The sequence below is a fragment of the Amycolatopsis sp. VS8301801F10 genome (assembly GCF_046195355.1).
Taxonomy (GTDB): Bacteria; Actinomycetota; Actinomycetes; order Mycobacteriales; family Pseudonocardiaceae; genus Amycolatopsis.
The window spans coordinates 4,025,788-4,082,351 of record NZ_CP176065.1 but is presented as its reverse complement, the minus strand read 5'-3'; the positions used below and the strand labels follow the sequence as shown (position 1 = coordinate 4,082,351).

Annotated in this window: 54 protein-coding genes (2 of these 54 only partly in view); 26 read left to right on the top strand and 28 right to left on the bottom strand. The window is 69.2% G+C overall.

The features are described 5' to 3' along the window. A protein-coding gene (locus tag F9C11_RS19250; RefSeq protein WP_409186249.1) for a LamG domain-containing protein crosses the window boundary here: on the bottom strand, nt 1–6,014 show its 5' portion. Its footprint begins 748 nt before the window's first position; 6,014 of the gene's 6,762 nt are visible here — the first part of the coding sequence; its start codon is at nt 6,012–6,014; its stop codon lies off the left edge, out of view. Nucleotides 6,015–6,657: 643 nt separating this feature from the next. Further along, nucleotides 6,658–8,247 (bottom strand): hypothetical protein, encoded by a 1,590-nt coding sequence (locus tag F9C11_RS19245; RefSeq protein WP_409186248.1) that lies wholly within the window; start codon nt 8,245–8,247, stop codon nt 6,658–6,660. Between the two features lie 460 nt (nt 8,248–8,707). Between F9C11_RS19245 and F9C11_RS19240 the strand changes: the two genes are divergently transcribed. Next, nucleotides 8,708–9,025 carry a hypothetical protein gene (locus tag F9C11_RS19240; protein WP_409186247.1) on the top strand — a complete coding sequence of 106 codons (318 nt, stop codon included), beginning with the start codon at nt 8,708–8,710 and terminating at the stop codon, nt 9,023–9,025. Between the two features lie 151 nt (nt 9,026–9,176). Here F9C11_RS19240 and F9C11_RS19235 read toward each other — a convergent pair whose 3' ends face one another. The 3 genes from F9C11_RS19235 to F9C11_RS19225 all read right to left on the bottom strand — a co-directional run bounded on the left by F9C11_RS19235 (nt 9,177) and on the right by F9C11_RS19225 (nt 12,212). Next, nucleotides 9,177–9,917: a barstar family protein gene (locus F9C11_RS19235; RefSeq protein ID WP_409186246.1), complete on the bottom strand. Its 741-nt coding sequence runs from the start codon at nt 9,915–9,917 to the stop codon at nt 9,177–9,179. 591 nt (nt 9,918–10,508) lie between these two features. Further along, the gene (locus F9C11_RS19230) at nt 10,509–10,961 is read right to left on the bottom strand and encodes a hypothetical protein (protein WP_409186245.1); all 453 of its coding nucleotides are present in this window, start codon (nt 10,959–10,961) and stop codon (nt 10,509–10,511) included. A 39-nt stretch (nt 10,962–11,000) separates the two neighbouring features. Then, on the bottom strand, nt 11,001–12,212 hold the full coding sequence (locus F9C11_RS19225; RefSeq protein WP_409186244.1) for a PP2C family protein-serine/threonine phosphatase: 1,212 nt from the start codon (nt 12,210–12,212) through the stop codon (nt 11,001–11,003). Between the two features lie 134 nt (nt 12,213–12,346). Here F9C11_RS19225 and F9C11_RS19220 point away from each other — a divergent pair, with 134 nt between their 5' ends. From F9C11_RS19220 to F9C11_RS19195, 6 genes are all read left to right on the top strand, one after another. Beyond that, nucleotides 12,347–12,820 (top strand): MarR family winged helix-turn-helix transcriptional regulator, encoded by a 474-nt coding sequence (locus tag F9C11_RS19220; RefSeq protein ID WP_409186243.1) that lies wholly within the window; start codon nt 12,347–12,349, stop codon nt 12,818–12,820. Nucleotides 12,821–12,914: 94 nt separating this feature from the next. Then, nucleotides 12,915–13,784 carry an STAS domain-containing protein gene (locus tag F9C11_RS19215; protein WP_409186242.1) on the top strand — a complete coding sequence of 290 codons (870 nt, stop codon included), beginning with the start codon at nt 12,915–12,917 and terminating at the stop codon, nt 13,782–13,784. Continuing rightward, nucleotides 13,781–14,173: an STAS domain-containing protein gene (locus F9C11_RS19210; protein ID WP_409186241.1), complete on the top strand. Its 393-nt coding sequence runs from the start codon at nt 13,781–13,783 to the stop codon at nt 14,171–14,173. Before F9C11_RS19215 ends, F9C11_RS19210 begins: the two co-directional genes overlap by 4 nt. After that, on the top strand, nt 14,163–14,600 hold the full coding sequence (locus tag F9C11_RS19205; protein WP_409186240.1) for an anti-sigma regulatory factor: 438 nt from the start codon (nt 14,163–14,165) through the stop codon (nt 14,598–14,600). Before F9C11_RS19210 ends, F9C11_RS19205 begins: the two co-directional genes overlap by 11 nt. Further along, complete coding sequence (locus F9C11_RS19200) at nt 14,597–15,613, top strand: ATP-binding protein (RefSeq protein ID WP_409186239.1); 1,017 nt, start codon at nt 14,597–14,599, stop codon at nt 15,611–15,613. Before F9C11_RS19205 ends, F9C11_RS19200 begins: the two co-directional genes overlap by 4 nt. Beyond that, the gene (locus F9C11_RS19195) at nt 15,613–16,827 is read left to right on the top strand and encodes a PP2C family protein-serine/threonine phosphatase (RefSeq protein WP_409186238.1); all 1,215 of its coding nucleotides are present in this window, start codon (nt 15,613–15,615) and stop codon (nt 16,825–16,827) included. The genes F9C11_RS19200 and F9C11_RS19195 overlap by 1 nt, the downstream gene beginning before the upstream one ends. Nucleotides 16,828–16,873: 46 nt before the next feature. Here the strand turns inward: F9C11_RS19195 and F9C11_RS19190 are convergent, their stop codons facing one another. From F9C11_RS19190 to F9C11_RS19175, 4 genes are all read right to left on the bottom strand, one after another. After that, nucleotides 16,874–17,368, bottom strand: a complete 495-nt coding sequence (locus tag F9C11_RS19190) for a MarR family transcriptional regulator (protein WP_409186237.1) — start codon at nt 17,366–17,368, stop codon at nt 16,874–16,876. Nucleotides 17,369–17,614: 246 nt separating this feature from the next. Next, nucleotides 17,615–17,812 (bottom strand): hypothetical protein, encoded by a 198-nt coding sequence (locus F9C11_RS19185; RefSeq protein ID WP_409186236.1) that lies wholly within the window; start codon nt 17,810–17,812, stop codon nt 17,615–17,617. A gap of 406 nt (nt 17,813–18,218) precedes the next feature. Continuing rightward, nucleotides 18,219–19,046, bottom strand: a complete 828-nt coding sequence (locus F9C11_RS19180) for an LLM class flavin-dependent oxidoreductase (protein ID WP_409186235.1) — start codon at nt 19,044–19,046, stop codon at nt 18,219–18,221. Nucleotides 19,047–19,172: 126 nt separating this feature from the next. Next, nucleotides 19,173–19,997 (bottom strand): tetratricopeptide repeat protein, encoded by an 825-nt coding sequence (locus F9C11_RS19175; RefSeq protein ID WP_409186234.1) that lies wholly within the window; start codon nt 19,995–19,997, stop codon nt 19,173–19,175. A gap of 247 nt (nt 19,998–20,244) precedes the next feature. Here F9C11_RS19175 and F9C11_RS19170 point away from each other — a divergent pair, with 247 nt between their 5' ends. Continuing rightward, nucleotides 20,245–21,552: a pre-toxin TG domain-containing protein gene (locus F9C11_RS19170; RefSeq protein WP_409186233.1), complete on the top strand. Its 1,308-nt coding sequence runs from the start codon at nt 20,245–20,247 to the stop codon at nt 21,550–21,552. Then, nucleotides 21,545–21,904, top strand: coding sequence for a hypothetical protein (locus F9C11_RS19165; protein ID WP_409186232.1), 360 nt, complete (start codon nt 21,545–21,547; stop codon nt 21,902–21,904). The genes F9C11_RS19170 and F9C11_RS19165 overlap by 8 nt, the downstream gene beginning before the upstream one ends. Nucleotides 21,905–22,228: 324 nt before the next feature. On the opposite strand, the gene F9C11_RS19160 is transcribed toward F9C11_RS19165, so the two are convergent. Beyond that, nucleotides 22,229–22,423, bottom strand: coding sequence for a hypothetical protein (locus F9C11_RS19160; protein WP_409186231.1), 195 nt, complete (start codon nt 22,421–22,423; stop codon nt 22,229–22,231). A 161-nt stretch (nt 22,424–22,584) separates the two neighbouring features. Then, the gene (locus F9C11_RS19155) at nt 22,585–23,622 is read right to left on the bottom strand and encodes a M48 family metallopeptidase (RefSeq protein WP_409186230.1); all 1,038 of its coding nucleotides are present in this window, start codon (nt 23,620–23,622) and stop codon (nt 22,585–22,587) included. A gap of 150 nt (nt 23,623–23,772) precedes the next feature. On the opposite strand from F9C11_RS19155, the gene F9C11_RS19150 reads away from it, so the two are divergent. The 5 genes from F9C11_RS19150 (at nt 23,773) to F9C11_RS19130 (ending at nt 30,053) form a co-directional block, all read left to right on the top strand. After that, nucleotides 23,773–24,630, top strand: a complete 858-nt coding sequence (locus tag F9C11_RS19150) for an SAM-dependent methyltransferase (RefSeq protein WP_409186229.1) — start codon at nt 23,773–23,775, stop codon at nt 24,628–24,630. Between the two features lie 129 nt (nt 24,631–24,759). Beyond that, nucleotides 24,760–25,194, top strand: a complete 435-nt coding sequence (locus F9C11_RS19145) for a HutD family protein (RefSeq protein ID WP_409186228.1) — start codon at nt 24,760–24,762, stop codon at nt 25,192–25,194. Between the two features lie 7 nt (nt 25,195–25,201). After that, on the top strand, nt 25,202–26,029 hold the full coding sequence (locus F9C11_RS19140; protein ID WP_409186227.1) for an SCO6745 family protein: 828 nt from the start codon (nt 25,202–25,204) through the stop codon (nt 26,027–26,029). A gap of 635 nt (nt 26,030–26,664) precedes the next feature. Further along, nucleotides 26,665–29,433 carry a BTAD domain-containing putative transcriptional regulator gene (locus tag F9C11_RS19135; protein ID WP_409186226.1) on the top strand — a complete coding sequence of 923 codons (2,769 nt, stop codon included), beginning with the start codon at nt 26,665–26,667 and terminating at the stop codon, nt 29,431–29,433. 119 nt (nt 29,434–29,552) lie between these two features. Next, nucleotides 29,553–30,053, top strand: coding sequence for a DinB family protein (locus F9C11_RS19130; RefSeq protein ID WP_409186939.1), 501 nt, complete (start codon nt 29,553–29,555; stop codon nt 30,051–30,053). Here the strand turns inward: F9C11_RS19130 and F9C11_RS19125 are convergent. After that, nucleotides 30,043–31,362 (bottom strand): PQQ-binding-like beta-propeller repeat protein, encoded by a 1,320-nt coding sequence (locus F9C11_RS19125; RefSeq protein ID WP_409186225.1) that lies wholly within the window; start codon nt 31,360–31,362, stop codon nt 30,043–30,045. The genes F9C11_RS19130 and F9C11_RS19125 overlap by 11 nt on opposite strands. 186 nt (nt 31,363–31,548) lie before the next feature. Here F9C11_RS19125 and F9C11_RS19120 point away from each other — a divergent pair, with 186 nt between their 5' ends. Together F9C11_RS19120 and F9C11_RS19115 are read left to right on the top strand one after the other, a co-directional pair. After that, the gene (locus F9C11_RS19120; protein ID WP_409186224.1) at nt 31,549–33,066 is read left to right on the top strand and encodes a molybdopterin-dependent oxidoreductase; all 1,518 of its coding nucleotides are present in this window, start codon (nt 31,549–31,551) and stop codon (nt 33,064–33,066) included. Nucleotides 33,067–33,129: 63 nt separating this feature from the next. Further along, complete coding sequence (locus tag F9C11_RS19115; RefSeq protein WP_409186223.1) at nt 33,130–33,792, top strand: fasciclin domain-containing protein; 663 nt, start codon at nt 33,130–33,132, stop codon at nt 33,790–33,792. A 42-nt stretch (nt 33,793–33,834) separates the two neighbouring features. On the opposite strand, the gene F9C11_RS19110 is transcribed toward F9C11_RS19115, so the two are convergent. The 6 genes from F9C11_RS19110 to F9C11_RS19085 are packed head-to-tail and all read right to left on the bottom strand — an operon-like array spanning nt 33,835 to nt 40,351. Further along, nucleotides 33,835–35,175 (bottom strand): MFS transporter, encoded by a 1,341-nt coding sequence (locus F9C11_RS19110; protein ID WP_409186222.1) that lies wholly within the window; start codon nt 35,173–35,175, stop codon nt 33,835–33,837. Then, nucleotides 35,165–35,566, bottom strand: coding sequence for a RidA family protein (locus tag F9C11_RS19105; protein WP_409186221.1), 402 nt, complete (start codon nt 35,564–35,566; stop codon nt 35,165–35,167). Before F9C11_RS19105 ends, F9C11_RS19110 begins: the two co-directional genes overlap by 11 nt. Then, the gene (locus tag F9C11_RS19100; RefSeq protein ID WP_409186220.1) at nt 35,563–36,255 is read right to left on the bottom strand and encodes a hypothetical protein; all 693 of its coding nucleotides are present in this window, start codon (nt 36,253–36,255) and stop codon (nt 35,563–35,565) included. Before F9C11_RS19100 ends, F9C11_RS19105 begins: the two co-directional genes overlap by 4 nt. Then, nucleotides 36,252–37,241, bottom strand: coding sequence for a membrane dipeptidase (locus F9C11_RS19095; RefSeq protein ID WP_409186219.1), 990 nt, complete (start codon nt 37,239–37,241; stop codon nt 36,252–36,254). Before F9C11_RS19095 ends, F9C11_RS19100 begins: the two co-directional genes overlap by 4 nt. Beyond that, nucleotides 37,242–38,894, bottom strand: coding sequence for a hypothetical protein (locus tag F9C11_RS19090; RefSeq protein ID WP_409186218.1), 1,653 nt, complete (start codon nt 38,892–38,894; stop codon nt 37,242–37,244). Next, nucleotides 38,891–40,351 (bottom strand): aldehyde dehydrogenase family protein, encoded by a 1,461-nt coding sequence (locus F9C11_RS19085; protein WP_409186217.1) that lies wholly within the window; start codon nt 40,349–40,351, stop codon nt 38,891–38,893. The genes F9C11_RS19090 and F9C11_RS19085 overlap by 4 nt, the downstream gene beginning before the upstream one ends. A 112-nt stretch (nt 40,352–40,463) precedes the next feature. On the opposite strand from F9C11_RS19085, the gene F9C11_RS19080 reads away from it, so the two are divergent. From F9C11_RS19080 to F9C11_RS19070, 3 genes are all read left to right on the top strand, one after another. After that, nucleotides 40,464–41,345, top strand: coding sequence for a LysR family transcriptional regulator (locus F9C11_RS19080; RefSeq protein ID WP_409186216.1), 882 nt, complete (start codon nt 40,464–40,466; stop codon nt 41,343–41,345). A 52-nt stretch (nt 41,346–41,397) separates the two neighbouring features. Beyond that, complete coding sequence (locus tag F9C11_RS19075) at nt 41,398–42,252, top strand: RNA polymerase subunit sigma-70 (RefSeq protein ID WP_409186938.1); 855 nt, start codon at nt 41,398–41,400, stop codon at nt 42,250–42,252. A 69-nt stretch (nt 42,253–42,321) separates the two neighbouring features. Beyond that, the gene (locus tag F9C11_RS19070; protein WP_409186215.1) at nt 42,322–42,876 is read left to right on the top strand and encodes a dihydrofolate reductase family protein; all 555 of its coding nucleotides are present in this window, start codon (nt 42,322–42,324) and stop codon (nt 42,874–42,876) included. 38 nt (nt 42,877–42,914) lie between these two features. On the opposite strand, the gene F9C11_RS19065 is transcribed toward F9C11_RS19070, so the two are convergent. From F9C11_RS19065 to F9C11_RS19055, 3 genes are read right to left on the bottom strand one after another with little or no spacing between them, the layout of a single operon-like run. Beyond that, the gene (locus F9C11_RS19065; protein ID WP_409186214.1) at nt 42,915–43,550 is read right to left on the bottom strand and encodes a response regulator; all 636 of its coding nucleotides are present in this window, start codon (nt 43,548–43,550) and stop codon (nt 42,915–42,917) included. Further along, nucleotides 43,547–44,629, bottom strand: a complete 1,083-nt coding sequence (locus F9C11_RS19060) for a sensor histidine kinase (RefSeq protein WP_409186213.1) — start codon at nt 44,627–44,629, stop codon at nt 43,547–43,549. Before F9C11_RS19060 ends, F9C11_RS19065 begins: the two co-directional genes overlap by 4 nt. A gap of 40 nt (nt 44,630–44,669) precedes the next feature. Continuing rightward, nucleotides 44,670–45,197 (bottom strand): DUF1453 domain-containing protein, encoded by a 528-nt coding sequence (locus tag F9C11_RS19055; protein ID WP_409186212.1) that lies wholly within the window; start codon nt 45,195–45,197, stop codon nt 44,670–44,672. A gap of 213 nt (nt 45,198–45,410) precedes the next feature. Here F9C11_RS19055 and F9C11_RS19050 point away from each other — a divergent pair, with 213 nt between their 5' ends. Together F9C11_RS19050 and F9C11_RS19045 are read left to right on the top strand one after the other, a co-directional pair. Next, nucleotides 45,411–46,658, top strand: coding sequence for a cation:proton antiporter (locus F9C11_RS19050; RefSeq protein ID WP_409186211.1), 1,248 nt, complete (start codon nt 45,411–45,413; stop codon nt 46,656–46,658). A gap of 175 nt (nt 46,659–46,833) precedes the next feature. After that, nucleotides 46,834–47,289 carry a GNAT family N-acetyltransferase gene (locus tag F9C11_RS19045; protein ID WP_409186210.1) on the top strand — a complete coding sequence of 152 codons (456 nt, stop codon included), beginning with the start codon at nt 46,834–46,836 and terminating at the stop codon, nt 47,287–47,289. 9 nt (nt 47,290–47,298) lie between these two features. Here the strand turns inward: F9C11_RS19045 and F9C11_RS19040 are convergent, their stop codons facing one another. From F9C11_RS19040 to F9C11_RS19030, 3 genes are all read right to left on the bottom strand, one after another. Further along, a complete protein-coding gene (locus F9C11_RS19040) occupies nt 47,299–47,616 on the bottom strand; it encodes a hypothetical protein (protein ID WP_409186209.1) in 318 nt (105 codons plus the stop codon). 33 nt (nt 47,617–47,649) lie between these two features. Then, nucleotides 47,650–48,306, bottom strand: a complete 657-nt coding sequence (locus F9C11_RS19035; RefSeq protein ID WP_409186208.1) for a TetR/AcrR family transcriptional regulator — start codon at nt 48,304–48,306, stop codon at nt 47,650–47,652. 147 nt (nt 48,307–48,453) lie between these two features. Continuing rightward, on the bottom strand, nt 48,454–49,356 hold the full coding sequence (locus tag F9C11_RS19030; protein ID WP_409186207.1) for an NmrA/HSCARG family protein: 903 nt from the start codon (nt 49,354–49,356) through the stop codon (nt 48,454–48,456). A 95-nt stretch (nt 49,357–49,451) separates the two neighbouring features. Here F9C11_RS19030 and F9C11_RS19025 point away from each other — a divergent pair, with 95 nt between their 5' ends. Continuing rightward, nucleotides 49,452–50,012, top strand: a complete 561-nt coding sequence (locus F9C11_RS19025; RefSeq protein ID WP_409186206.1) for a TetR/AcrR family transcriptional regulator — start codon at nt 49,452–49,454, stop codon at nt 50,010–50,012. Between the two features lie 404 nt (nt 50,013–50,416). Here F9C11_RS19025 and F9C11_RS19020 read toward each other — a convergent pair whose 3' ends face one another. Beyond that, complete coding sequence (locus F9C11_RS19020) at nt 50,417–51,058, bottom strand: TetR/AcrR family transcriptional regulator C-terminal domain-containing protein (protein ID WP_409186205.1); 642 nt, start codon at nt 51,056–51,058, stop codon at nt 50,417–50,419. Nucleotides 51,059–51,125: 67 nt separating this feature from the next. Between F9C11_RS19020 and F9C11_RS19015 the strand changes: the two genes are divergently transcribed. From F9C11_RS19015 to F9C11_RS19005, 3 genes are read left to right on the top strand one after another with little or no spacing between them, the layout of a single operon-like run. Next, entirely contained in the window at nt 51,126–52,085 is a 960-nt protein-coding gene (locus F9C11_RS19015) for a PDR/VanB family oxidoreductase (protein ID WP_409186204.1), read from the top strand. Between the two features lie 11 nt (nt 52,086–52,096). Next, nucleotides 52,097–52,759: an MSMEG_1061 family FMN-dependent PPOX-type flavoprotein gene (locus tag F9C11_RS19010; RefSeq protein WP_409186203.1), complete on the top strand. Its 663-nt coding sequence runs from the start codon at nt 52,097–52,099 to the stop codon at nt 52,757–52,759. 44 nt (nt 52,760–52,803) lie between these two features. Continuing rightward, nucleotides 52,804–53,679: a phosphotransferase family protein gene (locus tag F9C11_RS19005; RefSeq protein ID WP_409186202.1), complete on the top strand. Its 876-nt coding sequence runs from the start codon at nt 52,804–52,806 to the stop codon at nt 53,677–53,679. Here F9C11_RS19005 and F9C11_RS19000 read toward each other — a convergent pair. Next, nucleotides 53,676–54,053 carry a MerR family transcriptional regulator gene (locus tag F9C11_RS19000; RefSeq protein ID WP_409186201.1) on the bottom strand — a complete coding sequence of 126 codons (378 nt, stop codon included), beginning with the start codon at nt 54,051–54,053 and terminating at the stop codon, nt 53,676–53,678. The genes F9C11_RS19005 and F9C11_RS19000 overlap by 4 nt on opposite strands. 59 nt (nt 54,054–54,112) lie before the next feature. Here F9C11_RS19000 and F9C11_RS18995 point away from each other — a divergent pair, with 59 nt between their 5' ends. Continuing rightward, nucleotides 54,113–55,252, top strand: a complete 1,140-nt coding sequence (locus F9C11_RS18995) for an MFS transporter (protein ID WP_409186200.1) — start codon at nt 54,113–54,115, stop codon at nt 55,250–55,252. Nucleotides 55,253–55,259: 7 nt separating this feature from the next. On the opposite strand, the gene F9C11_RS18990 is transcribed toward F9C11_RS18995, so the two are convergent. Together F9C11_RS18990 and F9C11_RS18985 are read right to left on the bottom strand one after the other, a co-directional pair. Then, the gene (locus F9C11_RS18990) at nt 55,260–55,820 is read right to left on the bottom strand and encodes a hypothetical protein (RefSeq protein ID WP_409186199.1); all 561 of its coding nucleotides are present in this window, start codon (nt 55,818–55,820) and stop codon (nt 55,260–55,262) included. Between the two features lie 377 nt (nt 55,821–56,197). Further along, nucleotides 56,198–56,564 carry the 3' portion of a nuclear transport factor 2 family protein gene (locus F9C11_RS18985; RefSeq protein ID WP_409186198.1) on the bottom strand. 74 nt of this gene lie beyond the right edge of the window, so only the last 367 of its 441 coding nucleotides appear in the window; the start codon falls outside the window, past its right edge; it ends in the stop codon at nt 56,198–56,200.

Genomic DNA, 56,564 nt, shown 5'->3' with positions numbered 1-56,564 from the left:
AAATGATGACCAGCTGGTGCGGGATTGGCTGTGGCGGCCGTTGCCCGGCGTCCCGCACCGTCGACGTACCGTCCGAGCTGCCCGGCAGCGGTCGCCGGCCAGTTGTCTCGCCGCTGGATCGCGTCGTCGGACAACACGTCGTAGTGCGTCGAAACTTCATCGATCTGGCCGGCGAAGAACTCTGCTGGGCTGCCGTTCACCAGTCCGCGGCCGATGGCGAATCCCTTGGCGGCGGGCCAGGGTGCGACGTTGTTCTGCACCCCGCCGAGCTGTCCGTCCACGTAAATGCGGAACTGTTTCGCGGCGGCGTCGTAGACCCCGGTGAGAGCAGTCCACCGATTCGCCTCGGGTACTTGGAAGGAAGCGGTGTAGTTCAGCGGTGCGGCGTCCTTGTCTTGAGTAGCCGCGCCGAAGATCCACCGGTTGACCTCAGGCCGGTACTGCAGAGCGAACCCGCTCATTCGCGTGCCGTCCTGGCTCACCACGGTGGCGACCCGGTCGGTGCGGGCCAGCTTCGCCCACGCGGACACCGTGAAGCTTCGGGTCATCGGCACTCCGACCTCGGATGTGGTCGCGGTGCCATTTGTCCCGTCGAGCTGCAAAGCGTTGCCCATGACGCCGTTGGCGACGACCGACGCCCCGCCGGACAATGTCGCGTCGTTGTGCCGCCACGAGTAGTCGCGCCCGGTGCCGTTGTCGAAATGCCACTGCCCCGCGTCCGCCTCGGAGACGTCCGCGATCACCCGGCGGATTTCCCCGTCGCTGAGCGCTTTGCCGAACACGCGCACGTCGTCGACGGCCCGGGCGTAGAAGCCCGTGTTCTGGCCGTTCCACTTGCTGCGGCCGATGGTGAACGGACCGCTCGACGCGCCGATCGTCACGCCGATCTGGATCGCGGTCAGCGCACCGTTGACGTAAAGCTTCATTTCGTGCGCTGCGGCGTCGTACACGACGCCGAGATGCGTCCATTCACGCGGTGAAACCTTCACGTCCGACACGATCGTCGTAACTGCCGGGTTGTCCTGGTCCGCCTGCGGAACGGCCACCGTCCATTTGCCCGTGCTGCCGCTGTAGCGGAGCTGGAAGGCGCTGGCCCAGTTGCCGTCCTGGCCCAAGACCGCGTAGTCGTGGGTCCCGGCGTCGGTGAGAACCGTCCACGCAGTCGCGGAGAAGCTCTTCGTCGTGTCGAGAACCGGCCCAGAGGTTTCCGCGTAGCCCGACGTGCCGTCGAACCACACCGCCGCGCCGTTGCGCCCGCCGGACCATTCGGCCCCGCCCTTCAGCGTGGCGGTCTTGCCCTGTCCGCTCGAATCGCCCGCCGTGGTGCCAGTGTTCTCGTCGAACTTCCAGTACGCCTTATCCGCTGTCGGAAGGTCCGGCGGCGTCTCGTCCAACGCCGGGTACGAGGAATACAGCGCGAAGATCCGGTCCCGGTCCAGCGCCCCCGAATACAGCCGCACGTCGTCGACCCGGCCCGGCCAGAACTGTGCCGGCGCGCCGGCGACCTTCCCCCGGCCGAACTCCGCGCCGCCGCTCGCCTGCCAGGCGGAGTCGAGCGTTCCGTCGCCGACCCGTTTGCCGTTCACATAGAGCCAGGTCTTGCCGGTCTGCTTGTCGTACACGCCGGTCAGGAACGCCCAGGTGTTGATTTCCGCAGGCAAGGTGGACACCGCGGCCTTGGCGACAGTCGGACTGTCCACATCGGATCCAGACATCTCGAATACCCACTTCCCGCAGGCATTCGGTTCGTTCGACATGCCGTCGAAACAGAACGCCGACATGTCGTCCGCCACGTGGCCGAGCCGGAACTTGCTCGTGTGCACGCCGTCGAGGCTCACCGCGGTGAACTTCGACGTGGTGTCGCTCTTGCGATCCAGATACACCCACGACGACACCGTGAAGCTGTCATCGCTGCGCAGATCGACGCCGGTGGTCGAAGCCGCTCCGGTCTTGCCGTCAAACAAGGCCGCGTTGCCGACCCGCCCGGATACCAGGCGCGCGCCGCTGTTCAGCGAACCTGCCCGCGCGCCGGCCGAATCGGCCACGTTGGCACCGCTCGATTCGTCGAGCTGCCACTTGTGGACCAGGTTGAGTTCCTTGCCCGCCATCGTGCGGATCTCGTCGCTGAGCAGCGCACGGGGGTAGACCTTGACGTCGTCGACGGCTCCGGAAAGCTGGCTTCCCCATGCCCCGTCGGCTTTCCCCCGGCCGATGTCGAACTCGCCGGTCGCGTTCCAGACCGCGTTCACGGTCTTCGTGCCGGTCAGCGTCCCGTTGACGTACAGCTGGATTTCTTTGGTCGCGGCGTTGTAGCTCGCCACGAGGTGGGTCCACACCCCAGTCTGCACCGGCTGGTCCGACTGCACCAGCACAGCCGGCGGGGCGTCGGAGTCGGCGGCGCACATCGCGAAAGCCCACCGATCGGCCGCACTGCCGGTGTAGCCGAGGATGAAGGACGAAGCACGAGACCCGCTCTGGCTCACCACCGACCCGACCCCGGCGGTCTTCACGCCGAGTTTGACCCAGCTCGTGACCGAGAAACTCTTCGTGGTGTCGACCGCAGGCGGCGCGGACACCGCACCCTCCGCGCCAGTGAAGTTCGCGGCGAGGTCCTTGGGGTCCGGGTTGTTGTTCTGCCCCGGAGTCCACTCGACTTTGCCGACGACAGTGCCGTTCAGGCCGCGGCCCGAGGCGTCCTTCACATCACCGTCCAGCGCCCACGAAGCGGCGGGGACGCTGTTCTGCGCGACGATGCCCTGGATCTCCGCTACCCCAAGCGGGCGGCTGTACGCGCGCACCTCATCGACCGCTCCGGCCCAGAAGCCCGTCGGCCCGCCGTACTGTCCGCGGCCGATCACAAACGCGCCGCTCGCCATCCACGGCGCGACGGGTGCAGGAGCGGTTCCGGCTTGGACGCCGTTCACGAACAGCGTCAGTGTCTTGGCCGAGCTGCTGTACACCCCCGAAAGGTGCGTCCACACCCCCGGTTGAACCGTATTCGCCGCTGACTTCGCTTCGGCGGCCGCTCCTCCAGCGGCGTCGGCGCCGTTCATGCCGAAAACCCAGGTTCCGGCGGCCTGCTTGAGGTAGAAGCCGCTAGCGTTCACCCCGTCCTGAGACACCGCGGCCATGTCGCCGAGCTTGCTCGGCTGCACCCATGCGTTGACCGTAAAGCTCTGGTCCGTACGCACCGCGGGCCCGGCGGTCGAGGCGAAGCCTTGTGTGCCGTCCAATGCAAGAGCGCTGTTGACAGCTCCCTGCTGCGTGAACGCCGCTCCGGTGTGGAGCGCGGCCATTTCGCCGCCCGCGGCGCTGTTGCGGGCCGTGGTGCCCTCAGCGTCGTCGAAGTTCCAGTACCCGGCAGTCACATTGTCGAGCGTGACGATCGACTTCACTTCCGAATCGCCCAGAGCCCGGTCGTACGTGCGGACTTCGTCAATCGCGCCCGAGAAGTAGTCCGTGCCAGTACCTGAAGGTGTGCTGCGGCCCAAGGCGAACTCTCCGTTGGCGGCCCACGGCGAGGCCCAGTCCGCAGTCCCCGCCAAGTCGCCGTTGACGTAGAACCGCACCTTCTTCGCAGCCGCGTCGTACACCCCGGCTAGGTGCGTCCACGTTCCCGACGCTGCCTTTTCCGGCGAGAGGATCGTCGTCGGCGCGGCCGAAGCGGAGTCCGACGGACGCAGTTCCATTGCCCACTTGTCGGATCCGGTACCGGTATAGCCGAGCCGAGCCATGGTCGCGGCGCTTCCGTTCTGGCTGAGCAACGTTTCCCAGTTCGACGTCTTGGCCGCGAGGTTGACCCAGCCCGCGAATGTGAATCCGGCGGCAGTACTCGCCGAAACCGGAGCCGTCGCGTAGTCGCTCGAACCGTTGAGCTTCAACGCGGACCCGATCGATCCCTGCACGTAGGACGGAGCACCGTGCAGCGTCGCGTCCCGGAAGCCGAGCGTCGCGGAGTCCTTGGGGGAACCGTCGAACGACCACTGGGCGAGCGGCCCGTTCCCGGCCCGAACGTAAAAGTGGTAGGCCTTCACCGGGCTCCGGTGGCCTGCCCGGTCGACGCTCTGCACATACAGGTCGCGCGGCCCGTCTCCCGGCGGTGCCAGGGTGACCGATGCCTTGCCGCCCAGTGCATCCGCGTCGATCTTGGTCGAGGGCGCGTTGTTCCAGCCGTAGAGGTAGTGGTCGATGTCCGCGACGCCGTTCGCGGTGAAGGTGAAGGTGTCCAACACCCCGACACCGCCGTGCCAGGTGTTGTCCTCGCGATACACCGGCGCGGCCACCGCGGGAGGCTTGTCCACGCCGACCTGGTCGACCACGAATGCGGGTCCCGACGTGGAGAGTCCGCGGTCGGCACGGTCGAACGCGGTCACCTTCCAGGTAATTGACTGGCCGTTGCGACCCGACAAGTCGACGGTCGTGCTCGCGAACGCGCCGGACGTTTGGTAGATGTCCGGCTCCCGGTGCTCGGCCGCCGGACCGCCGTAGATGTCCCAGATCGCCTTGAGCTGATCGTTGCCGTCCGGGTCGGACAGCCTGCCCAGCAGCCGGACAGAGCTGTCGCCGACGTACGGCTTGCCGCCGCACCACTTGCACGGAGCAGGCAACGGCGGATCGGTCTTCACTTCGTACGGCGAATTCGGCCGGCTGTTGTACCAGACCCGAAGAAAGGTCGTCGGGACGTCGAACTTGCGCCACCAGGCACGATCGCCCTCGTTGCCCGCCTGCAGATAGTAGTTGCTCACCGTGCCGGGACGGACATCGCCGGGGTTGAGGTCGAAGCCGACGCCCTTGTACCCGTCACAGCCCGGGTAGTTGCTCGGCACCTGCGCGTCCGGACCGACCTGGCCGCCGCCGGGCATGTTGTTCCAGGTGGTGCCGAACGAGAGCCCAGCTCCGGCGAGGAACAGTTTGTGGTTGTTGGTGCTGCACTGCGGCCCGTAGACCACTGTGGTGTCGAAGTGCACGTCGTTGATGATCTTGTCGGCGAGGAACGTCGTGTCGAACTGGAAGTAGGTCCGTGCCAAGCCGATGCCGTTGCAGCCAGCGAAGTCACAGTTGCCGACCTTCGCCCACGCGTCGGCGTCGTTCGTGCCGTTGACATAAGTCTGGTTCGGCTTGCCGGAAAACACCTTCGCCCACATCGACTGGTTCCAGCCGCGCATGTCCGGGTCGATCACTACCGGGAAGCGCGTCGATGGATCGTCCAGCATCGCGGCCGAAGGACGAAGAACCAGCATCGAATCCTTGACGGACGCTCCGACCTGGACCCTGGCTGTCTCTGGCCCGCGTGCGTCCCACATCGACGACGAGGGCGCGGAGAAGACGATCTTCCCGGACGGATCAGTCGCTTTGACCTGCCCCGCTTCATCGCTGCTGACCGACAACCCAGCCGCGGACAGCTTGAAGGAAACCGCGCGCAGCGCCGGGTTCTTGGCAGCTTCAACGTTCTTGACCACGAGCCGCTGGTTATAGCCGTCCGCGACCGCTTGCATGACGAGGTCGACACCAGGGAAGACCTCGCGATAGGTAGCGTTCGGACCGTCGAGAACCGGAGTGGGAAGCTTGTGCGGCCAGGCCAAGGACAGCTTCTTGTCGCCCTTGCCGAGCGTCACCAGCGGGGAATCGCCACCGGCGGAGAACGACAGGTCGTTCACCGTCGCCTGTGGCCGGACCGCCCCGTCGGCAGACTTGGCGAGAGTCGCATTCACTGGCACCCAACTGTTGCCGTGCCGCACGCGCACGGGCGTGGAAGCCAGTTCCGCGGTCGACTGCCCGTCCGGCTGGGCGAAGACTCGCTTGGTCTCAGTGGTTTGGTCCGCCACTTCAACCTGCGTCCCCTGCCGCCGGGCAGCCGCGAACGCCGCGACCGCATCGGCCGCGGAGTCCACCGGGGTGACATTCGGCTTTGACGGCGTGCTCGCGGTGACTATCCCGAGCACGCCTGCCAGCAGGAGCACAACCAACCCGAAAACGCGCAGCTTGAACCCGCGCGCCAGTCTTCGACGCTTCACGAAAGGTGGCCCCCTCGGCCTGGTCAGCGCGCGTCCCCCGACCCGCACGACCTGAAAGTAAGAAGAAGAATCCACGACCGTAGAGAAACCGCAAAGCCACCGTTCGGGTGACCACTTTGGCCAGAACCTCGACAATGCCGCCAGATGTCCGTATTGCCGCAATATGCCCGCGATACCGCGTCCGCTTGAGCCGCCGAACGGAGCAAGCGGTGCGCCAGTTGGTCCAGACCGGATGATCAAGTTGTTATCAACTCACGGCAGTGACTGGCCACAAAGGTTGACCCGCTGAGCGGTGCCGTCCGATTGACACATCAGAGGGACCGTCTGTGCCCCAAGACTTACCGACAGCGGAAGGGTCGCTTCTCGGTCGTGGCGTCACTAGGCCGGAGGGACGCAGGCCCGCTCGTCCTCGCCAACGAAGCAAGTCTTGTGTTCGAAACTGCTGGCGTTGACGTGCTCTGCTGTTCTCTGCCCCGAACCGAGCACCCGCCGGACCTCTGCCGGGCCTCGAGCCGCTCCACGCCGAGCGCGCCCAACTGTCCACACGCGAGCAGCCTCGTTCAATTCCGGCTGATGGTTCGGGTGACGGCGGCAATGACCGTTGAAGCCAGGAGCCAGCCTGCAAGGACAGCGATCCACACGACTATGCGCCCGATACCGACAGCGGAGTAGGACTTTTCTGCCCCAGGTCGAGTATCGGCAGAACGACGTCGAGCGCGTAAACAGCAGAGTTGAACGGAGGAGCCGATCCTGTCACTGGATGAGGTCTCCAGACGGTGCTGCAGACGGCTACAACGATGGTCAATCCGGCTAGCCAGGCCAAGGCACGAACTGGCCGGTATCCGTACCCGACGGTGACATCTTGAAGAAACCCCCAAAGCTTGGGGAGGAAACGTTGCCGGCGCGTCCGATCACGGCACTTCGCAAGCAGGACCGTGCGAGCATCGTGATCATGACCGGCTTCGCGATATTGCCGCGCGAGCTGCTCGTACGGCTGCGGTGAATCCGAGCCCTCATCGCGCTTCAGCCACGCGACGCGTTCTTTCGCGGGCAACAGTGGGCGAAGCGTCTCGTACGTCATTCGATCCAATTTGAGGAGTCTGGGCCATGATTTCTGATTGTCCACCAGTGAGGTGATAACCGAGCCAGCTAGGCTGACCTGTACCAGATCGGCGCGGAGAACCTCTAGACAGAGCATTTTGAGACGGCTTTCTAAAAGAGACAGCCGGTGCTCCTCCCCCACTCGATAGGTCAGCTTCACATCCCCGCCGACAGTCGCTGAGTCGAGATCGACTGCTCCGCTGATCCTCGCTCCATACCCGACAGTGACATCGCCGGACACAGCTATCTTCGGCGCACGAAGAGCCGGACGACCGTTGGCGGCAAGGTTAGCCCCGTCGAGTTCAAGGCCAGCGCCAATGTGAGCGCTCCACAGGTTCAAGCCGCCGCGGACCGTCAAGCCGCGGGCGTAGCAGCCGCCTGCGACCTTGATGCTGGGTGCACTGATCGCGTAACCGCCTTCTCGTTCTCCTACTTTTGTGCCGGTAAGCCAAAGGTCACCGCCGACACGCGCGCCGAACAGGTCAATCCCCCCGTCGATTCGACTACTCGCGATGCGTACATCCAGCCGCGTAAGTAGGTTGGACGCACGCAACGCCGGAAAGCGTCCGGAGGAGAAGGTGGCGTCGCAGAGTTCCAGAGAGGTGCCGATTTCGGCTCCCCAAAGGTTGATGGAGCCCAAAGCTTCCACGCGATTTGCATAGACGCCGCCTGCTACGCGGAGGCTCGGCGCGTTGATTGCGTGGGCTCTCTGCCTGGTCTCCCGCACACACGACCCAGTGAGCCAGAGTTGCCCGTCAATTCGGGCACCGAACAGATCGATCCATCCGATACGCGTGTCCGTCAGGGCAAGGTCGCGCGTTATCCGCAGAGATCGTCCATCGAACGCGGCCATCGTGCACGTGCGGAACTCCAGCAACTTGACATCGCTGTCCCCGATCGCGACCGGCTCATCGAACGTACAGTTCTCGAACACGAGCGGGACTTCGACGTCCGCGTTCCGCAGTTCCAGCGCACCGCTGACGCGCGCGTCACGCAAATGAAACAGCGGTGCTCGTCCGCGCTGCGGAGTCGCTCGGCCGAGCAGGACTTGCATGATGGTCGTCGCTGCCACTGATGCCAGACGTACCGGCTCCCCTCTTTGGACATGACTCGCGATGCGTTGCTCGATCAAGCTTTCAGGATTACGGTTGCGCATAACCACGGACTATTCCGCAGAGGCAAAGTCAGCGCGATCGTCCGAACGCCCGAATCGAAGCCCCTCGAAGTTCGTGCAGCTTCACGGACGGAGCCTGCGCCGCCGAACGAGGGACCTTCGCCACGGCACCACTCTCAAACAAGATCGTTCTGCGACCCTCCTATTTGACGATTTCCGCTCATCCCCGACCAGCGGCATGCTGCTGTAGCACTGCGCTTAGCCGTTCCCGCTTTGGAAGCGGAGGGCCACAGGTGCAAATCCTCCCATCCCGACCGATAGGGGCTTGACCTGCGGGTTCAGCCCCTTTTTGATGCCGTCGGGCGCGGGGTGGGAGCTGGGGTGGGCTTGGCGACCCTCATATTCGAGGGTTTTCACCTGCGCGCCCGAGCATTGGAGCCAGCTCCGCAGGCCTGGGGCACTGATAGACGAGTGGGATATGTCACTCAAGGCAGAGAACAAGAGCGCCCGCACGATCCGCGGCTACTGCGACTCCGTGCGCTTCTTCCATCTCTGGCGCGCCGACCCGGTCGCGCCGCCGGAAGTCGACGATCCCGAAGCGTGGCTCGCATCCATTCGCTCCGAATCCGAAGCCGGCGAACCGTGCCACGCCAAACAGTGGATCGCCCGCCGCCTGCCACCACCAGCCCGGCAACGCGGACCGCGACTACCGAGCACTGAGCGCGTGGAGGACGCCTCCCCGGATTGTCAGTGGACACAACCTCACTCGGAAAAACATCCAGATCGGAAAATTTAGAGCATATAAAGGGTAATCAATCGCCCAACACCCATCGGATCACGGCAACCGAACGCAACCCTCTTGCCGGTTCGCACACCTCGGTTTACTCGCACAGAAATAACGCATACTTAAACAGGGGATGCATGCGGCAAACATCAGAGCTTGTGCGCTAACGAAGATCCACTGCCACTTCGAATTCGCGCATAACACCCAGTACCGCAGTGACAAATGAACTTCCCAGCGCTTTCTCGGAAGAGTCGAAATCACCCCACACGACACCAGTCAACGGCTTGAATTCACGACTGGACCTAAGACAATCAGCAAGCGCATCCAGACTGGACCCGAAGTACCCGCCAGGACCGTTGACCGCCTCGCCGAGCGCACAGTAGAAGCTGGCCGGAGTCGAAAAACGAGAGCCGTTCAGATTAGCCAGCTCGTTACCCCCGTAGCAGATCGCGTCGTGCCCGGTCGCGAACCACGAGTTCTGGACAACGTGAAGCCACGCCTCATGGCCACTACCAGAAAATGTTCTCCACCCTTCACTCCCAAGGTGGGCCTCAGCCGCCCACCGACGCCAGATCTCCCTGGCTTCAGGAAATTCAAACCTACTACCGAAGAATCGAAATGACACGCGCGGCTTGACGCCGCTTCGCGATGCGGCGTCCGCATCAGCGAATACGACCGATCCGATGGGATACTCTCCGATTTTGTCTCCGCGAGTGTTCATGACGTCGAGGATCGCGTCGTCGATTTCACGGGGAACGCCGCCGCTCACTTCAGCGTCGATAAATGCGACGGCTTCAGACTGGTCCTCCTCCGAGACGAAGAACCCCTCTATGTCGCCTGCCACGACGACAACGGCCTTCCGCTGATCGTCGACCAGACTGTACAGGGGAAATTTCTCACTCAACTTTACCGACCTCCCGTCCCCTCGCGATGGCGAGCGCCGCGAACCGCGCACAGCAACTGTCAGTTCCACCCTGAATCAGGAAAATGCGGAGCGCTGAACCGCGGGATGGTCCTGTAGTGATCCACCGTCCAACCGTATACCTTCGTGCCGTTGGGGAGCTCCTTCTCCAGGATCCTCTCGGTGTCGGGCCGGCCAGGGACGCGATACTCCTTGGCTCCCGCCCACCAGGGCGTTTCTTGCTTGACGGGGACAGAGGAGGGAAATGCCCCAGTTGAGCAGTCGTCGGCGGTCGCACGGGAGCATGTCGCCGCCGTACCGGGAGCGGAACGGGTTGCGGTGCCGTCGGATGTATCGTCGGCCTAGCTATTCTCTCTTCTGAAGAAGGAACTTGCCGCCTGAGCGATCGCAGCGACGAAAAAACCTATTCCGACATACTGCATGAATTCTGCACCGGGCACGGAAAAGGCTATCACCACTGCGACGGCCGCGAACGCCACGAGTATCGCAGATGGCAACCACGTGAACTTCTTCGCTCCTGACATAGAATGCCCTCCTGCGGGATCATTGTAGCGCCGCCAAGTCATGGTCAGGCTATTTGTTGAAAGGTGATTTCACCGCCTTTGACCAACTGCCGAATCCCTTGCCGATGACTCCTGTGGCGACGCCGAGTCCGCATCCCGCTGCCAAGTTCGCGTGGCCGAGCGCCGCGGTGGCCAGTCCGCCGATGAGTGCTCCGGCAAGCGTGTGCCCGAGGCTCAAACCTCCGGTGGGGTCGGTGTTGTTGATGGGTCGTCGTGGACGTAGGCGTAGTGGTTGGTAAGCCGAGGACCTCGTGGCAATATCATCGACCCCCGCGGCGAAGTGATGCAGTTCGCGCGAGAGTGCTCGCTTCGCAAAGCGCACCCGAAAGAGTTGATTACCAGGATTTGCTTCATCCCGATCGACGTCCTGGGCGTCCGGCTCCGGAAAGAGACCAGGCCGTCGATCGACGAGGTCACCGCCCGGATGGGCCGTCGACATCGGCGGACCCAGCACGACCGTCACGATGGCCTGGCAGCCCACTGCCCCGCGAGAGAGCACCGCTCAGCGTGCGGTCTTGGCCACCGCAATAGTGCTCCCCTCCCCCTCCCCCGGCACCGGCGTAGGCCCGAACCAATCCAAGCACACCACCATCGCGTCGTCCTCCGCTTGGGCGTTGTCTCGGCGGGTGGCAAGTTCTCTCAGCACCATTCCCGGCACGTGCGCCGCCGGCAGGTCTGCGGTTTTCACGACTGCCTCGGCCAGTTCGCGGTCTCCATAAAGTTCGCCGAGGAGACCAGCCGCGTTGTAGACGCCGTCGCTGACGAATACGAAACGGTCTCCGTCTAGGGCCTGGAAACCGTGGATGGCGTAGACGGTGTCCTCGAACATGCCCAGCGGCAACTGTTCCTCGAAATGGATCCGTTCGGCTTTGCCGTCGCGCAGCAGCCACAAGCGCGGCGATCCGGCGTCTACGACGTCGACCATTCCGGTGGCGAGGTCGAACTCCAGCAGCAGCGCGGCGACGTGCCCGTTGCCGCGGTAGTGGCCGTAGACCGCCTGGTCGGCCAGTTCGGCCTGGGCGTCCAGTTCGACACCGGCACGGCGGGCGTTGCGCAGTGCGTTGACCGCGAGGTTGGTCAGCAGGGCCGCTTCGCTGCCTTCGCCCATGCCGTTGATCAGGGTGACCGCGAGTTTCTGCGCCGAGGCGGACCAGTCGAAGCAGTCGCCGTAGATCGCGTAGGCGGGTTCCAGCTGGCCGCCGAGGGCGAATTCCGCGCGGGTGCAGGCTCGGCCGGGCAGGAGCTGCCACTGCATTTCGGCCGCGAGCGTCAACCGGGAGGAGCGGCGGGCCTGGATGTAGAGGTCGGTGTCGCGGTCGGCGACGAACAGTTCGTGGGCCAGCGCCTCGGCGAATCGTTCGAATTCGGCCCAGACCTGCGGTTCCGGTTCCTCGGGCAGGGTCACGGCCAGGATTCCCAGCCGGTCGCCGCGGACGCTCACCGGCAGGTACCCGGTCACGCCGGCGCTGTCGTGGTCGAACGTGGCGGCCTGTGCGACAAACGCCGTCCCGGCGGTGGTGCCCTCGACCGGGATCGGATCGGTCGTGTAGGGCAGGGTTTTCACCTGGCACAATTCGGTGAGCGCGTAGTCGGCCATCCAGATTTCGACTGCTTTCGCGCCGAAATGCTCGGCCAGCGCGGAGCGCAGCGCGGCGGGCAGGTCGTGGGGCGGCACGCCGCGCAGCAATCGCTCGACCGCCAGGGATCTGTCCAACGCCGCCTCCTGCTCACGCCGCCGGGCGCCGGAGGTGGCACGCGGTCAGTCTGCCCGAGTCTGCTCCGCTCCGGCGTGCCGGTCTATGGCGATTCGCGTGAGCTGTTCTGCCAGTTCAGCATATGGCTGCCACAGTGGAGACCGTGAATCGGTCCCGCGAACAGCCCGGCGACGGGACAGCTGGCGAGTCCGAACTCCCCGATCTGCTCGAAGCGGTCGTCGAGCGGATGCGGGAAGTGCCGCCGCGGCCGCTGTCGAACGCCCAGCTGCGCGCGGTCGTCGCCCTCGACCGCCACGACGGGCTGAATCTGCGGACGCTGGCCGAACTGCTCGGGTCGACGCCTCCGCTGACCAGCCGCTTGTGCGACCGGCTCGAGGCCGTCGGGTTCCTCGAACGGCTGCCGAGCGCCCGCGACCGCCGCGAGCTGACCCTGCGGCTGAGCGAGCGCGGCCGCGGATATCTGCGGGAGCTGCGGGCCCGCCGCCGGGAGAGCGTGCGCTCGGTGCTGGCGGAGATGACGCCCGCCGGACGCGCCGCACTGGCGCGCGGGCTGCGGGAATACCAGGAAATCGCCACCGCCCGGGGGCGAGGCGGCGGGCCGCGGTGAGCCCGCGGTGTTGCACCGCTACCCTCAACTGTTGTTATATGACAACAATGGGTCGGCGTTTCGCAGCGCACTCCCTCGACGGCAGGAGGATACGGTGCCGGGCACGGACAAGGGCGACGTCCGGGGGCTGCTGACGCGGACTCTGGACCAGGACCACGCCGCCCTGGTGAACGACTGGGTCCGGCAGCAGCTGGAGGTCCCCGGCGCGCCGCACGGCGAAAGCGAGCTGCGCCGCGAAGCCGCGGAACTGCTCGAGACGCTGCGCACCGCACTGGGCACCGAGCTGCCGGCGAGCCTGATCGCGGAGCGCGACCCGGGCGTGCGCGACGCGCTGACGTCGCTGTCGCAGCGGCGGGCGCGGGCGGGCGCGGCGCCGTCGGCCACCGCGATGGCGATCCTGGCGCTGAAGCGGACGCTGCTGGACGCGGTCGAGCGGCACAGCGGGGATCCGGCGGCGCTTTACCAGTCTGCCCTGCTGGTCAGCGAGCTGCTCGACAGCGCGAGCGTGCTGTCGTTCGCCGTCTACGTCTCCGGACGCGAGCAGATCATCCGCGACCAGCACAACCAGATGCTCGAGCTGTCGACCCCGGTCGTGCGGCTGTGGCGGCACATCCTCGCGGTCCCCCTGATCGGCACGCTGGACAGCGCTCGCACCCAGGTCGTGATGAACAGCCTCCTGGAGGCGATCCAAACGCACGAGGCCCGCGTCGCGATCATCGACATCACCGGAGTGCCCACTGTGGACACCGCGGTCGCGCAGCATCTGCTGCAGACCGTGTCCGCGGTGCGGCTCATGGGCGCCGACTGCGTCATCAGCGGGATCCGGCCCCCGATCGCGCGGACCATCACGCAGCTGGGCATCGACCTGTCGCACATCGTCACCCGCGGGTCGCTCGCCGACGCGCTGGCCAGCGCGATGCAGCTGCTGGGCGAGCGCCCCCGCGCCGGCGCGGTGCGCGGGTGAACCCGGGACTGCCGATCCTGCGGCTGGGCGACGTCCTGCTCAGCGGGCTGCTCGACGACCTCGACGACGCCACCGCGCTGGCGTTCACCGACGAACTCGCCGACCGGATCGCCGACGAGGGGATCCGCGGCGTCGTCATCGACATCTCCCGGCTGGAGCTGATCGATTCCTTCGTGGCGCGGGTCCTGATGCAGCTGGCCGACACCGGGCGGCTGCTCGGCACGCGGATGGTCGTCGCGGGCATGCGCCCCGCCGTCGCGATCACCTTGTCCGAGCTGGGATTGCAGCTCACCGGCGTCCAGACCGCGCTCAACGCCGAGCAGGCGATGGAGCTGCTGGGCTGGCGCCGTCCCGCCGAGGCCGCCGAAGAGGCGCCTCATGCTCCCTGACGGACTCGCCGGCCCCGGCCACGACTCCCCGCCCGGCGAACATCTCGTGCGGGCCGAGGAAGACCTGCTCGCCGCCCGGCACGCGGTGCGCGCCAGCGCGGTCGCGGCGGGCTTCTCGATCGTGGACCAGACCAAGATCGTCACCGCGGCCAGCGAACTGGTCCGCAACGCCTACATCCACGGCGGGGGCGGCACGCTGACGATCGAGGTCGTGCGCGGCGACACCGGCCGGATCGGGCTGCGCCTGCGGGTGCGCGACGAGGGACCGGGCATCGCCGACGTCGCGCGGGCGATGACCGACGGGTTCAGCACCGGCGCCGGGCTCGGCCACGGGCTGGGCGGCACCCGGCGGCTGGCCGACGAGTTCCGTCTCGAGACCGAGCCGGGCAAGGGCACCACGGTCACGATCGTGCGCTGGAAACCGTGAACGCCGCCGCGGCGCCCCCGCCCTCCCGGCACGTGCGCGTCGACCACGCCAGCGCGGTGTACGCCGCCACCCGCGCGACCCGCGAAACCGGCCGGGCCGCCGGGCTGCCCGACGTACTCACCGAACGCGCGGCCGTGGTCACCTCGGAATTGGCCAGCAATCTCAACAAGCACGCGGTCAACGGGTCGGTCGTGGTGCAGCGGTCGGCGATCGGGCACGGCGTCGACGTACTGGCCGCCGACGACGGGCCCGGGATGGCCGACGTCGGGCACTGGCTGCTCGACGGGAACTCGACCACCGCCACCCTCGGCACCGGTCTCGGCGCGGTCAGCCGGATGGCCACCGTGTTCCGGATCCGCTCCGCGCCCGGCGGTGGGACCGTCGCCGGTGCCCGGCTCCTCGCGCCGGGCACGCCCGCCGGCCGGGCCGCCGCGATCGGGCACTTCTGCCTGCCCCGCGACGGGGAAGAGCAGTGCGGGGACGCGGTGGCGGTCGCGGAGGCGCACGAGGGCTGGACCGCCGTCGTCGTCGACGGGCTCGGCCACGGCCCGGACGCCGCCGAAGCCGCCGATCTCGCGATCCACGTCTTCGGCCAGAATCCGGACCGGCCGCTGCCGCAGCAGCTCGCGACCATGCACCGGGCGCTGCGGGCCACGCGCGGCGCCGCGGTCGCGCTCGCCCGGATCACCCCGCGCCGGCTCGATTTCTGCGGAGTCGGCAACGTCAGCGGCACCACGATCAGCCACACCCGCGCACCCGGGCTACTGCTGAGCGTCCCGGGCATCGTCGGGTTCAGCCTGCCTGCCATTCAGGTCCGCCAGACGCCGCTCTCCGACGGAGACCTCGTCCTGCTGCAGACCGACGGCGTCGGCCACGGCTGGCGCACCCCGCCGGACCACGCGCTTCCCTTGACCGCCAACGCGTTGCTGCTGGCGGCCGAACTCGCCCACCGCCACCGCAATCCTCGCGACGACGCCGCGATGATCGCCCTGCACCCCCATTGGCTCGCCTGATGCACCCCGACCTCGTCCAGTTCCGCCAGCTCCTGCGCGCCGCCTGTGCCGCCGCGGGCGTCCCTGCCGACGATCGCGCGCGCCTGGTCCTGTCCGCGACCCTGCTCGCCGAAGCGGCCCTCAGCTCCGGCGAACACGTCGGCATCGAGACCGCCTCGGCCGACCGCCGGCTCGCCGTCACCCTCCGCCTGCCGGGTCCGGTGGAACAGGCCCGGCGCAACACTCTCCCGCTGCTGCCCGACGCCGGCGACGACGCCGCCCCGACCTGGTATCTCGCGGCCGGGCAAGACCGCGCTCCCGCTCCGGCCGACGACGCCGCGGCCACCCGCGAGGAGATGCTCGCGCTGATCGCCCGCGCCGACGGACTCGCCCAGCAGCAACGCGAACTCAAGCACGAACTCGCGGAGACCAACAGCGGCGTGCTGGCGATGTACGTCGAACTCGAGGAGCGCGACGAACAACTGCGCAAGGCGCACGCGTTCATCTTCCGCGAACTCGAAGACGCGCTGCGGCCCCCGCCGCCGGACGCGCCCGGGCTCGAACTCGCCGTCCACTACTCGCCGACCGACCCGGACTCCCCCACCGGCGGAGACCTCTACGACTGGTTCGTCCTGCCCGACGGCTGCCTGCACGTGACGCTCGTCGACGCGGTAGGACACGGCGTCACCTCCACCCGGCACGCGCTCACCGTCACCCACGCCGTCCGGACCCTGGCCCTGCAGGGCCATCCGTTCCGCGACCTCATCGCCCGCACGGCGGAAACGCTGGCGCGGATCGAACCGGGCCTGGCGGCCACCGTGCTGCTGGCCCGCATCGACCCCGCGACCGGCCGGACGACGCTGGCCAACGGCAGCCACCCGCCGCCGGTCCAGGTGACCCCGGCAGGCGCCGCGGAGCTGCTGCATCCCCCGGTCGTCGGCCGCGGCGTCGGATTCCCCGACCCCGGCAGTCCGGAACTCACCCACCGCACCCTCGCGCCCGGCGACACCCTGCTGCTGTACACCGACGGCCTCATCGAAAGCCGCCGCGACCTCGACGAAGGCTTCGACCGGCTGCTCGACCACGCGTCCGCGCACGCCCGTCACTCGATCGACACGCTCCCCAGCGCCCTCGTGGCCCGCATGCACGACGTCGTCCTGCACACCGATGACACCGTCCTGCTCGCGGTGCGGCTGACTGAGCGCCTGGACGGTTGCCGCGCCGGCGAAAGCTGATTGACCTGCCGCCTCTGTGGCGCAGGGCAGTTCGGACCGCGCCGTGTCAGACCTGTTTCGCCGCCGACGTTCCGTTTCCCCCGGGCAGTTCGGCGGCGGCCGCGTCGAACGCACGCAACCCGGTCACGAGGGCGTCCCGCTCGTCCTCGCTCAATCCGGCGAGAACGGCGTGCAGACTCGCCCGGCGCCGGGCCCGCAGGTCCTGCAAGTAAGCCCGTCCGGCGTCGCTGAGCCGGAGCGTCAGTTCCCGCCGGTTGCGGGCATTCGGCAACCGCACCAGAAACCCGACAGCTTCCAGCCGGTCGCACAGGCGGCTCGCCAACGGCGGGGTCGAACCCAGCAGTTCGGCCAGAGTCCGCAGGTTCAGCCCGTCGTAGCGGTCCAGCGCGACCACCGCGCGCACCTGCGACAACGACAACGGCCTCGGCGACGCGTCCCTCGCCCGCTCGAAGAAGATCTCAAGCAGTTCAGCAGCGTCCGCCACCGCAGCCGCGGCTTGCTTGGCAGCCCTGGTCCCGCTGGTCCGGTTCGCTGTGTTCACTGTGGCATCCCTGGTCTCGCCGTTGCCGCGGAGTTTACCGGCGGTCTCCGCGGCAGCGGCTCGCGCCGAGCCGTCATTGTCTCAGGACAACTGTTGTCGAAGGGCAACTATCTGTGCGCAACTGCTGGTTGATCCGGCCGCGCAGGTCCGCGTACTGCTGGTTGCCCAGCGGACGGGCCTCGTCCAGGATCGCCTCCGCGCGACGGTGTTGGCCCGGCAGCGTGGACGCGTTGCCGACCTCTTTCCTCAGCGCCCCGAAGTCCGTGCCCAGGCGAGCCAGCCGCGCGCGGGGTTGGCCGCCGTGCGCGGGGTTTTGGTCAGCTCGGTCACGATGCCCGGCACTTTGGCGTTCGCGAGCTTTTCGTACTCGCCGAGCAGGCGCGGGCTCGACACGGCGAGTTCGCGTACCTGCGGGAACTCGGTTCCCTGGCGACGGTGAACCATTTGCCGAGCGTGTACGCGGTCGCGCCGATCGCCCGCGCGGCTCTCGCGGCCCGGCCGCTGGTGCGCATGCCGGGCACGGAAACCCGGGCCAATTCGGGAGCGGGACGGGCGTGCTCCATGTCCTGCACGGCACCGCTCGGGCGTCACCTCGGTGTCACCGGACTACGCCAGCGCCAGTGTCGACGGGGAGGGTGTGGCCGGATACCCAGAGCGGAACACGGTCAGTGTTCGACAACCCGCCGGTCCGTTTCGGCCAGCAGGTCGCTCGCCCGCTTTTCCATGCTTCGAACATGGCGTCGCCTTCGACGTCAATCGCATGCCGCAGGAGCGTCATTCCATTGCATTCCGGAGAGCGGGGAGATCGCTCATCCCGACCGCCCCACCATCCTGTCTGCCGCGCAGCCGTCTACCGTCCGGTAAGTTCGGCCACGACCGGAGCCAGCGGGCCGGCCACCCCGGCTCCGAACACGAAGTACGAGAAGCCCATTTCCTCCCGCCGTCGCTGGATCTCCTCGGCCGCGGCCGCGGGATCGCTCGGGAGGTACGCCACCGAGTCCGCGGCCCGGACCGCGGCCGTGTCCGTGTCGGGGCCGGCCATGAACGCAGCGGCGGAGTCGCCGATCACGGGAACGTGCAACGCCAGTTCGACACCGCGCCGATTGTCGAACTGCTGTACCCGCTGCATCGTCTGAGCCCGGGACTCGATCTGCGGCATCACGAAGGTCACCGTGTCGGCGAGTTCCTCGGCGACGGCTTGCGCCTTCGGCCCGCCCGCGGCCACCACGACCGGAGTATGCGAGTCCGGGCCGTCCAGCTCCCGCAAGGCCGCGATCACCTCCCGCACCTGCTCCGACCGCTGGCCCGCGGGCGGGGTCGGCAGGCCGAGGTCGCGCAGCTGGCCGGCGATCCCCGGCCGGCCGGTCCCGATGCCCATCTCGAAGCGGCCCTCGGTGAGCACGGACAAGGAGTGCGCCTCCCACGCGGTGCTCCACGCCGGCCGGACGGGAGACGCGTACACCCAGGTGCCCACGCGCAGGTCAGTGACCGTCGCCGCGACAGCGAGCGCCGGGCCCGGCGCCGGCTGCCACTGCGGCACGTCGGGCATCAAGATCGTCGAATAGCCCGTGTCCGCCAGGCCGCGGAGCTGATCGCGCCAGGTCGGCAAGTCGGAGGTGATCGGAGCAACCACTCCGAATCGCAGCGGCTTGGTTTCGCGGTCGGTCGTGCCAGCCATGGTGACGCCCTCTCCTCGTGGCCCGGCCCACCGCCGAACCCTCACCTCTTCCACGAACGGGCCACGGCGGTTTCGACACACCCCGGCAACCAAACTGGTCGCCCCTCGGCCGCCGAGGGTTACGGATCAGCGGTCCAGTTCCTCGAGCAGGGCACGTGCGTCCAGATCGCCCCATTCCGCGCCTCGCTCCAGCACGGCCCGGGCCTCCGCGACGCGGCCGAGTTCGGTCAGCAACTCGCCCAGCCCGAGACTCCAGCCGGGCTCGTCGGCTTCGAACGCGAGCCAGAACTGCCGTTCCGCCGCGACGACGTCCTTCTTGTCGTCCCAGAGGAACCACGCATACGCTTGATGCGCTTTCCTCGCGCCGGCCGCGATCCCCTGCCGGAACAAGTCGTCCGCCTTGCCGAGCTGACCGGCTCGTGCGTAGGCGACAGCCAGCGCTGGATAGACCGACGGCCGTTCGGGGTCCGCGTATCGCTCCCCGGTTTCGATCGCCGCAGGCAGGTCCGACAAGTCGTCGGCATACGTCGCGACAAGATTCCCCGGGGCCAGCACATCGCCGTGGTCGCACGCCCGCCGGAGAACCTCGACCGCCTCGCGATACCGCTCCTGGTCGCGAAGAAAGACACCGTAATCGTTGAGCGCGGAGAGGTCTCCCGCTTCGATCGCGGCCCGATACGCCCGGTCGGCGGTCCTTGCCTGGCCGAGGTCAGCCGCTAGCGAAGCCAACAGGCTCCAGAGGTCCGTCCTGCCTCGTTTGACCGCCTTTTTGACCAATCGGACCGCTGCCGCCGGATCCGGAGAGCCCAGCAACGCGTAAGCGAGTTCCCGGAGAGCTTCCGGCTCGCCAAGCTCGACAGCCTGCTTCAACAGGGCGATGGCTTCATCGCTTCGCCCTTCGTACCGAAGGTCGATCGCCCGTTCGGTGAGCGAATTCTGCTGCGAGCCCAACGTCTGCTCCTTCGTCGACAGCGCTCCCCACTCTACGGCGGGGTGTGCGGACTCGGCCGCCCGCACAACCCGTTTCGGAGGCGGCAATCAGCGCCGAGCGCATTTCCGCGCCATTCATTCCCGCCCGCCGAAGCGACGTTTTCGTTACCTATTTGTGCGCACCGACACAAATCGTCCTGGCGGCCGCTCGCGCCCGTGGACGTGTCTTACGCTCCTTTCCGCTGATCAAGAATCAAGGAGGACACGGGTGCGTTCCCGGATTAAGGCCGCATGCCGCGGAGGCGTCGTCGGTCTCGTCGTCGCGATTGTCGCGATGTTCGTGGCGATGCCCGGCCCCGCCCAGGCGGCCGGGCTCTGCGACCGGCATCCGGAGCTGGCGGTGTGCAAGGCCGCGGACCGGGCCAAAGCGGCGCTCGTGGTGGGCAAGGCGGTCGCCCGCACCCAGTTGGGCGCGTTGGTGCTCGGGCACCTGCGCCAGGGCATCGGCGAGGTCGCGGGCCACGCGCTCGAGGAAGCCGCCCGGTCCCTGGACGAGGTCGGCAAGGCGATCGACGCCGGGGACGTGTCGCGGGCGAATCAAGCACTCGATCACTTCCGCGAGGACGCGCTGCAGCCGTTGCGCGACACCGTCGTCGCGACGTCGGTCGTCGTGAAGTCGCTGCCCGAACTGGCCGCGATCGCCAAGACCGCCATCGCGCAGTTCAACGCGCTCCCGGATCTGGACATCCACATCGACGTCGCCGCGCTGGAAGCCAACAACCGCGGTCTGGCAGCCACCGCGGCCGGCATCGCGCAGGCCGCGGCCCAGCTGGACGCGAGCGCCGCCCAGATCCGCACCGCCATGGCACAGGCCGACCGCGATTTCGCCGGAGCCCGGCGCGATCTGGCCGCGGCGAACGCGATCCTCGCCGAGGCGAACCGCACCCTGGACAAATTCACGGCCACGCCGTGGATGCCGGTAGGCGGGTTGTCGCTGAAGGGCATCACCTTCGATTTCGACGAGGCGTTCGGCCACCCGACCCGCTCGGGCTCGCTCAACCCGGACGTCAAGGCGGTCCTGTCGGCGGTGACGGACGTCCTTCCCGGGATCGGCAGCGTCAAGAGCGCGGTCGAGGCGATCGCCGGGAAGGACGCGTTCACCCAGCAGGAACTCGACGGTTTCGAACGCGCCCTCTACGGCATGGCCGCCATCCCGGTCGGCGGCGGCGCGCTCAAGAAACTCCTCGCCGTCGAACGGGCGGCCAAGGTCTCCCGCGGGATCGAACTCGCGGCGAAGAACGGTTCCAAAGGCTGGCGCGAGTCCTTCGACGCACTGCCCCTCGGCAAGAACAGCGGCGTGAAAACCGTGTCGAGCGCCACTGAATTGCGGACCCTGTTCGACCATTGGACCGCGGGTGCGCAGAAGCTTCCGCCGCGGGGAGACAAGATTCCCGATGTGTTCGCGCTTCCAGACGGCACTACCATCCAATGGCGACTGACCTCCAAATCGAGCGGCGAAACAATCGACATCGTCACGGCGGACGGCAAACGGCTGAAGGTGCATCTCGATGGATGAGCGGCAGGAAATCGAACGGGTCGCGGCCCCGACGCTCGACGAGGGGCTCGACGACTGGGTCCCGGTCGATTCGCTGATCTGGAACGTCTCCCAGGTCGTCCCTAAAGACAGCGACCGCTTCGCCGGGTTTTTCGCCGCTGTTCTCGGCTATCTGCTTCGCGAAGGGCTGATGGTCGTCGGAGAGATCGGTGACACGGGGTTCGAGCCGTGGGCCGCCTCGTCCGTGGAGGACACCGTCGAGCGCGTTGTCCGCGACTGCCAGGCGGTCGGCTGGTCTCCCGGGCTGGGGTTGTGCTGGCTGTCGAACACCGAGGAGGGAGACCGCCGGGCCCGGACCGCGGCGCGGGGCTGACCGCGGCGGAGCTGGGCCAGGGTGTGGCCTGCGCGACGGCGTCCGGGTTTCTCGTCGGTGCCCAGCGTGGTGACGCTGGCGGCCACGGCGCGCATCGCGTCGAGGATGGAATCGAACACGTCAAAAGCGGCACCGGATTGTGCGCCGCCGCGACGACTGCGCCGTGCAGGGCGAGGTCGGCGACGGTGCGCCGGGTCGCGGCCAGACCGCCTGCCTCGGCTTCCAGTGCGACGCGGGACCTCGTACACGTCGATCACCTGGGCCTTGCGCGGCTTGCGGTCCAAATCGGGTCGACCAGCAACGTTTGGCGTACCGCCCGGACTGTCATGGCGTGCTCTGTTCCCGTCGGACCTCCGGCGCGCGGCGCGGCCCGGGTGCCCCGCCGCTGCGGATCACCACCCCGAACACCACGAGCACCGCGCCGAGCGTGAAGCGCAGGCCTTCGGTGTCGGCCAGACAGCCGGACAGCGGCGAACTCAGCCGCGCGCTCCTGGCCGCGCGGCAAGGGCTCGTGTTCACGAGCCGGGCTGGACATCGCCACGCTCACCGTCACCGCACAGTCGCTCGCGGCTCAGTTCCTGCCGGACAGCTCCGGCCCGCCTCACGAGAACAGCGCCGGAAAACCTTTGCGCGGCAAGACGAACAAAGCCGCCGCCAACTGAGAAAATCCCCAGCCGACCTCAGCCGTGTCCATTCTCCGAGCCCCCGCCGAACTTGGCCCACACCTTGCTCGCCGTGTCCGCGACCGTCTCCCCGACGTCGGTGAAGACCTTCGTCAGCGGGTCGGCCGAGGCGGTCCAGGAGTCCTTGTACGACTTCGCCGCGGACTTGAGGTCGTCCTTCCAGTCCGTCGTCGGCGCGTCGTCGTCCCGGCGGGGGTAGTCGCCGGTCAGGATGGCCCGGTATTCCGCCGCCGCGGCCCATTTCTGCAGCTGCGTCGCCCGGACCACGGCGAATGGATGGGTCTCGGTCTCGACGTATTTCAGTTTCAGCAGGCTGTCGCGGATGTCCTCGCCCGCCTCGTATTCCGCTCCCTGCTGGAGGAAGGACGGGATGTCGATGCGGGACGGGTCGACGCCGCCGGCGAGCTGGATCTGCGCGCGCAGCGCCGCGGTCGGGTCCTGGCCGCAGAGCAGGCCCGCGCGGTCGCACGAGAGTTCGGCCTTGCGGTACCACTCGCTCAGCGCCGCGATGATCGCCCGGATGCCGAGTGCGCTGACCGGGGTCCAGGACATCGACATCTGGAGGTTGATCAGGCGCACCATGATCGTGCGGTAGACCGCGTGCCCGGACAGCACGTGCCCCATTTCGTGGCCGATGGCGAACCGCAGCGATTCGTGGCTCAGCTGGTCGACGAGCGCGGTGCTGATCCGGATGAACGGCTCGTCCATGCCCAGCGCGGACGCCTGCAGCCGCGGGTCCTGGTAGACGAACAGGTTCGGCACGGCGGGCAGATCGAGCGTCTCGGCGCATTCGTGGCGCAGCCGGTCGAGTTCCGGGTACTGCCGCGGTCCCACGCGGATCGACGAGGCCAGCGCCATCAGCCGTTCGCCGCGTTCGTTGTAGAAGCCGGAGACCGCCTTGATCACCTGGGCGAAACCGGGCACCGCGCGCAGGGTGGCGAGCGCGCCGCGGTCGACCGGGTGCTCGTAGGCTCTCGGGCTGATGCCCGGGAAACGGACGGCGGGCCGGGACGCGGGTTCGATTTCCTCAGTCATGGTTCCCCCCAATGAAGTCGTGGGCGCCAGCCTACTCAAAGCCGACGACCCGGTTGTTCAGACCACTGATCGGGCGCCCGGACCGGACGGCGGCCCTGCGGGATCTCGCGGATTGGCTACGATCGGGGGCACGACTGCGGGGGAGGCGGCGTGGCGCAAGGACCTGAAGAGCCCATCCCGGGCGTGGACCTCGACCGGCCCAGCGTGGCGCGGGTTTACGACTGGTATCTCGGCGGCACGGCCAACTGGGCCATCGACCGCGAGTTCGGCAAGATGGTCCTTTCGGCGTTCCCCGCCGGGAGGTACTGCGCCCGGGCCAACCGCGCCTTCCTGCACCGTGCGGTGCGGCACCTCGTGCGCCTCGGCGTGCGCCAGTTCGTCGACATCGGCTCCGGCGTGCCCACGATGGGCAACGTGCACCAGATCGCCGACGAGGTCGCGGAGGATTCCCGCGTCGTGTACATCGACAGCGAACCCGTCGCGGTCGCGCATTCCCGGATCCTGCTGGAGCGCCACGGCGATCCGGAACGCCACGCGGTGATCCAGGGCGACCTGCGCGAACCGGACGCGCTGTGGCAATCCGTCGCGGACACCGGCGTCATCGACCTCGACCAGCCGCTCGCCCTGCTGGTCACCGCGGTCCTGCACATCCAGCAGCCGGGGCCGGACGGGCGCGACCTCGGGCCCGACGCCATCGCTCGGTACCGGGAAATGCTGCCTTCCGGGTCGTATCTGGTCCTGTCGCAGCTCACCCACGAGGGGCTGCCCGAGGACATCGCCCGGCAGCTGCACGCGGTGATCCAGCTGTACGACACCAACGTCAGCAAGCACGTGCTGCGCTCGAACGCGGAGATCCGCGCGCTGTTCGGCGATTTCGACCTGCTGGATCCCGGTGTCACGTGGACGGCCGCGTGGCATCCCGAAGAAGGCGGGCTGAACACCCCGGTGGTCGAGTTCGCGGATCCGAGCGAGGCCGCGATGCTGGCCGGGGTGGCGCGCAAGCCCTGAGCCGTACGGAAGCTGGTGCGGCCAAAGGGAATTCGCCGCGCCGATCCGCTTCCCGAACGTAGCAGGGCGTCGCGGAAATCCCGCCCGGCGGGGTTTGCCTTCGCCGGGCGGAACGAGTGAGATGGCCTGATGCTCATCCCGTCCGAAGTCACCCCGGTCCCCTGGCGCAACGGCGCGGGCACCACCCGGGAACTCGCCGCCGACACCGATCCCGCTGGCGAACCGCGGTGGCGGATCAGCGTCGCGGACCTTCTCGAAGACGCACCGTTCTCGGCTTTCCCGGGCATCGACCGGCTTTTCACCGCCCTCGGGCCGCTCCGGTTGACCGTGAACGGCACCAGCACGGATCTCGAGCGCGGCGACCAGATCCGGTTCGCCGGAGAGGACACTGTGTCCGTCACGCTCGCTCAGCCGACCCGAGCCCTCAACGTGATGACCCGGCGCGGGCAGTACCGAGCCGAGGTCGTCCTCCGCTCCCCTTCCGGGAAGAGCCCGGCCACCGCGGCCGCGACGGTCGACCTGGGCGAGCAAATCGCCGATGTTTTCCTCACCGCACTGGCATGATGCAGCGATGACCAGCACTGCCCGGCGGATGTTCGAGCTTCTGGAGCCGATCTGCCTCGTCACCTTCTTAGCCGACGAATGCAACGACGAGCTGGCCGCACTCGGCCACCGCACCTACTGGGACGGTTACTTCGCCAGCCGGGCCGCTCCGTTGGGGCGGGTGCCGGCGGAGGTGGTCCACGCGGCTTTCTACAACTTCGCCGACGGTGAAGTCGCGCGGCACATCCCGAGCGCGTGGGAGACGGCCCCGCCCGAGGCGTCCGTCGCCGCGCGGGAACGCGGCAGCGCGGCCTCGGTGCGCCGGATTCTCGGCCCCGAACTGGCCGGCTCCCGCGAGCTGGTGCGCGCCGCCGACCTCACCGCCAAAGCCGCGACGAGCGCCCCGCTCGCCGGGCGGGTGATGTACGCCGGGATGCGCACTCTGCCGGTGCCCGCCGATCCGGTCGCGCGGCTGTGGCATTCCGCGACCATGCTGCGCGAGCACCGCGGGGACGGGCACATCGCCGCGCTGGTCAGCGCCCGGATCGGCGGCGGGGAGGCGCACCTGCTGTCCGCGCTGGAGATGGGCATCCATCCGCCGGAGTCGTTCGGGCGGGTCCAGCACCTGCCGAAGAAGCGGCTGGCCGCGCTCATGAACGGCTTGCGCGAACGCGGTCTCGTCGACGCCGAGAGCCGGTTCACCGACGCGGGCCGAGAACTCAAAGCCCGCATCGAAACCCTCACCGACGAACTCGCCGCCGCACCGTACGAAGCACTGAGCACCGCCGAACTGGAGGAACTGATCGCCGTGCTGGAACCGATCTCGGCGAAACTGGTGGCCGCCGGATCGAGCTGACGTAACGTGCCCGCGCCTCGCCGCGACTTCGGAGAACCCGAGTCGCAGCGAGTCGTGTCAGGTCCATCGCCAAAACCTTCGCCACCGCCGAACCGACGAGCGGCAACCTCGGCGACGGCAGGCAGGAAGAACGTCAGCGATTTCGTCACCGTTCAATCACTGCTTCGCCGCCATGACCGGTGCTCCGCGCCGTGGGGCGGCTCTGGAATCCCTTGCCCGGCCAGTGGTTCCCCTGCGCCTTGTTCGGTCTGGTCTCGCTTCGCGGCCGGGCGAGAAAGCGCTCGACGCCAGCGGCACGCCGGTGCCGAACCAGGCAGCGCAAGTCGTCTGCTGGCTTCAGCCGTCGTTTATCGCGCTGGTCAACGTTTTCGGGGCCGTCGCGGGAGCGGTCGCGGGGACGAACGCCGACGACCTCGCGCATGAACCGCCTCGGATGCGCGACGCCCGACCAGGACTCCCGACGCCATCATCACCCGCCGCAGGGTCGCCCATTCCTCGCGGGCCCGGCCGACCGCGGTGTGCGGACTCGACGCGCTGGGGCCCGTGCCGCAGCCACGTCTTGGCCCCGCTGGAAAAGCAGCGCCTTGACCCGTTCCATGCTTTAGCCTCGTCCGGTGGACCGGGGAGGCTGCGGAATGACGCTGGAGTTCCGGGTGCTGGGCGAGGTCGGCGCGGTCGCGGGCGGCGAGGCGCTGGCGGTCGGGCACGCCCGGCAGCGGCTGGTGCTCGCCGCGCTGGTGCTCGACGCCGGCCGCGTCGTCCCGGCCGGCCAGCTGGTGACCCGGGTGTGGGGCGAGCAGCCGCCGTCGCAGGTCGCGAACGCGTTGCAGACCTACATCGCCCGCCTGCGCCGGGTCCTGCAGCCGTACGGCGGGGCCATCGAACGCCGTTCCGGCGGGTACGTGCTCCCGCTGCCGGAGCCGGACGCGCTCGATCTGCACCAGTTCACCAACCTCGTCAGCCGGGCGCGCGCGACGGCCGACGACGGCGAGGCCGCGCAGCTGTACGAGCGTGCCTTGGCCCAGTGGCGCGGCGACGCCTTGCTCGGGCTCGATTCGGCGTGGGCCGACTCCGTCCGGCATTCCCTCACCCGCCAGCGCACCGCCGCCGAACTCGACTACGCCGACCGGCAACTGCGCCGCGGCCACCACGGCGCCGTCCTCGGCCTGCTGGCCCGGCGCGCGGACGAGTACCCGCTGGACGAACGCATCGCCGCCGCTCTCATGCGCGCCCTGCACGACAGCGGCCGCACCGACGAAGCCCTCGCCCGCTACCAGCGCACCCGCACGATGCTGCTCGACGAACTCGGCGCCGACCCGTCTCCGCACCTGCGCGCAGTACACGAGGACATCCTCGCCGCCCAGACCCCCGCTCCCGCGCCGCCGCGGGCGTGGGCCGCGCCGGTCCCCCAGCAGCTCCCGCCCCCGCCGCCGCGGTTCGCCGGCCGCGACGACGAACTCCGCCAGCTCGACACCCTCGCCGAAGACCACGCCACGGTCCCGATCACCGTCCTGCACGGCGGTGGCGGCATGGGCAAAACCGCACTCGCGCTGCATTGGGCGCACCGGCAATCCGCCGCGTTTCCGGACGGCCGGCTCTACGTCGACCTGCGGGGGTTCAGCCCGGACGGAGACCCGACCGCGCCCGACGTCGCACTGCGGGGTTTTCTGCACGCGCTCGGCGTCACCGGCACCGCCATCCCCGCGGAACCCGACGCCCAGACCGCGCTCTACCGCACTCTTCTCGCCGGGAAACGCGTCCTCGTCGTCCTCGACAACGCCCGCGACACGAGCCAGGTCATGCCGCTCCTGCCGGGCGATCCGGGGTGCGCCGTCGTCGTCACCAGCCGCGATCGCCTGACCGGCCTGACGACCAAGCACGGCGCCGCGCCGCTCGCGGTCCGGCCGTTGCCCGCGCCGCACGCCCGAAGTGTCCTGACCGCCCGGCTCGGCCCGGATTATCTCGACGCGGACCCCGACGCGGCCGAGCAACTCGTCACGCGTTGCGCGGGTTCTCCTCTGGCACTGGGAATTCTCGCCGCGCGCGCCGCCGAGCACCCCGGTTTCCCGTTGGCCGCGCTGGCCGCCGAGATCACCGACGCGAGCGCACTCGACGACGGCGACGCCAGTGTCGCCGCGGTCCTGTCGTGGTCCCTGCGCGCGCTCCCGCCGCAGCACGCCGAGGTGTTCGAATTGCTCGGCCTCGCACCGGGACCGGACATCAGTGTCCGCGCCGCGGCCAACCTCACCGGAGTGCCCCCGAACGCCATCGCGGCGATTCTCCGTGCGCTGGAACGGGTTTCGCTCGTGGAGCAGGACACGCCCGGCCGCTACCGGATGCACGACCTGGTCCGCCTTTTCGCGAAAACCCATGCCAGTCTCCCCGCCGAGGACCGCACCGCGGCGCTGCTGCGCGTGACCGGCTACTACACCGGCACCGCCTTGGCCGGAAACCGCGTCCTGCATCCGCACGGCGTCCTCCCGCCCGGCATCGACACCGGACACGACCATCCCTATCCGCATCCGCCGGCGAGCGCCGACGAAGCCCTCGACTGGTTCGACGCGGACCACGACTGTCTCCTGGACACCCAGCGAATCGCCTGCGCCCAAGCCTGGCACCAGCCCGGGTGGCAGATCGCCTGGGCCCTGACCGCCTACCACTACCGGCGCGGATTCCTGCACGAGGACCTCGCCGTCTGGCCGCTGGCGGTGCAGGCCGCCGACGCGCTGGGCACCCCGGAAACCCGCGTCCTCGCGCACCGCCGCTACGGCCTCGCCTGCGCCCGCGGAGCCCGGCACGACGACGCCCTCGCCCACCTCGCCGAGGCCCTGGACCTGGCCAGCCGCGGCGACGACCAGCGCGTCCAAGCCATTATCGAGCACGACCTCGCCCAGGCCTGGGAACTGCACGGCGACCACCGCGCCGCGCTCCGGCACGCGCAGCGCTCGCTGGAGCTGTTCCGCCCGCTCGGCAACCCGGTCTGGGAGGCCCAGGCGCACAACGGCGTCGGCTGGTATCTCACGCTCCTCGGACAGCACGAACAGGCCCGGCCGCATTGCGAACGCGCGCTCCGGCTGTACCGCGAGGAGCGCCATCCGGCGGTGGCCGACGTCCTCGACAGCCTCGCGCACATCGCCCACCACACCGGCCGCCACGCCGACGCCGTCGAGCACTACCGCGAAGCGCTCGCGCTGTACCGGGAATCCGGCAACACCTATCTGGAAGCCGACACCCTCGAACACCTCGGCCACACCCACCTCGCGATGGGCGAGGCCGGCAAGGCCCGCACGGTCTGGCAGCTCGCGCTCGACCTGTTCCGCGCACAAGGCCGGTTCGCGGAGGTCAATGCGGTGGAAACCGCGCTGGCGCGGCTCGGTGCGGGGAAGACCCGGTCCGCGCCCTAGCCGCGCCAGCGCGCGCTCGACGAGGTTCCGGCCCGCCGCCCGCCCGTCCCGGTGGTCGTTCCCCCGGGCGACCGCGCCTTCACCTGGAAGCCGGGATCCGGCAAGCTGGTCCCGTGCCCATGGAATCAGCGATCAACAGCTCCGCCAAGGACCAGTTCGAGTACTTCGTCAACGAGCACCGCGAGGCGCTCCAGCACTGCCTCGACGGGCTCACCGAGGAGCAGGCCCGCCGTTCGCTCGTGCCGTCGAAGACCACGCTGCTCGGCCTGGTCAAACACGTGACCGTCGTGGAGAAGGTCTGGTTCGACGAGGCCGTCACCGGCCGTTCGCGCGCCGAAATCGGGATCCCGGAGACGCCGGACGAAACGTTCGACCTCACCGACGACGACACCATCGAGTCCGTCCAGCGCGCGCACCGCGAAGCGTGCGACGCCGCCCGCCGGGCCACCGCGTCGCTCGAACTGACCGACCTGCTGCCCGGCAACCGGCGCGGCCCGCTGCCGCTGCGGTTCGTCTACCTGCACGTTCTGCGCGAACTCGCGCAGCACTGCGGGCACGCGGACATCCTCCGCGAGCAGATCCTCGCGGAGGACGGCGCGCCGGCGCGAACTACTTCTTGACCGGGTAGGCCTTGGGCGAACCGTCCTGGTCGACGCCGGCCGCGGCGTACTTGCTGACCCAGTCCGGCACGAAGCCGACGCTGGTGGACAGGTCCTTGCCGGTTTTCGCGTCGAGGACGATCGGCTGCTTCCCGTTGGTGTAGCCGTACAGCGCGCCGTGCCAGGCGACGGTCAGGCCGCCCGGCGGGACGCGGTTCGCGGCCGCGTCCGGCAGGCTCCAGAGTTTCGTCCCGGCCTTCGCGTCGTACGCGGTCAGCACGCCGGAGTCGGTACAGGCGAGCACCGACTGTTCGTCGTACAGGCAGTCGCCGTACGAGTCGGGGCCGAGGTTGCGGGTGCCTTCCACGGAGAACTTCTCCGCGCCGGTCGCCGCGTCGAGGAACTTCAGGAAGGCGTGTCCGGTGCCGGCCTCGTTGAACTTCATCACGACCATCGCCGGGTCGGCCTGCAGCAGTTCCACCGAGGTCGCCTTGGCTCCGGCCCACTTCTGCTGGCCGGTCGCGGCGTCGAGGGCGATCGGCTGGACCTCGGCCGAGTCCGGGGTCACCTTCGAGGCAACGCCGACGACGAGGTCGCCGTTCGCGCTGCCCGCGTCGAAGTCCTTGCGCTCCCACAGCTGTTTCCCGGTCGCCGGGTCCAGTCCGACGGTGAGGTTGCCCTCCGACTGCGTGAAGCTGGCGACCACTGCCTTGTCGGTGACCGCGACGACGTGCGTGACCGAACGGTCGCCGCTGATCCCGTACTGGTCGTCGGCGATCTTGGTGTTCGTCTGCCAGAGCTTGGCCCCGGTCTCGGGGTTCACCGCGAGGACAGCGAGCGCGATGTACCCGGGCGTGGTGCCCTGCTCGGGCATCCGGAGAGGGACGGCCCCGACGGCGAGTTTGTCGGTGACCAGCGGCGGGCGCGGGCCGCTCTGCTCGACGAACGGACCCTTGTGCGCGTTCGGGTCGGCCGCCGGGCCCTCGATCTTGGTGTTCCACTTCTCTCCGCCGGTGAGCACGTCGACGGCGCTCAGCGATTCGGGGGCGATGATGTAGCCGGTGCGGTCGCGCAGCGTCATGAACTTCGACGTCACAGAGCCGCCCATGTTGGCCTGCAGCGCCGTGCGGGGCAGCGAAACGCCCTTGCTGGTGTCGAACGCCAGCGGCGGATCGGCGGTGACGGCCTCCGGCTGAGCGGACGAAGCGGGCGGCTGCCCGGCCGGTCCGGCCTGGTCGGTGGCCAGGCCGGTCGGGACGGACCCGCCTCCGCACGCGGTGGTGGCGGCCAGCACTCCCAGGCAGGCCGCAATGCTCACAAGTCGCCGCATCGGCGTCCCCATTCTCCCGAATCACCCGCTCCATTCGGAGTCGACCGGGAATTTAGCCGACAGAACGGCCGCGTGCGCACGAGATCGCACAAATGCGGCGAAAAAGGTGTCCCGGACCCGCGCGGCTACCCGGACGGGTGACCGGCATCCACCCATCCGCGGCCGGCCCGGCGCCGAATACCTGCCATGACCTCCCGTCTGCGGATCCTCCCGGCAGCTCTGTGCGGCGTGCTCGCCCTGGTCGCGGCGCTCGCCGCCGGGCACCTGGCGGCGTCGTTCGGCAACGTCAACGCTTCGCCGTACCTCGCGGTCGGCAACGGAGCCATCGACCTGACCCCGCTGCCGGTGAAGGACTTCGCGGTGCGGACCTTCGGCACCTACGACAAGGCCGTCCTCCTCGGCGGGATGGCGGCGGTGTTGCTGATCGTGTCCGCGGCTGCCGGGCTGATGTCTCGGCGAGCGCCGTGGCCCGGCGTCGCGCTCATTGTCGCGTTTGGACTGATCGGCGGGGTGGCGGTGGCCGCGCGGCCGGACCTGCCCGCGGTCGCGGTGCTCGCTCCCCTGGCCAGCCTGCTCGTCGGGGTGGCGGTTTTCCTTCTGCTGCACCGAATAGCGACGCGACAGCAGACGACGGATTCCTCCCGGCGGTCGTTCTTGCTCGGCAGCGTCGGGACCGTCGTCGGGGCCGGAGTTCTCGGCGGCGCCGGGCAGGCGATCAGCGGAACGCGGGACGCGACCGCTTCCCGGGAGGCGGCAGGGCCGCTCGTGCCCGCGGTTTCGGCCTCGCCGATTCCCGCGGACGCGGATTTCGCCAGGCTCGGGACTCCGCCGTTCCTCACGCCCAACCGGAACTTCTACCGCGTCGACACCGCCTTGTCGGTTCCGCAGGTGCGCACGGAGGACTGGAGCCTGCGGATCCACGGGATGGTCGAACGGGAAGTCCGGTACCGCTACCGCGATCTGCGCGACCGGCCGCTGGTCGAGCGCACGGTGACGATGACCTGCGTGTCCAATGAGGTCGGCGGCGATTACGTGTCTACTTCGAACTTCGTCGGCGTCGACCTCGCCGACCTGCTCGCGGAAGCCGGCGTGCGGCCGGGCGCGGAGCAGCTGTTCTGTTCCAGTGTGGACGGTTGGACGTCCGGCACCCCGGTCGCCGCCGCGCTGGACCGTTCGCGCGGCGCGATGCTCGCGCTCGGGATGAACCGCGAGCCGCTGCCGCTGGAGCACGGCTTTCCCGCCCGGCTGGTCACGCCCGGGCTCTACGGGTACGTCTCGGCGGTCAAATGGGTGGTGGACATCGAGGTCACCACGTGGAAGGCCCGCCAGGCGTACTGGCTCCGCCGCGGCTGGGGCGAGCGGGCGCCGATCAAAACCGAATCGCGGATCGACACGCCCAAGGGCTTCGAGAACGTTGCCGCCGGGACGGTACGGATCGCGGGCGTCGCCTGGGCTCAGCACACCGGGATCGCGTCCGTCGAGATCAAAGTGGACGGCGGGTCCTGGCAGCCGACCACGCTGTCCGCCGAAGTGAATCCGAACACCTGGCGGATGTGGTGGACCCAGATCTCGGTGAAGCCCGGCACGCACCAGGTTTTCGTGCGCGCCACCGACAAATCCGGCTACACCCAAACGGAAGAACGCGCTGGCACCGTACCCGACGGCGCGACCGGATGGCATTCCACGACTTTTCTCGCTTCCTGACCAATCCGACGCCGGCCCGGCGCCGAATCCCTGCTGAACAGTCCACTGTGAACGGAGACTCCCGTGAAGACCCTTCGCCTCGCCGGTATCGGCGCCGCTGCCGCCCTCGCCCTCACCGCGTGCGGCAGCACCGGCGACAACGCCTCGAACGGCACCAGCCCGTCGGCGATGCCGTCCTCGACCCCGATGTCCGCGCCGATGTCCAGCAGCAGCTCCGGCGTCACCACCAACGACCAGGTCTTCGGCCCCGCCTGTTCCCAGCTGCCGCAGGGCAGCGCGCCGGGTTCGCTCGACTCGATGGGCCCGCAGCCGGTCGCGTCCGCGGCCTCGACGAACCCGCTGCTCACGAAGCTGGTCGCGGCGGTCAAGGCCACCAACCTGGTCGACACGCTCAACAGCCAGCAGGCCATCACCGTCTTCGCCCCGGCCGACCCGGCGTTCAACGCCCTCGGCGAGGCGAAATTCAAGGAACTGGCGGCCAACCCGAACCAGCTCGCGCCGATCCTGCAATACCACGTCGTGGGCAAGCGCTACGACGCCAAGAGCCTCGAACAAGCCGGTACCGTCACGTCGCTCAACACCGCGGGCGGGCCGCTGAAGATCGAAGGTTCCGGCGAGAACCTGACGGTGAACGGCGCGAAGATTCTGTGCGGGAACATCCCGACCAAGAACGCGACCGTTTTCGTGATCGACAAGGTGCTCACCCCGGGCACTAACAAGAACTGAACCAGAACGGGCCCGGCGCAGTGGATGCGCCGGGCCCGGGCTTCAGCTCAGCGAAGAAGCCACGTGCAGATCGACGTTCTTCGTCTCCGGAGCCATGAACACACTCACCACCGCACCCAGCGCGGCAATCCCGGCCGCGATGTACATCGTCGCCGACAACCCGAGATTCGTGAGCGACCACGGCGTCGCGAAGGTACCTACAGCCGCCCCGATTCGGCTGATTCCGGTGCACAGGCCCACCGCCGACGCGCGGACCTCGGTCGGGAACAGTTCGTTCGGGTAGATCCACTCCAAAATGGACGGTCCGCCGTTGAACACGGCGTACACCGCGAAGGCGAGCGTGATCAGCCACAGCGCGGCTCCCGGTTGCAGGCCGAGGTAGAAGAGCCCGGCCGCGGAGATGGCGAAGCCCCAGATCAGCACCGGACGACGGCCGAGGCGGTCCACCAGCAGCAGGGCGGCGATATTGCCGACGAAGAAGAAGAAATTGATCAGCCCGTAGCCCAGGTGCGACAGGTTGCCGCCGCCGAGGTTGAACAGTTCGAGGATTTGCGGGCCGAACGCGTAGATCGCGAACAGCGGCACGACCGTGCACGTCCAGAAAATCGAGATGAACACGACCCGCTTGAGATATCCGCCGCGCCACAACGCGGACATCGGGGTTTTCGTTTCGGCTTCGGGAAGATCGTCGAGCGTCGCGTGCTCGCCGATCGTCGCGCGCAGCACTTCCAAGGCTTCGGCGTCGCGGCCCTTGCTGTGCAGCCAGCGCGGCGATTCCGGAATGCTGGTGCGGGCGACGACGATCAGCAGCGCGGGCACCGCCGACGACAGCAGCATCCACTTCCAGCCCTGGTCCACGTTCAGCAGGAAGAACCCGACGAACGCGGCCACCGTCGCGCCGACGAACCACATCGCGTTCAGCCCGCCGACCAGCCGGGCCCGCCACGCCTTCGGCGCGAATTCGGTGACCAGCGCGGTCGCGATGGGATAGTCGGCGCCCACCGCGATGCCGATCAGCAGCCGCAGCACGAACAACTGCGCCGCGTCGGCGACGAAGAACTGCAGCACCGAGCACACGATGATGGCGATCAGGTCGATCGTGTACATCAGTTTCCGGCCGATGCGGTCGGTGAGCGGGCCGAACACCGCTCCCCCGATGAACACGCCGACCAGCGCGGACGCGCCGATCAGGCCGGACCACAGCGAGTCCATCCGCCACTGCGGGCCGATCTGCACCAGCGCGATGCCGATGATGCTGAGGATGTAGCCGTCCAGGAACGGCCCGCCGGACGAGTACAGCGCGAGCTTGCGGTGGAACCCGTTGAGCCGGGCCGAATCCAGGGTCGCCCGGACAGCGTTGTCCGGTGCGCGGTCAGTCTTCATGTCGGTTGGTCTCCTCGCTGCCGACCGCCGCCACGGCGTCGATCTCGATGCGTTTCGTCCCCCGGAATCCGGCGACCTGGACCGTGGTCCGCGGCGGCAGGTCGATGCCGGCGAAACGGTCGAGGTAAGCCTGGTGGTAGGCGTCGAACTCGCCGAGGTCGGCGAGGAACACCGTCAGTTTGAGCAGGGTGCGCAGGCTCCCTCCCGCGGCCCGCAGGGTGTCCTCGAGGTTGTCGAGGGCGACCCGTACCTGCTCGTCGATTTCTTCCGGGACGCTGCCGTCCCGCCGTGCCGGAACCTGCCCGCACGCCCAGATCACGCCGCCGTGCACCGCGGCGCCGGCGTAGGGGCGAGGTCCGTGCGGATGCGCCACCAGCTCGCGCTCGGTCATCGGCCCTCCCGGTGGTCCGGAATCAGGAACCCGCGCGCGATCGAATACGCGAGAGTCCACAGTGGAGTCTCCACGGACACGCCGTGGGAGACCGCCTCGCGATACCGCTTCTTCCGTTCCGCCGCAGTGGAAATCACTGGTCCGTCCGGAACCTCGGGCAACGGCTCGATGACCAAACCCGCGACCGGCGGGCGTGGTTCAGCCTCAGCCGAAAGCCGGAGCAAATCTCCGTCCGGTGTGACCACCGTCCGCTCTCCACCGTCCGAAAGGGACAGTATCCGGCCAGCCCGTTCGGCGATGTCCAACGCCGCCCAGTCCAGCACCGCAGCGCTGGCCATTCCGGGCACGACCAACGTGCCCACCACGGCTGCCGTTTCGCACGCCGGGACGAACGCCTGCAACGGACCGCGAGCAGCGGGATCGTGCGCCACGGCGTACCCACCGCAACGCTCCAACCGGAGACCGATCCGTCCGGCCGGGATCCGCGCGGTCTCGGCAGCCAAGGCGTCGAGCCCGATGCCCTCGTGGACCTCGGCGGACGCGATGATCTCGGCCAGGTACTCTGCTTCGCCGCTGCTGAGCCCCGAGGCTCGCAACGCCCGCAGCGAGACCTCGTGAATCTCCCGCACGGACACCCGGGTCCGCACCGTTTCAGCCGGCGAAACGCGCTCGGCCTTCGCCGCGGTCATTGCCCGGCTCCGGGAAACACCGTGTCGAACAACCGGAGCCAGTTGCCGCCCAGCACCTGCGCCACCACCGTTTCCTCCAGGCCCACTTCCAGCAACCCTTCGGTGAGAGCGGGGAAATCGGCCGGTCCGCCGAACCAGCTGGGCCACACCGGCCATTGCGGTTCCACCGGCACCGCGGACGCGGGCCGCCACCGGCCGTTGCGCAGCCACGCGACGTAGTCCTGCGACCAGTTGCGCGTGCAGTCGCTGCCGAGCGCGACGTGGTCCGGCCCGATCTTCTCGACCAGTCCCGCGACCATTTCGCAGAACTGCCGCCGGGTCGTCTTTTCGCCGCCGATCACGTTGGGGTACAAGCAACAGCCGAGAACTCCGCCGCGCGCGGCGAGGGCCTCGATCACGTCGTCCGGCTTGTTGCGCGGCGAATCCGCGAACGACGAGGGGTTCGCGTGCGTGATCGCGACCGGCCCGGCCGAGGCGTCGATCGCGTCGCGGCTCGTGCGGTTGCCGACGTGCGACAGGTCGACCAGCATCCCGACGCGGTTCATTTCCGCGACGATGAACCGGCCGTACGCGGTGAGCCCGGAATCGTGTTCGTCGTAGCAGGCGCCGCCGACGAGGTTCTGGATGTTGTAGGTCAGCTGCGCGATCCGGACGCCGAGCCGGTGGAATACCTCGACCATCCGGTAGTCGTCGCCGAACGGCGAGGTGTTCTGGAAGCCGAGCAGCACGGCGAGCCTGCCGTCGCTCTTCGCTTTCCGGATGTCGTCGGCGTTTTCGGCGAGGACGGCCAGATCGGCGTTGTCCCGCGCGAGTTCGTACCAGTCCGCGACCGCGCGCAGCGTTTCCTGCGGGCCTTCCCACACCGCGCAGGTCGCGTTGACGCCGGTGACGCCGCCGGCTTTCAGTTCCTCCAGGACCTTGCGGTCCCAGTTGTTGATCTGCAGTCCGTCGACGACAGTGAGGTCGCCGTGCTCCAGGGGGTCCACTCAGGACTCCTTTCCGGGCTTGCGGGTGAAGAGCCAGTCGTCGTCCACTCCGGACTCGACGTCGCGCGCCCGGGGAGCGCCGGAGAACAGCGTGACGCGCAACCAGTCGGTGGACTGCGGGCTGTAGTTCTCCATGCCGTAGAGGGCGAGCTGGAATCGCTGCAGGTGCAGCGGAAGGAAATCGTCGGCGAGCAGGTTCGCGCGGACCTCGCCGTAGCGGAGTCCGGCGACGGACTGCACGCGCGCGACAATTCCGCGGTGCCACGGGAATTCCAGCAGAAACTCCGCGACCGAACGGCCGGCGCCGGCAGCGGCCAGGTCGTGCCGGAGCGCGTGCACGGCGCGGGCGATGTCGATCGGGTGCTCCATCGATTCGCCGCGGTCCTGGCCGCGCCGACCGCGCCGGGGCTCCTCGTTGTCCTCGGCGGAGAACCAGAACCTCGCTTGTTCCTTCGGATCGGCGAAGTCGAATTGCCGGGTCCAGTCGTACTGGCCGGCCAGCAGGTCGCGCAGCTGTCCGCAGGTCTGGCCGATTTCGACTCGCCGCCGCTGGTCGCAGGTCAGCAGGTGTTCGATCTCCGCGTCGAGCGAGTCGTCCAGCTCGACGAGGACGGTGTGCAGCACAGCCCGGGCCTCGGCGCCGAACTCCGCGGCTCGGTCGTCGAGGTCCCGCCACCGGAAGCCGCCGGTGGGGAATTCGCTGAGCAGCGCAGCGATTCCGGCGAGCCGTTCGGCCAGTTCGGGGCCGGTCAGGTACGGCGCGGTCACCAGGGTGTCGCGTTCGCGGAAGTACCGGCGGGCGCGGTCGAGGAGTTCGCTCGCGCGCTGGACCGAACTGGCGTCCGCCTCGGTGTCGAGGGCCCGGGCCAGCGGAAGTTCTCGCGCCGAGCACCACGCGTCGAGGATGTGCGGATGGTTCACCACGAACGGGACCATGCCGAGTCCGGTCGCGTTGCCGAGGCCGAGGTACCGCCGCCAATCGCCGGAAAGCGTTGCCGCGGTGGGGTTTCGGCGGGCGGCGCAATGCTCGACCAGGTCGTAGCTGAACTCGCGCAGCAGCCACGCCGCCAGCATCTGCGCACGGTACGGCACCCGCAGCGGCGGTATTTCGGCGAGCCGGTCGAAGTCGGCGAGCCCGAACTTTCCGTTGCTGTAGAAGGCGGTGCTGCGCAGGACGTAGCAGGCGTCGCCCATCGTGGCGATGTCCGGCTGAGCACCCTTCGCCAGTTGAGATACCACGTAAGCGAAGAACCGCTCGCTCCGGTTGGCTCGAGTCCACACCAGGGTCGCGGCGTTGGCCCGACCAGCTTCCTGCCGTGGCACTTCACGACGCAGCTCTGCCATCCGAGTGTCCGGAACTGGACCTTCCACCAGGGCAGCCGTGACATCCCAGCGTTTCGCGATCACGCGGTCAGTGCGCTCGTTTTCCTGCAATACCGTGGAAAACACCGCGAAGTGCAGCAGCGTGCCGCCGGCGTCGATCCGGTAGACCGCTTCGCCGTGCCCGAGGTCGTCGAACTCCCACCGAGCCTTGGACACTGCCCAGCGTTCCCGAGCCGCCTGGCGGAGGAACGACCGCGCGAAGCTGTGCCGGGTGTAGCGGGCGGCGCCCAGTTCCGCCGGGGCGAGCGCCGTGTCCGCGGGCCGGGTCACGAGTGTTCCCGGGGCGCGGACGTCCGCAGGTACGCGGTTTTGGTCCAGGTGAAGAACTCCGCGGCGGATTCGCCGTTCTGCTCGCGCGGCGCCGGGAACGAGGAGTCCTTGAGACCGCCGAACGGGGCGTGCACCTCGGATCCGGTGTTCGGCGCGTTGACCTTCACGATGCCCGCGTCCAAGTCGCGCAGGCACCGCCGCACCGCACGCTCGTCGTCGGTGAACACCGCCGCGGTGAGCCCGAACCGGGTGCCGTTCGCGAGCCGGATCGCCTCGTCCAGGTCGGCGGCGCGCAGCACGGTGGCGACCGGGCCGAACACTTCCTCCTGACTGATCGTGAGTTCGGGCGTTCCGGCCAGCAGCGTCGGCGCGACGAACGCGCCGCCCTCCGGGCAATCCGCGCGGGCCAGCACCGTCGCGCCCTCGTCGACCGCCTGCTGGATCGCGCCCTCGACCTCTTCCGCCGCCCGGGCGGACACCAACGGCCCGATCTCGACTCCCGGCGTCGTCCCCGGCCCCACGACCAGCCCCTTGACCCGCGCGGACAGCTCGGCGACCAGCCGGTCGTAGGCGTCCCCGACGGCGATGATCCGGCGCGCCGCGGTGCACTTCTGCCCGGTCCCGCTCATCGAAGCGGTGACCAGCGCCGCGGCCGCCTGGGCCGGGTCGGCGTCGGGAAGGACGATCGCCGCGCTGTGCCCGCCGAGTTCGAGCTGCACCTTCGCCCCGCGCGGCACGACCGCGGCCTGGATCGCCCGGCCGACCGGCACCGACCCGGTGAAGGTGACGCCGGACAGCTCCGGCCGTTCCACCAGCTCCGCACCCAGCGAACCGGGCGCGAGCAGCAGGTTGAGCACGCCGTCCGGAACCCCGGCCTCGATCAGGATCTCCGCGAACGCGACCGCCAGCGCCACCGTGTCGCTGGCCGGCTTCCACACCACCGAGTTGCCCCACAGCAACGCGGGCGCGAGCTTCCACGCCGGGATCTGCACTGGGAAGTTCCAGGGCGTGATCACGCCGACGACCCCCAGCGGACGGCGCACGGTCCGCACCACCTCGTCCGGGTTGCCGGACGGGTAGAGCACGCCGTCGGCACTGCGCGCGCGGCCCGCGTGATAGTGCAGCGTCTCGACCGAAGCGGCCACCTCGCCCCGGGACTCCGGCAGCGTCTTGCCCTGCTCTCGGGTCATCAGGGCGGCCACCGATTCGGCACGCTGGGCGAGCAGTTCCGCGGCCCGGCGCAGCACGAGACCGCGGGCGATGGTGCCCTGCCGATCCCACTCCGGCTGCGCCGCCACCGCCGCGCGCACCGCCTCGTCGAGCAGCTCCGGACCGGCCTGCCGGTACTCGGCCACGATCTGCGCGGGATCCGCCGGATCGACACTCTGCGCGACCGGTCCGTCGCCGGGAACCCACCGTCCCGCTACGAAGTGCTGCAACGACAATGCGTGATCCACGGGTGCTCCTCGACATTCGCGACGGTGCTTGTCGTCTCTGACGCTAAGTCGCGCGGAACACAGAGTGAAGTATCTATTGCCTACACACTGATAAGGATCCATTATCACCGGTGTGGAACTCCGCCAGCTTCGCTACTTCGTCGCGGTCGCCGAGGAACGCAGCTTCCGCCGCGCCGCCGAACGGCTGCACCTCGCCCAGCCCGCGCTCAGCCAGCAGATCGCGAAACTGGAGAAGGAGCTGTCCGTGCGGCTGCTCCTGCGGACGACCCGCAGCGTCGAGCTGACCGAACCGGGCCGCGTGCTGCTGGCCGAGGGCCGCCGCGTGCTCGCGGACACCCAGCACGCGCTGACCGCGGTCGCCCACGCCGCGCGCGGCGAACTCGGCTTGCTGCGGATCGGGTTCGTCAGCTCGGCCGCACTCGAAATCGTGCCCGCCACGGTCCTCGAAATGCGCCGGCAATGGCCGGATGTCCGATTCGAACTGACCGAATCGACTACCGACGCGCAAATCGCCGCGCTCGGCGACGGCCAGCTCGACGTCGGCATCGCGCGCGAGGTCGGCGAAGCTCCCGGGCTGACCGTGCACCCGCTCGGCCGCGAACGGCTGATCGTTGCTGTGTCCGAAACGCATCCGTTGGCGGACAAGGAAACCGTCGAAATGGCGGAGCTGGCCGACGAGCCGTTCCTCGCCTTCCCGCGCACGCGCGTCTCCCGGCTGCACGACCACATCGAGACGCTGTGCCTGCGCGCCGGATTCCGGATGCGCGTGGTGCAGGAAGCCGTCCAATTCCCGACCATGCTCGGCCTCGTCGCGGCCGACACCGGCATCGCGATCGTGCCGAATGCCTTGCGCGCCTTGCACTTGCCCGGACTGCGCTACCTCGCCCTCACCGATCCCGGCGCGTTCTCAACCGTCTCGGCGATCTCGCGCACCGACCACGAGAACAACCCGGTCGTGGACCGTTTCCTCAGCGTCGCCCGTGCCGGAAGATGACCCCGTGGACTTCGAACCGCACCGCGGCGAACTGACCGCCTACTGCTACCGGATGGCCGGCTCCTGCCACGAGGCCGAGGACCTCGTGCAGGAAACGCTGCTGCGCGCGTGGAAAGCCCGCGACCGCTACGACCCGGCCCGCGCCTCGGTCCGGACCTGGCTGTACCGGATCGCCACCAACGTCTGCCTGACCGCTTTGGAAGGCCGGGCCAGGCGTCCGCTGCCGTCCGGGCTCGGCGCGCCCAGCGACGATCCGAACGCACCGCTGCAGCCGGCGACGGACATCCCTTGGCTGCAGCCGTTTCCCGACGCGCGCTGCGAGGCCGACACCCGCGCCGGACTGCGGCTGGCGTGGATCGCCGCGACCCAGGTCCTCCCGGCGCGGCAACGGGCGGTCGTGGTGCTCCGGTCGGTGCTCGAGTTCAGCGCGGCCGAGGTCGCCGCCCAGCTGGAGACGACCGTCCCGGCGGTCAACAGCGCGCTGCAGCGAGCCCGCGCCGCGCTCGCCGACGCGGGCGGGATGGACGAGATCGCCGAACCGGCCGACGCGGAAACCCAGGCGGTGATCGACCGGTACGCACGCGCCTTCGAGGCCGCCGACGTCGACGCGCTCGTCCGACTCCTCGCCGACGACGCGATCCTGGAAATGCCGCCGGTCCCGCTCTGGTTCCGCGGCCGCGAGGACTACGGCCGGTTCATGCACCGGGTGTTCGAGATGCGCGGGGCCGGCTGGACCGTCCGCCGCCTGACCGCCAACGGCCAGCCCGCACTGGCCGCGTATGCGCCCGACCGGCAGCTGCACACCCTGCAGGTCTTCACCGTGGCCGGCGGGCGGGTTTCGCACAACGTCGTGTTCGCCGATCCGCGCGTTTTCCAGGCGTTCGACCTGCCGCCGAAGATTTCTTAGCCGGGACCGATGAGTTCAGCCGGGGCCGCCGGTAAGTACTGGCGACCACCGACTGAAGGGATTTCCGCCATGAGCGTCCTCGTCATCGCGTTCACCACTCTCGACGGCTTCGCGTCCGACCCGGGCAGCGCCCCCAGCGGCGGCTGGGCGTTCCGGCACGGCCCGGAGTCCGTCGCGGGCGACAAATTCCGCCTCGGCAGCACGCTGGACGACGGGGTCCTGCTGCTCGGCCGCAAGACCTGGCAGCTGTTCTCGGGGCTGTGGCCGCACCGCGACGACCCGTTCTCGCAGCGGATGAACGCCGTGCCCAAACTGGTCGCCACCAGCACCCTCGCCGACACCAGCGCGTGGCAGAACTCCTCGGTCCTCGACGGAGACCTGGTCGACGCGGTGAAACGGGAAGAACGCGACGTCGTCGTCACCGGAAGCCTGAGCGTCGTGCACACGCTGCTGGCGGCGGACCTGATCGACGAGTACCGGCTGCTGACCTTCCCCACCGTCCTGGGCACCGGCACCCGCCTGTTCCCGGACGGCACCCGTCCCGCGCACCTGGAATGCGTGTCGGTCGAACGCGTTGGCGCGGCGACGCTTTCGCGGTATGTGCGGGAGGCTTCGGGGCGGTAGGCCGATTCCGGGCGCTTGCGGTCCGAGCGAGCCCGGGCTCAGTCGGCGTACCCGTGCTGATGCGCGTAACGCACTGCCTGCGCCCGGGTCCCGCAGCCGGTCTTCGCGAAGATCCGGTTCACATGCGTCTTCACCGTCGCCTCGCTGACCTGCAGTTCCCGCGCGATCTCGCGGTTCCCCCGGCCCGCCGCGACCAGCTTCAGCACGTCGATCTCCCGCGCCGTCAGCCCGTCCTCCGGCGGTGCGGCCGGACGCCTCGCCGCGGCCAGCAACGTCCGCTGCACCGCCAGGTCCATCACGGTCTGCCCGGCCGCCGCCGCGTGAATCGCGCGGCCGATCTCGTCGCCGTTCGCCGCTTTGGTCACGTAGCCGACCGCGCCCGCGTCCAGCGCGCGCACGATCGACGCGCTGTCCGCGTACGTGGTGAGCACGACGACCCGCGTGCCCGGCAGGTCCGCGACGATCCGCCGCGTCGCGGTCGCGCCGTCGCAGCGCGGCAGGTCCAGGTCCATCAGCACGACGTCGGGCTGCAGCCGCAGGGTTTCCTCGACCGCGGCGACGCCGTCGCCCGCCTGCCCGACGACCTCGATGTCCGGCAGCAACCCGACCAGCAGCACCAGGCCTTCCCGCACCGCGGGCTGGTCCTCGGCCACGAGCACGCGCACGATCGTCATGCCGGGATCCTCACCGACAGCCGCCAGCCCGCGCCGTCCGGGCCCGCGGCCACCTCGCCGCCGACCAGTTCCGCGCGCTCGCGCAGGCCGGTCAACCCGTACCCGGCGCCGGGCAGCCCGCTGCCGGAACCGGTCCGGTTCACGACCGTCATCGTCACCTCATTGTCTAAATAGGACAGTTCGACCGACACCGGTGCACCCGCCGCGTGCTTGCGGGCATTGGAAAGTCCTTCTTGGACAGTGCGGTACAGCAGCAGGGTGACGTCCGCGGGAAGCTCCCGGGGTTCGCCGGTCACCTGGACCGACGCGTTGTCCGGCAGCGAACCGAACAACTCCGGCAGCGCCATCGGATCGCCGCGCAAGGCGTGCACGGCCCGCCGCGTTTCGATCAGCCCCTCCTGCGCCAGCTGCCCAGCCTTCCGCACGCACGCGGCGAGTTTTTCGTCCGGCGCCGGCAACTCGGCCACCATTCGCGCCGCGGCCTGCAGGTGCAGCGACAGCGCCGAGAGGGAATGGGCCTGGATGTCGTGCACCTCCCGGGCCAGCCGGGCGCGTTCCTCCAGGGTCGCGCCCCTGGCCACGGCCTCCTGGGTCAGCCGCGTCTGGTCCAGCAGCTCCCGGGCCTGCCGCGCCTGCACCCGGTACTGCCGCCGGTTGAGCCCGAGCAGCACCACGACGGCCACCGCGAGCACGTTCCCCGCCACGAGCCCGCCCGGCTGCCCGGCGAGGAACCCGCCGACGGCGGCTGCGACCCCCACGACCGCAGCCACCGTGATGATCTCCGCCGGAGGGATCGCCGCCAGCGAGGACAACACGAGCAAGGACAGACATATCAACGACGGTCCGGTGAGACTTTGGTCCGCCACCGTGACGACCGTGCCGAACAGCGCGGCGAGCGACAGCAGCACGCCCGCCGCCCGCGGCCAGCGCAGGTCCAGCACCCCGAACGCCAGGCCGCTCGCCGCGGACGCGGTCAGCGGCACCCACTCCCACGCCGCCGGGGGCCGCGCGGTGACGAGAATCGCGACGAAGGCGACCGGCGTGAGCAGCCGCATCAGGACCAGCGGCAGCCGAGTCATCGCATTCCCTCCCCGTGGGCTTCTCCGCTGCTCAGCGTAGTCAGGCCCGCACCGGCTGCCCGTCGCGGACAGCCTCGAGCCGCCGGGACCGCCACAGCACCCCGCCGGCCCGCACCGCGACCATGGCCAGCGCCATCAGCACGAAGAACAGCCCCACCCCGTCCTCGTCCAGATGCGCGCTGACCAGGAAGTCGCCGACCTTCACCGCGAACGAACGCACATTCTCCACCGCCCACACGAAGATCAGGCGCCCGACCAGCACGGCGAGCCAGATCAGCAGGTACGGCCAGCCCGCCCAGGTCCGCACTCGCCCGGTGACCGGATCGCGCTCGACCCGGGTGGTGGCGATCAGCCCGGCCCCGGCGACCGCCCCGACCACAGCGCCGACCAGGCCGGCCGCCAGGTTCGGCCCGGTGAGCGAGATCCCGCCGGTGAAGTACAGGACGCCGATGACGGTGCACGAAACGAACGGCATGATCCCCATGACCAGGTTGTGCCGGCGGCGGCCCACCTGGGTGAAAAGAACGAGGGCGAGCAGGATCCCGCCCATCACGAGAGCGTCAGTCATCACGGCCTTCTTCCGGAGTCAGGCGGGCCGGAACACCCGCGTTCCCGACGCTAGGGCGGCCGGCCCGCGGAATCGTCCAACCACCGACCGATTCCGGGTGGACGTGACCTGCACCCGAAATCCCGGAACCGCCGCGCCTGCGCCGGTACACTGTGGAGCGTCAGCGGCCGAAGACGGCTGGGCGCAATCGAAAGCCGTGGAGCCGGACGAACGATGATTCCCGCACTGCTGGTCCTCTCGACCGCGGTCCTGCTGCGCGCGCTCGCGGCCAAACAGCTCGACCGGTGGAACATCGCCGCGCCGGTGCTGATGGTGCTGTGCGGGGTCGCGACCGCGTTGTTCGCTAATCCGGAAAAACTGCTCGACCTCTTCGACACCGAACTCGCCCAGCACGTCGCCGAACTCATTCTCGCGATGCTGCTTTTCGTCGACGCCACCGAAGTCCGCGGCGGACGGCTGTGGGGACACGCGCCCAGCCTGGTCGCCCGAGTGCTGTTCCTCGCGCTGCCGCTGAGCCTCGGGCTGGCCATGCTGGTCGGCTGGGCGTTCTTCCCGGAACTGTCGTGGCCGCTGCTGCTGATCGTCGCGTGCATTGTCATCCCGAGCGATTTCGCCGCCGCCGAACGCGTGGTGCGGGACAAAACCCTGACGCCGCAAGTACGCAGCGTGCTGAACGTCGAAAGCGGCTACAACGACGGCTTGGTCTCGCCGTTGTTCCTCTTCGCGCTCATTCTGGCGCGCAGCGACAACACGGCGAACACCGCGGGAAAGGCCCTCGCGACCGCCTTGCCGTTCGCGAGCAAAGCCATCGTCGCCGGCGCGGTCGTCGGCTCGGTGATCGGTTTCCTGCTGTTCCTCGCCGTCCGCTCCGGCTGGACTTCCGGACAGGGGCGGCGCATTGCCGTCCTCACCACTCCCCTGCTGACCTACGCGGCCACCGTCGCCATCGACGGCAACGGATTCGTCGCCTGTTTCGTCTGCGGGATCGCGTTCCGCTACGTCTACCGCGCCTTCGCCGCGCGGCACCTCCGCACCGCGGACAGCTCCGCCCGCGAGCACTTCGCCCGGCCGTCCGAGGACCTGCGCCTGCTCGAAGAAGTCACCGGAATCCTGACGATGACGATGTGGTTCGTCGTCGGCGCCGCCGCGGTGGTCGTGGTGTCCTTCGGCGTGCCGTGGCAGCCGATCGTGTTCTCCCTGCTCGCGCTGACGGTCCTGCGGATCGTCCCGGTGCTGGTGTCGCTGGCGCGGACCCGGATGCCGCTGCGGGACCGCTTCCTCGTCGGCGCGCTGGGCCCGCGAGGCACGACGTCGATCGTCTTCGGACTGCTGGCGATCAACGGCCTGACCGGCGAGGAGAACGACCTCGTGCTGACGCTGACGGTGATCTGCGTGCTCGGCAGCGTGGCCCTGCACGGACTGGGCTCGACACCGCTCATCTCCCGGCTGATGAGGCCATGACGAGCTGGAGTGCACTGTGGACGCAACGCCTGTGGCGGACGCCCGTGATGGCTCGGCACCTCAGCGATCGTCGTCGTGGAGCGGGTCGACGCGCTCCTGTCGCGGCCCCTGCCGAGAGTGCGCGAACCGACCGGTGGCCGCGCTACCCTGAGGTCCCCGAGCATCGGAGGCGCACATGCCGAGCGAGATCGACCTGCGCCCCGCGACGGCCGAGGACAGCGATTTCTGTTTCCAGGTGCACCGGGCCGCGTTAGGCGAGTATGTCGCCGCGGTCTGGGGCTGGGACGACGAAACCCAGCGCGGCTACCACGATCGCGTTTTTGCTCCGAGCCGCTGGCAGGTGATCACGGTCGACGGAGCGGACGCGGGCGTGCTCGTCGTCGAGCACCGGCCGACGGAGGTCTTCCTCGGCCGGATCGAACTCGATCCGCGCTACCAGAGCCGAGGGATCGGCGGCCGGCTGCTCCGCTGGCTGAGCGGGGTCGCGGCGGAGCGGGGACAGCCGCTGACGCTCGAAGTCCTCGCCGTCAACCCCCGAGCGCACGCGTTTTACGTGCGGCACGGCTTCCGCGAAACCGGCCGGAACAGCCGGAAAATCCTCCTGGCCCGAACCCCGGACCAGGAGGATTGACCGGAAACCTCACCCCGCGTCGGTCACCGTCCCCGTGACGTCCGCGTCCGGCCCGGATTCCCTCGGGTCCCCGGTCACGTGCAGCAGAACCTGCTTCGCCGGATCCGCCCCGGCATGCCGCACGGTCGGGATCGTCAGCTCGCCGCTCGTCTGCCCCGCCGGGATCTGCACCATCGCCGTCAATCCGGTCTCCGACAACGGCTGCGCCTTCGCCGGATCGACCCCCTGCTCGACCAGCCACTTCGGGTCGACGTCCGACGTCATCAGTTCCGGCCCGCTCTTCGGCGGCTTCGCCTCCCCGAGCACGCTGATCTCCGCATCGGCCACTGTGGACAGTCCGACCTTCCGGCGCCCGAGGGTTCAGGCCCGATTCTCCGCCAGCGACCCGGTGCGCAGACCGGCCACCACGATCTCGCCGAACGCGTCGCCGATCTGCCGGGGAGTCATTTCGCCGCGCGGATCGAGCCAGGTGTGCGCCCACGCGGCCACGCCGATCACCGCGAACGCCAGCACCCGCGCGGTCGCGACCGGTTTGAACGCCCCGTTTTCGATTCCGCGCTCGACCACCTGCGTGACGAGGGCTTCGAACTCGTCGCGTTTGCGCTCGATCGAGGCGAACGTCGTGCTGGAAAGAAACCGGCGCTCCTGCTGGAAAACCGAGATCTCGGCCCGGTAGAGGCCGATCGGCTCGACCAGCACCTCGGTCATCACCCGGCGCAGCACCCGCTCCGGCGCGCCGCCGTCGGCGAGCACCTCGCGGATCCGCCGCAGCTGGAAATCCATGAACTGGTCGTGGATTTCGCGCAGCACGTCCTCTTTGGTCTCGAAATGGTAGTAGAACGCGCCTTTGGTGAGCTTCGCGGTGTCCACGATTTTCTGCACCGAAGTAGCGTGGAAACCGTCCTTTTCGAACAGCTTGAGCGCGGCGGCCACGAGCGCCTGCCGGGTGGCGTCCGGGTCGCGCGGCGCCCGCGCCCGGCCGTCGCGTTTCCCCGTGGACGGCTGGGCAGCGGGCATCGGAGTGCTCCTCACTGGCCGGTGCGGCCGCGGATACCGGGCCCAGAAGGTAACAAACAACCGCGCTCCGGAGGCACGAAACCGGCAAGTCCGGCAGGGGAAAACTGCCGTCGGCACCAACCGGCTGCCACGAACGGAGCAACGCGCTCAGTCCCGCAGGGCCGTCTCCGCCCACTCCTCGAAACTCGTCAGCGGAATCCCGAATTCCCGGGCGAACTCCGGCCGCGCCGGCTGTCCGATCGCGTTCAGCATCTTGTGCGAAAGCCCCATCGGCGGCATTCCCGCGGCGAAGGCCTCGTCCACGGTCAGGTCCGGCACTGCCAGCGGCACGCCCAGCACGCGGGACAGGATCGGCGCGATCTCCGCCATCGACCGGTAATCGCTCGCGAGCTCCAGCTCGACCCGGTCGAACCGCTCCGGCTCGGCGATCGCCGCCGCGGCCGCCCGGCCGATGTCCCGCACCGCGACCAGCGACAACCGGGTGTCCGGACGCAGGATCGTCACCAGCCCGCCCTCGATGCCGCGCGGGAACACGTACCGCGCGGACGGCAGGAAGTTCTCCATGAAGAACCCCGGCTTGAGCAGCGTCCACCGCGGGAATTCCGCCGCCCGGAGCCGATCCTGGATCGCCGCCTTCGCCTCCGCCCCGGGCTTCAGGAACGCCCAGCGCTCATCGATCCGTTCCGGCAATCCCGCACCGCTCACCGACGTGTGCACGAACTGCGGCACCTCCGCGTCTTTCGCCGCCTCGATCAGGTTCACCCCCTGGGTCACCTCGCCGGCGAAGTCCGGTTCCGGCCCGCTCAGGTCCGGCATCTGCACGCTGAACACCGCCCGCGCGCCCTTCGCCGCGCGCGTCAACCCGTCCCGGTCGCGCAAATCCCCGACGACGAGTTCGGCGCCCAGCGCCTCGACCGCCTTCGCCCGCTCCGATGCCGGATCCCGGACCAGCGCCCGGACGGGAACGCCCGCCGCCAGCAGCTCGCGCGCGGTCGCGCCGCCCTGCTGTCCTGTCGCGCCGACGACCAGAACCGGTGCTTGCTCAGCCATGATTCTCCCTGGGAACACTAAGTGGCGGGGCCCGCCATTTCGTGTCCGCTACGATACGGCGGGGCCCGCCACTTAGCAAACCCGGAGGTCACGCCATGCCCGGCCAGCAACGCGCGGACGCGCGGCGCAACTACGCGCGGATCCTCGAAGTGGCCGAGGCGGAGGTCGCCGCGCACGGGGCGAACGCGTCGCTGGAACAGATCGCGCGCACCGCCGGGGTCGGCTCCGCGACGGTGCGGCGGCACTTCCCCACGCGGCACGCGTTGCTGGAAGCCGTCTCGCGGGAACGGATCGCGCTGCTGGCCGCGCGCGCCCAGGAACTGGCCGGCGAACCCGACAGCCGCCGCGCGCTTCTGGACTGGCTGGACGACGTGGTCAGCTACTGCGTGACCGCCCGCGGCCTGGCCGCCGCCCTGGCGTACGACGTGCCCGATCCGGTGCACGGAAACTCCTGCGCGGCGACCCTGGAAGAGTCCGCCGCCCCGCTGCTGGCGCACGCCGCCCGCGACGGAGCTGTCTCGCCGGACGTGACGGTCGGCGACCTGATCGCGTTGATCGTCGGCATCACCCTGACCACGGAAAACCACCCCGACCCGGCCACCGAGGCGAGCCGCCTGTTCCGGATCGCGGTGGAAGGAATCAGCCCGCGGCCGTGAATCGCCGCTTCAGGCGGCGAGGCGATCGGCTCCCGGCCGAGGAGTTCGGCCAGGAAGGTGCGTGACGGCGTCCGGAGCGGCGAGCGTGACGGGCCCGTCGAAAGGAGCGAGCACCAGCGAGGAGCACCGCAGTGGCCGCGGCTCATGGAGATCTGCCGGGCCGGCAGCGAGGCCAACGACGAACTCGTCGCGGCGGCGAGGTGCAGCCGGAGTTCACCGCGGAGGACCTCCACGCGCTCGTCGTCGACAACGCCCTCGCCCTCAAACACGGCGAACGGCCCGCCCGGGACGCCTACGACCGACGCACCGCTTACCTGCTGGACGGAATCCGCGGAGGCCCGTCCGGCGAGGGCGGCCGATCCGCCTCCCGGCGAGAAGCGCGGCAAGCCCCGGCCGCCGAAGGTCTAAGGCCGCTTCACCAACGCATCCACCCCGGCGAGCAGCAGCTCCAGCCCGAACGCGAACCGCTCGTCGAAATCGAGCATCGGCTCCACCGGTCCCGCCTCCAGGTGCACGTACTTCCGCGCCCCCAGCACGCGCTTCAGCACCTCGACCTCGCCCCCGGTCGCGCCCTGTTCCTCGAGCGCCTCGCCGAGCACGTAACAGAACACCGCGCTCGTCGCCCAGATCGCCCGCCGCCGCGGCAGCCCGGAGGCCAGCAGGCCGCCGAGCAGACTGTCCACAAAGGTCAGATTGCTGCGCTTGGCCGCGTAGTTCCCGCCGACGATCCGCGCCCCGTCCCGATGCGCGAGCAGCGCCGCGCGCAATCCGGCCGCCATGGTCCGCACGCGGTCCTTCCAGTCTCCGTCCTCGGAGGGCAGCTTCGCCACCGCGCCGGCGAGGATCGCCTCGGCCATTTCGTCGATCAGCGCGTCCTTGCCGTCGAACAGGCGGTAGATCGCGGGCAGGTGCAGGCCCATCCGGTCGGCCAGCTGACGCATGGTGAGCGCCTCCAGCCCGCCCGCGTCGACCAGGTCCAGCGCCTCGGCCACCGCCCGCTCGGCCCGGGTCGCCGCGATTCCCGCCCGTTTCGCCTCGGTTGACATGGTAACGATGATACCAATACTCTCGGCGAGGCGGCGAGTAACAACGTTAACAAAAGGAGGGAAGCCGATGGCCTCGAATGCCGGAACCGCCGGGCGGCTGGACGTCTTCGTCCGGCAGCTGCGCTGGGAAGCCGACGGCGTCGTCTCGCTGGACCTGGCGGCCGCGTCCGGGGAACCGCTGCCGAGCTGGGAACCGGGCGCACACGTCGACCTCGTGCTGCCGAACGGCCTCGAGCGGCAGTACTCGCTCTGCGGCCCGCCCGGCGAACGCTCGCGCTACCGGATCGGCGTCCGCCGGGAACGCGCGAGCCGCGGCGGTTCGGAATACGTGCACGCGTTTCTCCGGCCCGGCCAGCGCCTCGCGATCAAAGGGCCGCGCGACAATTTCGGGTTCCGCCCCGCGAAGTCGTATGTCTTCGTAGCGGGCGGCATCGGCATCACGCCGATCCTGCCGATGGTCCGTGCCGCGGAAGCCCAAGGCGCCGACTGGCGGCTGTACTTCGGCGGCCGCACCAGCGCGTCGATGCCGTTCCTCGGCGAACTCCGCGGCTACGGCGAGCGCGTCCGCTGTCATCCTTCGGATACCGTCGGCCGGATTCCGTTGACTGAACTGGAAAAGCCCGTCGAAGCGGGCGCGAAGGTCTACGCCTGCGGCCCGGCTTCCCTGCTGTCCGATTTGGCCACCGCAGCGGAGAACTGGCCCGCCGAAGCGCTGCGCCTGGAACGGTTCAAAGCCCCGCAGGCCGCACCCGCGGAAAACAAGCCGTTCGAGGTGGAATGCGCGGCCTCGAAGAAAACCGTTTCGGTCGGCGCCGGCGAAACCATTGTCAGCGCACTCGAAAAGGCCGGCATCCGGCCGGTCACCTCGTGCCGGTCCGGCATCTGCGGATCCTGCGAGACCAAGGTGCTCGACGGCGTCCCCGACCACCGCGACGGCATCCTCTCCTCGAGCGAACAAGCGGCAGGCGACCGGATGTTCGTCTGCGTGTCCCGGGCCCGCACCCCACGCCTCGTCCTCGACCTGTGACGGGAGAACTCATGACCACCGCGGCCGACGCCTACTCCCCGATCGGCATGGCGCGCATCCGGGAGATCATCGGTTTCCCGGACCAGTTCATCGCCGAGAAAAAAGAACCGCGGCTCGGCGAATTCGCCATGCGGTTCATCGCGCACAGCCCCTTCTTCTGCGCCGCCACGTTCGGCGCGGACGGCCTGATGGACGTCAGCCCGAAAGGCGATCCTCCCGGTTCGGTGCGGATCCTCGACCCGTGGACGCTCGCGATCCCGGACCGTCCCGGCAACAAGCTCGCCGACACCTTCGAAAACGTCACCGCGAATTCGTCGATCGGGCTCGTTTTCTTCGTGCCCGGCCTGCGCGAGGTGATCCGGGTCAACGGCGACGCGTTCGTCACCGACGACCCGGAACTGCTGAGCATGCTCAGCGCGGACGGCAAACCCGCGGTGCTCGCGACGGTCGTCCGGGTGCGCGAGGTGTTCGGGCAGTGCGGAAAAGCCGTCATCCGGGCGAAACTGTGGGAGGGCGACACCCGCGGCCTCGCCGAAGCCGCCACCCTCGGCGGCGACTTCTACACGCTTTCCATCGCCGAACAGGCACAGAAAATCAACAACAGCCTCGGCGATCTCGTCAACGGCGGCATTTACGACGTGGTCGACGAAAACTACCGGACTGAGCTGTTCTAAAACTCCGTTGCTCCCACCACGAAGCCCTGCCTAGTATCCCGTTCGTGCGATCTCGACCGTCCTTCGTCACCGACGCCGCCATCACCCGAGCACTCGCCGAACACTGGAAGCCCGTCGCCGAGATCGCTTACCTGCCTTGGGGTTTCGGCGCGCACCACTGGCGCGCCGATGACCTGTTCGTCACGCTGGACCAGCTGGTGCCCCGGCACACCGCGGAATCGCTGGAAAGCACCTACGCCAGCGCCGCCGAACTGGCCGCCGCCGGGCTTTCCTTCGTGTGCGCGCCGGTGCCGACGCGGTCCGGCCGGTTCACTGTGGACATCGGAGCCGGCGCACTCAGCGTCACCCCGATGCTGAACGGCCGCAGCCCCGCGGAAGACGAGGTCGACAAACCGGCAATTCTCGCCGCGCTCGACGCCCTGCACCGCACCCCGCCGCCGGCCGGCCTGCGCCACTGGACGCCGCGGGTCGGCGCGGACTTCGCCGACGAACTCCGCGCCCGCACCGCCGAACCCTGGACGTGCGGGCCGCTGGCCGAAGCAGCCCGCACCGCGCTGGCCGATCGAGCCGACGCGATCAAGCGCTGGAACGACCGTTACCTCGACCTGGCCGCGTCAGCCGCCGCCCGGCGCGATTCCTGGGTCCCGACCCACGGCGAACCCCACAACGACAACCAGGTCGCCACCCCCGACGGCCTGCGCCTGGTCGACTGGGAAACCCTCGCCGTCGCCCCGCGCGAACGCGACTACGCCGACCTCCCCGGCACTGCGGGACTGGACCCGGAAATGGTCGAACTGTTCGCCCTCGACTGGCGGCTTTCCGAATTGCGCGAGTATTCGGACTGGTTTTCCGCGCCGCACACCGGAACCGAGGACGACGTCATCGCGTTGGAAGGGTTGCGCGAGGAACTGGCGAGTTAAGCGACCCGCGAAGCCGCGCGGTCGGACCCGTCCGGGGCGCGCGTGGTCGCGAGCAAATCGTCGAGCAGCGACCGGGTGTGCAGAAGCCGGTCGATGTCGCCGGTGATCCGGCGGCGCTCCGCTTCGAGCCGTTCGCGGCAGTCGTCCAGCAGCAGGGATTCGCCGGAAAGGCAGGCCAGGATCTCGCCGATGACCTCCATGCCGAGGCCCGCGGCGAGGAGGGTCTGGATGTGCGCGACCTTGCGGACGTCCGATTCGGCGAAGATCCGGTACCCGCTGGGGGTCCGCTCGGGCCGCAGAACGCCCTTTTCCTCGTAGTAGCGCAGCGCTCGCACGCTGACTCCGGTCCGGTGCGCCAGTTCTCCGATCTTCACCTGGGTCCCCCGCTTTCCGGCTTGACTCTCACGTCGACGTGAGAGTTTAGCGTGCGGGCATGCTTCGTCCAGCCATCCTCATGTTCTGCGTTTTCAGCATCACCACCGGCGAATTCGTGGTAGCCGGAATCCTGCCCGACGTCGCCGCCGACCTGCACGTCACCGTCGGCGCCGCGGGACTTCTGGTCACCGCGTACGCGGTCGGCATGATCATCGGCGGCCCGTTGCTCACCGCGGCGACCGCCGGGATCGACCGGAAGCGGCTGATGCTCGCCTTGCTGGCGGTCGCGGTGCTCGGGAACGCGGTTTCCGCGCTCGCTCCCGGATTCGCGCTGCTGCTCGCGGCCCGGGTGGTCACCGCGCTGGTGACATCGACTTTCTTCGCCCAGGCCATCGTGGTCGCGGTGCGCTCCGCGCCGCCGGAGCGAGCCGGGACCATGGTCGCCCGGCTGGCGTTCGGGATGAACCTGGCCATGCTCCTCGGAGCGCCGATCGGCACCCAGATCGGCAGCCAGTGGGGCTGGCGCGCGACGTTCGCCGCGATCGCCGCGGCCTGCCTGATCGGGCTGGGCCTGGTGTACTGGCAGCTCGCCTCGCCGCACGAGGAGCACCGGACCTCGGCGGTCGCGGAACTGCGGATGCTGCGCCGCGGCCCGGTGCTGATGTCGCTGGCCGTCACCGCGGTCGGCAACGCCGGGGTGCTCATGGTGTTCAGCTACCTCGCCCCGCTGCTCACCGGCTTGGCCGGACATCCGGCCGCCCGCCTGCCGGTGCTGCTCCTCGCCTACGGCGTCGGCGCGACGATCGGAAACCTCGTCGGCGGCCCGCTCTACGACCGCAACCCGCGCCTCTTCCAGCCGCTTCTTCTCGCCCTGCTGACCGCGATCCTGGCGGCCAGCTGGTTCGTGGCGACCTCCCCGGCGCTCACCGTGGCAGCAGTGGTGGCGATCGGCCTCCTCGGCTTCGCGATCATCCCCGGCATGCAAGCCCGCGTGATGGCGACCGCCGCCGAAGCCCCGACGCTGGCCATGGCCGTCAACGCCTCCGGATACCAGGTAGCGGCCGCAGCGGCCGGCCTGCTCGGCGGCCTCCTCGCCGACTCGGCCGCCGGACCCCGGCCCATCTACCTGGTCGCCGCGGGCTTGACCGCGTGCGGTTTGCTGATGACGGTCCTGGTCACGCGGGCGCTCGCGAAGTGATCCGGAATCACCGGACGCGAGTGACGACATCCGGTTGCCTGTACCCGCGGCGGTCCGCCCAGCGCTCGCCGTCGAGATGGCCGGTCGCCACCAGACGGGCCAGCTGGACTGGCGAACAGAAGCTCCGGTTGTCCAGGCCGCCCACCAGCTCCCCGGTGTCCGCGAACAGGTGGAGGTTACGCGTGAGCGTCCATACGCAGGACACGATCGGGCGGCGCAAGATCACCTCGAACCAGTCCGCCGCGCGGGCGGCCAGTTCCTCCGGCTCGCCGGTCGCGGTGAACGCGAGGCTGGTCGGTTCGTCCGGCAGCGTGAACAACTGGTTGTGCACCTCGTCGCCGCGCAGAATCCGGCCGTCCAGATGCACCCCGACCGTCAAGATCACACAGTGCGCGGCCGGATCGGTCAGGTCCAGGGAAGCGACCAGCGGAAGCCCCGCGTCCGGCGGATCCAGCCGGCTGTCGAGCGGGTTCGCGCGCCAAGCCGCCGCGCGAACCCGCAGAGCCTCGGCGAAGCGGTGTTCGGTCTCGCCGAGGTCGCCGTCGTATTCGAACCATCCGTCGGGCACGAAAATCTCCTCCGCCCTCGACCGCCTCTGCCGCACCGATCTCCGCGACCAGCCGCCGGTTTCGTCGTCCAGCTCGCTGAACCACGGAATCATCCCAAACGCGTCGAGGTCACCGACTCCGGCGGGGCGGCAGCCTGCTGAATACGTTGCTGCGTTTGGACAACGCCGGACTGGCCGCCAGCCATCCGCTCCTCCGGCCGGATCGCGGGCGTCATCGGACTGGAACCGGCCGGTTTCGCGAAGATCAGCGTCCCGAAATTCATCCTGTGGAGCGGCCAGGAAAACACCCGTCCGGCTCGTCCTCGGGGAACGCTGCAGCAACCCGGCGTCGTCACCGCACGCGTGCTCGACTTCGTCGAAACGACCTCGGCCTGACCTCAGACCTGCCGCGCGGTCGCCATCGCCCGCTCGGTCTCCCAGAACGCCCGCATCGAAACGACCAGGCCCTCCTCGTTGACCCGGTACACGAACACCCCGTCGGTGTCGACGCGATAGCCGCCCGGCAGATACGTCGTGATGGTGCCGACGTTCGCGACCTCCGAACCCGCCGCGTGCGAATCGCGGATCACGAACTCGAACTTCTCGACGGTGCCGATCGTCTTGTCCCAGAAGGCGGAAAGCCCCTCGCGGCCGTGGTGGCCCTTGCCCTCCTCGTCGAACATCGACGGGCCGACCGGGTCCTCGACGACCGCGTCCGGGGCGAACAGCGCGAGCCAGCCGTCCTTGTCCCCGGCGGTCGCCGCC

What these genes read in the sequence shown, in the direction of transcription:
- F9C11_RS19240 (WP_409186247.1), top strand. Translation starts at nt 8,708, where the DNA reads ATGTCACTCAAGGCAGAGAACAAGAGCGCCCGCACGATCCGCGGCTAC.
- F9C11_RS19205 (WP_409186240.1), top strand. Translation starts at nt 14,163, where the DNA reads ATGCTCCCTGACGGACTCGCCGGCCCCGGCCACGACTCCCCGCCCGGC.
- F9C11_RS19195 (WP_409186238.1), top strand. Translation starts at nt 15,613, where the DNA reads ATGCACCCCGACCTCGTCCAGTTCCGCCAGCTCCTGCGCGCCGCCTGT.
- F9C11_RS19185 (WP_409186236.1), bottom strand. Translation starts at nt 17,812, where the DNA reads ATGGTTCACCGTCGCCAGGGAACCGAGTTCCCGCAGGTACGCGAACTC.
- F9C11_RS19180 (WP_409186235.1), bottom strand. Translation starts at nt 19,046, where the DNA reads ATGGCTGGCACGACCGACCGCGAAACCAAGCCGCTGCGATTCGGAGTG.
- F9C11_RS19165 (WP_409186232.1), top strand. Translation starts at nt 21,545, where the DNA reads ATGGATGAGCGGCAGGAAATCGAACGGGTCGCGGCCCCGACGCTCGAC.
- F9C11_RS19155 (WP_409186230.1), bottom strand. Translation starts at nt 23,622, where the DNA reads ATGACTGAGGAAATCGAACCCGCGTCCCGGCCCGCCGTCCGTTTCCCG.
- F9C11_RS19145 (WP_409186228.1), top strand. Translation starts at nt 24,760, where the DNA reads ATGCTCATCCCGTCCGAAGTCACCCCGGTCCCCTGGCGCAACGGCGCG.
- F9C11_RS19140 (WP_409186227.1), top strand. Translation starts at nt 25,202, where the DNA reads ATGACCAGCACTGCCCGGCGGATGTTCGAGCTTCTGGAGCCGATCTGC.
- F9C11_RS19135 (WP_409186226.1), top strand. Translation starts at nt 26,665, where the DNA reads ATGACGCTGGAGTTCCGGGTGCTGGGCGAGGTCGGCGCGGTCGCGGGC.
- F9C11_RS19130 (WP_409186939.1), top strand. Translation starts at nt 29,553, where the DNA reads ATGGAATCAGCGATCAACAGCTCCGCCAAGGACCAGTTCGAGTACTTC.
- F9C11_RS19125 (WP_409186225.1), bottom strand. Translation starts at nt 31,362, where the DNA reads ATGCGGCGACTTGTGAGCATTGCGGCCTGCCTGGGAGTGCTGGCCGCC.
- F9C11_RS19120 (WP_409186224.1), top strand. Translation starts at nt 31,549, where the DNA reads ATGACCTCCCGTCTGCGGATCCTCCCGGCAGCTCTGTGCGGCGTGCTC.
- F9C11_RS19110 (WP_409186222.1), bottom strand. Translation starts at nt 35,175, where the DNA reads ATGAAGACTGACCGCGCACCGGACAACGCTGTCCGGGCGACCCTGGAT.
- F9C11_RS19105 (WP_409186221.1), bottom strand. Translation starts at nt 35,566, where the DNA reads ATGACCGAGCGCGAGCTGGTGGCGCATCCGCACGGACCTCGCCCCTAC.
- F9C11_RS19100 (WP_409186220.1), bottom strand. Translation starts at nt 36,255, where the DNA reads ATGACCGCGGCGAAGGCCGAGCGCGTTTCGCCGGCTGAAACGGTGCGG.
- F9C11_RS19075 (WP_409186938.1), top strand. Translation starts at nt 41,398, where the DNA reads ATGGCCGGCTCCTGCCACGAGGCCGAGGACCTCGTGCAGGAAACGCTG.
- F9C11_RS19070 (WP_409186215.1), top strand. Translation starts at nt 42,322, where the DNA reads ATGAGCGTCCTCGTCATCGCGTTCACCACTCTCGACGGCTTCGCGTCC.
- F9C11_RS19065 (WP_409186214.1), bottom strand. Translation starts at nt 43,550, where the DNA reads ATGACGATCGTGCGCGTGCTCGTGGCCGAGGACCAGCCCGCGGTGCGG.
- F9C11_RS19060 (WP_409186213.1), bottom strand. Translation starts at nt 44,629, where the DNA reads ATGACTCGGCTGCCGCTGGTCCTGATGCGGCTGCTCACGCCGGTCGCC.
- F9C11_RS19055 (WP_409186212.1), bottom strand. Translation starts at nt 45,197, where the DNA reads ATGACTGACGCTCTCGTGATGGGCGGGATCCTGCTCGCCCTCGTTCTT.
- F9C11_RS19050 (WP_409186211.1), top strand. Translation starts at nt 45,411, where the DNA reads ATGATTCCCGCACTGCTGGTCCTCTCGACCGCGGTCCTGCTGCGCGCG.
- F9C11_RS19045 (WP_409186210.1), top strand. Translation starts at nt 46,834, where the DNA reads ATGCCGAGCGAGATCGACCTGCGCCCCGCGACGGCCGAGGACAGCGAT.
- F9C11_RS19035 (WP_409186208.1), bottom strand. Translation starts at nt 48,306, where the DNA reads ATGCCCGCTGCCCAGCCGTCCACGGGGAAACGCGACGGCCGGGCGCGG.
- F9C11_RS19030 (WP_409186207.1), bottom strand. Translation starts at nt 49,356, where the DNA reads ATGGCTGAGCAAGCACCGGTTCTGGTCGTCGGCGCGACAGGACAGCAG.
- F9C11_RS19025 (WP_409186206.1), top strand. Translation starts at nt 49,452, where the DNA reads ATGCCCGGCCAGCAACGCGCGGACGCGCGGCGCAACTACGCGCGGATC.
- F9C11_RS19020 (WP_409186205.1), bottom strand. Translation starts at nt 51,058, where the DNA reads ATGTCAACCGAGGCGAAACGGGCGGGAATCGCGGCGACCCGGGCCGAG.
- F9C11_RS19015 (WP_409186204.1), top strand. Translation starts at nt 51,126, where the DNA reads ATGGCCTCGAATGCCGGAACCGCCGGGCGGCTGGACGTCTTCGTCCGG.
- F9C11_RS19010 (WP_409186203.1), top strand. Translation starts at nt 52,097, where the DNA reads ATGACCACCGCGGCCGACGCCTACTCCCCGATCGGCATGGCGCGCATC.
- F9C11_RS18995 (WP_409186200.1), top strand. Translation starts at nt 54,113, where the DNA reads ATGCTTCGTCCAGCCATCCTCATGTTCTGCGTTTTCAGCATCACCACC.